This window comes from Acidobacteriota bacterium (genome assembly GCA_016196035.1).
Classification (GTDB): domain Bacteria; phylum Acidobacteriota; class Blastocatellia; order RBC074; family RBC074; genus JACPYM01.
Genome location: JACPYM010000088.1, coordinates 115344 through 173014, shown reverse-complemented (window position 1 = coordinate 173014; position 57671 = coordinate 115344). Strand labels below are relative to the sequence as shown.

Below are 57671 nucleotides of genomic sequence, written 5' to 3'. Positions count from 1 at the left end.
CAAACTGTCCCGCTGAATGAACAGCCGTATACGATCATCGGCGTGATGCCCGCGCGCTTTCGTGGCGTAATGATTGATGCGCCGACTGATATTTGGGTTCCGGCGATGATGGTGGCGCAGGTCGAACAGAAAAAGGCTACGAATGAGTGGCTGACCAATCATGATTGGACGATGTGGCAGTTGTTGGGACGCCTGAAGCCCGACGTTGCGCAAGGGGCAGCGCAACAGGCGATGGATACCCTGGCGCGACAGGTACGCGATGCGTGGATGCCGGAAAGCGACCGGCATCAGCCTTTCAGTGAAAAGCGCATCCAACTCGAAGACATCACCGAAGGCATTTCCAGTTTGCGCGGCGAACAGGGCATGTCATTGCTGTTTCTGTTCGGCATCGTCGGTGTGATTCTGCTGATTGCCTGCGCCAATCTCGCAGGACTGTTGATGGCGCGGGCGGCCACGCGACGGAAAGAAATCGCCGTTCGGCTCGCCTTGGGCGCAGGGCGTTTCAGATTAGTGCGGCAGTTGTTGACCGAAAGCTTATTGCTGGCCGGAGTCGGCGGATTGCTGGGGCTTTTCATTGCCCCCTGGTTGCTGAAATTGTTGATGAGCTTTCAACCGCGCGCGGAAGTGCAACTTGATCTCACGCTCAACACACGCGTTGCTCTTTACACCTTCGGCCTGTCGTTATTGACGGGCGTGCTGTTTGGGCTGTGGCCCGCTTGGCAAGCATCGTACCCTGATTTGATCCCCGCGCTCAAAGACGAAGGTTCGATGCGTGCCGATGGGCGCAATTTCGTCTGGTCACGTCGTGTCTTATTAGTCACGCAAATCGCGCTTTCCGTCATTGTGCTGATCTCCGCCGGATTGTTTGTGCGCACGTTGCGCGGCTATCTGGCAATTGATCCTGGCTTTCACGTGCAGAACGTCTTGGCCGCCGACATCGCCTTGCCCGAAGGCAAATACGATGATGCGCGCGCCAAACAATTCTTTCAGCAATTGTCTGAACGCCTGCGCGCCTTGCCCGGCGTGCAACGTGTCGCTGCCGCCAACTACACACCCTTGGGTGGAATGGTTGGCCTGACAGCGGTGGTTGTCGAAGGCCAGCCCGCTGACCCCAACAATATGCCGATGGTGGATTTGAATATCGTCAGCGCAGGCTATCACGAACTGCTGGGCATTCAGCTTGAACAAGGACGCAGCTTCACCGACACGGATCGTAAAGGACAGCCCGACATCGTCACCATCAACGCTGCCTTCGCAAACAAGTTCTTCCCCAACCAAAACCCCATCGGACGCCGTATCAGTTATGGCGTCGGCAAGCCGTGGCTGACAATCATCGGCGTCACCCGCGACATCAAAACCATGTCGCTCGACGGCGAAGCGCGCCCGCAAATCGAATCCCCCATCGCGCAATTGGAGGGGGCAATGACCTCGCAGCGTGTCTTGCTGCGCACCAACGCCGATCCCGCCGCCTTGTTGCCACAGGTGCGCCGCGCAGTGCATGCGCTTGATGCCGGGCTGGCGCTATTCAAGGCCACCACACTCGAAGGTGACTTGCGCGCGCAACTCAGCAGTCAACGCATGGCGGCAACGCTGACCAGTGTCTTTGGTTTAGTCGCCTTGCTACTGACTGCGATTGGGCTGTATGGCGTCGTTGCGTATGCCGTCAATCAACGCACCCGCGAAATCGGTATCCGCATGGCGCTGGGCGCGCAAGCCCGTGATGTGTTGCGGCTGGTTTTGCGCGAAGGCGCGTGGCTGATTGTTACGGGCCTGTTCATCGGCCTGGCTGCTGCTTACGGCGTCGCGCGTTTGATCGAAGCGAATCTCTATGGCATCCGCCCCTACGACCCGCTGACATTCATCGCGATTGCCCTGTTGCTAACTGCCGTAGCGCTCGTCGCCTGCTGGATTCCAGCCCGACGCGCGACCACAGTTGATCCGCTAACAGCATTACGCCACGAATGAATTATGCCGAATTGGAATCACCTCGTGCGCCACCATCTTGCGCCGTTGCGCCTGCCGCCCACACGCGAGAGCGAAATCGTTGAAGAATTGGCGCTGCATTTGGAAGCCGTGTACGAAGACGCACTGGCCGACGGGTTACCCGCGCCAGAAGCCGAAGCGCGCGCGGTGCAAAGTTATGACTGGCACTCGCTGGAATGCGAATTGAGTCGCGCTGAACAGTCGTTGACTACGCGGACTTTTCAACCATCGTTGGAATTCATCGAACGACGAGGAGGAATACGAATGGAATCGTTATTACAAGACCTGCGTTTTGGTGCGCGAATGCTATTCAAGCAACCCGGCTTCACGTTGATTGCCGTGTTCACACTCGCGCTCGGCATCGGCGCGTGTACTGCAATTTTCAGCGTCGTGTACACCGTGCTGCTGCGTCCGTTGCCGTTTGCGGAGCAGAAACAATTGGTCGCGTTGTGGAAGCGCGACACGACTACCAATCAGGCGTTTGTCGAACTGGCGATGGCCGAGGTGCGCGACTGGCGGCTACAGGCGCAGAGTCTCTCTGACGTGGCAGCGATGCCTGCGACGGTGTACGGCTACGGGTATGTGCTGACGGGGCGTGGCGAAGCGGTGCAACTGGAAAGCGCGAAAGTGTCGGGCGGTTTCTTTGCCGTGCTGGGCGCGCAGGCGGCGCTGGGGCGCGTCTTGAGCGAAAGCGATGATGTATTGAATGGGCCAAAGGTCGTTGTCCTCAGCGAGAGGCTTTGGCGCGAACGCTTCAATGCGGATGCGAACATCATCGGACAAAGCATCACGCTGACCGAAGCGAATTACACGGTCGTCGGGGTGATGCCCGCGAAGTTTGAATATCCGAAAGGCGTGGATTTGTGGCTGCCCTTCAAAACGGTGGTGCCAGCGCGGCAAACCGAAAGTTATGGCATGGCGTTTCTGACCGCTGTCGGCAGGCTCAAGCCGGGCGTAACACTCGCGCAGGCCGAAGCGGAATTGAATGCCATCGTCGCACGCATTGCGGCAGCACATCCCGAACTGGAAGCCGCTGGGCAGCGCATCGTCATCACGCCGCTTGCCGCGCATCTGTTCGGCGATGCGCGTCCGGCGTTGTGGTTGTTGCTGGCGGCGACGGGAATGCTGTTGCTGATTGCGGCGGCGAACATTGCCAATTTGTCGTTGGCACGCGCGACGGCCCGACGGCGCGAATTCGCCGTGCGCGCGGCGTTGGGTGCAGGGCGATTACGATTGGTGCGGCAGTTGTTGACCGAAAGTTTTCTGCTTGCGTTGGCGGGCGGCATTGGCGGCGTAGCGTTGTCGTACTGGCTCATCAAACTGCTGGTGCGCGTCGCTCCCGCCGACATTCCGCGCATCGAAGAAGTCTCGCTCAATCTCACCGTATTGCTCTTCAGTCTGGTTGTCGCGTTGTTGACGGCGATCTTATGTGGAGTGGTTCCTGCGTTGACTGCCTCACGCCTCAACCTGAATCAAACGCTCAACGAAGGCGGCACGAAGATGGCGGGCGAGCGTTCCGGCACGCGCACACGCAGCGCGCTGGTCATCGCCGAAGTCGCCATCACTGTAGTTTTATTGGTCGGCGCGACGCTCATCCTGCGCAGCTTCGTCAATCTCAGCCGCCTTGATCTCGGCTTTGACACCGCGCATACGTTGACGATGCAGTTGCGTTTGCAGGGCGCGAAATACGGCACGCCGGAAGCGCGGCGCGATTTCTTCCGGCACTTGATCGAACGCCTCGAAGCGAAGCCCGGCGTTGAAGCCGCGAGCGCCGTGTTGATTCGTCCGATGGAAGGCCCGGTTGGTTGGGATATATCATTCACATTGGAAGGGCAGTCGGGAGCCGACGCAATGAAAAACCGTGTGCCGAATTTTGAAGCCATCACGCCGCATTACTTCCGCACGATCAAGCTGCCGCTCAAAGCCGGGCGCGAGTTTACCGACTTCGACACCGAGCAATCGCAACCCATTGCCATCATCAGCGAGACGATGGCGCGAACAGTATTCGGCGCGGGCGTTGATCCGCTGGGCAAACAACTCAAGCTGGATTTGCGCGATTCGCCGTGGCGCACGATTGTCGGTGTGGTCGGTGATACGCGCTACCGCGCTTTGCAGGACGCGCGCTTTGATTTGTACATCCCGTTCGCGCAATGGCCGATGGCCTTCGTCAATCACTTCGCGGTGCGCACGAAGCTTGATCCGCAGGCGGTGTTGCTAACGGTGCGCGCTGAAGTCGCGGCGCTTGATCCCACGCAAGCCATCACGCGCGTCGCTACGATGGAGGAACTGGTCGCGACGCATCTGGCGCAGCCGCGTTTCAGCGCCGTGTTGTTGAATTGGCTGTCGGGCTTGGCGCTGCTGTTGGCGGCCATCGGGATTTATGGCGTGCTGGCCTATACGGTTGCACGGCGCACCGGAGAGTTCGGCATCCGTCTGGCGCTGGGCGCGCGCGGTGTTGATCTGTTGCGCTTGGTGGTCGGGCAGGGAATGCGCCTGGTGCTGGTTGGGTTGTCGTTGGGATTGGTTGTGTCGGTGGCCTTGATGCGGTTGTTAGAAAAGCTGTTGTTCGGCGTGCGCGCGACCGATCCGCTGAGCTTGTTTATGGCCGCGTTGTTGCTGACGCTGGTCGCCTTGCTGGCGTGTTTGATTCCGGCACAGCGCGCGGCAAAGGTTGACCCTCTAGTCGCTTTACGGCATGAATAAAGCCTGTCGCAGACAAAGGGAAGCAATTAAACGACACAACCAGAGGAGCACAAGATGAAATTGAATCCGCATTTGAATTTTAACGGCGCCTGCGCGGCGGCCTTTCAGTTTTATGAGCAGCAACTAGGCGCGAAGCCCCTTTTCTCAATCACCTATGGCGCGTCGCCGATGGCGGCGCAATTTCCGGCGGAATGGCAGGACAAGATCATGCACGCCACGCTGGAAATTGGCGATGTGATCGTGATGGGGTCTGATAGCCCGCCGGGGTTTTATCAACAACCCAACGGCTTTTGTGTTTCGCTCAGCGTTGACGATCCCGCCGAAGCCGAACGCCTCTTTCACGCGCTGGCCGAGAACGGCCAGGTAAATATGCCATTGCAGGAAACCTTTTGGGCCAATCGCTTTGGCATGCTCATTGATCAATTCGGCATTCCGTGGATGGTGAATTGCGGGAAACCGGAGGTCAGCAGCTAGATCGGTTTTCACTTCAGTTTACGGGAAAAGAGCTGCGCAGCGAGACGGTACCGCGCGCGTGCGCAAGCGGTGCATCATCGCACAGGCTCCGCTTGCTCACGCGCGCGGTACCGTCCCGGCACAAACTGCTCCCGCAAACGCGATTGCAAACCGCTTTAAGGCACAGTTAGAAGCGGGCAAGCTGAGTGGTATTGACGAACCCCGCGAGGCCATCCTCGCGGGGTTCGTTTGCTTGAAGGCGTTGGAAGAGAGTCTATTTGAACGTCGCCAGGCGCGCCGCCAAGCGGCCTGATTCGTGGCAAGTCATGCAAGCCAGCGTGCTGCTGGCCGCCGACTTGGGGTTGGCTTTCCACTGTTTGGCGACCGGTTCGTAAGGCGTGTCGCGCAAGAGCGTGAGCATCCGGTCGAGATGCTGGTTGGCTTCGTCGGCGTGCCCAGTGCGCTGGGCCGATTGCGTCAGACCCGCGAGCAATTCGCCGCGTATGTGAACCGGCAGTTTGTCCACCGACGGGGCCTGCACTTTCCACAGCAACTGATAGGCGTCATAAGCTTGCGCCCAGGCCGCCGCACGATTCTCTGGCGGCAAGCGGTCGGCAAACAGCGCGTAACTGCCGCCGGTGACCGCCGCGACACCGCCAGCGGCGATACCATTGTTGGCGGGATATTTTTGGGCCTGGGCAAACAGGTCGAGCGCCTGGCGGTAGGTTTGCTGGAACTCGTCCGTGCGCTTCGCTTCATAAGCGCGCACGGCCCGGTAAAGCGTTGCGCCCGCCTGCCACGCCAGCAATTCGTATTTGGCGTCGGGGCGTTTTTCGAGCAGCGTTTGAACGTTTTTCTCGCCGCGCGCCAGACGCTCCATGTTGTCGGACAGGAAGCCCGCGAAGATGTCTTCGCGGACGAGGGTGTGAATGGTGAGCCGCGTGTCAGTGAGCGGCGGTTCGGGCGACTGGGCCAGCGCGGCGGTCACGCAGGCCAGTATCAAAACAACTTTGCCGATGCGGTGCATAGCCTTGATCCTCTTGAAGTGGTTAAGCCGTTGATGCTCGTAGCCGTTGTTACACGGCTGCCAGCTTATTCGGTTTTGCGCTGCAAATCCACGGCGGCTTTCATCGAATGGCCATCGTGTTCGGCTTTGGCTTCGCCTTTCAAATGGCCGTCGGCCAGGGTCAGGTTGAATTTGATCAGCGGCCCGCCCGATTGCACGTCAAAGATGAGTTTGTCGCCTTCGACTTTGCCGTTTTGAATCGGCCATTGTTCATCGGCGCTTGGCCCGCCCGTGCCGGTGAGTTCGGTACCGTTCTGCTTCAAATTCAGGAGCGCCATTTCATCTTTCGTTTCGCCATCCAACGTAATGACGAAGCTGCCAGTCCATTTGCCCGTTACGCCATCGGCGGCGGCCAAGAGTGCAGTCGCCAACACCAGTGTTAATCCAATTGCGCGCATAACATTTTTCATTGGGTTCTCCTTGATAAACAGTTTTGGGATTGAGTACGGAGCGGCATACGAAGCTATAGAAAAGATAGTTCCGCCCACTTTCGATCAGTTGGCATCACTGCGCTAGTTTTGGCTATCCCGGCGGTGCAATTGAAAAGCGTTCTTCATTGAATACATGGTGGGAATACATTGTGGCGCGGGCAATGGGCGACTGAAAGCAAACCGCATTGGCCTTCACTGCGCTCAGAGTTTGAAGCTGGAGAATAAATAGACCGGCTGATAGATCGCGGTGCCTTGCTCGGAACTCGGTCAATTCGCTAGAATCCGCTGGCCTTAGCGGATGGCCAGCGCTATGCCAGCGCTATGAAGGAACTGCACTCATATATTTTTGACCCCAATGCTTGACTTAACGAATGAAACTTTCGAAGACGCGGCGTTGGCCCGTTACACTGAGTCACGCCAGGCCCACTGGGATGATTTTGCTCAACAGTCGAACAAATGGCAGGGGCTGGGCGGATACTATCACCAGCGGTTGGCTGAGATTTATCGCTTCATGGTGATGCCCCAGCAACGTGTGCTCGAAGTGGGATGCGGCAAAGGCGACTTGCTCGCGGCACTCAGCCCCGCCGTAGGGGTGGGCGTGGACTTTTCAACTGAAATGATCGCGCAAGCCGCGCGCCGTCACCCTTCCTTACAATTCGTACAAGCCGATGCCCACGACCTCTCCGCGCTGGAGTCGTATGCCAACACGCCGTTCGATGTAATCATCCTCTCTGACTTGCTCAATGATGTGTGGGATGTGCAAACCGTGCTCGAGCAGGTGACGCATTGGGCGGATTCGCATACCAGAATTATCATCAACTCCTACAGCCGGCTTTGGGAATTGCCTTTAGCCTGGGCACAGAAACTCGATTTAGCGCAACCGGTGCTCAACCAAAATTGGCTTACGGTGGAAGATATAGCCGGTTTGTTGGAATTGGCCGGGTGGCAAACGATCAATACAAAGCCGGAGCTTTTGTTTCCCTTGTCGGTGCCATTGATCGCTCCGCTGGCCAATCGGGTGTTGGTCAAGCTGCCTTTCTTCCGGACTTTTGCCTTGACCAATTTCATCCTGGCGCGCCCGTCCCGACTGCCGCAACACCGCGCTGCTGATACGCGCTTGGGTGCCCCCAAAGTGAGCGTGGTCGTGCCGGCACGCAACGAAGCCGGCAACATCGAGCAAATCTTTTCGCGCGTGCCGGAGATGGGTGGAGGGACGGAGTTGATCTTTGTCGAAGGTCACTCGCAGGATGACACCTATGCCGCGATTGAGCGCGCGCTGGCGGCTCACCCCGAACGGATTTGTAAGTTGTGGCGGCAAACAGGAGCGGGTAAAGGCGATGCCGTGCGGCTGGGGTTCGCGGAAGCGAGCGGTGACATCCTGATGATTCTGGATGCCGACCTCACGGTGCCACCCGAAGATTTGCCGCGCTTTTATGAGGCTCTCAGCACGGGCAAAGGCGAGTTCATCAACGGCGTGCGCCTGGTTTACCCGATGGAGGACGGGGCGATGCGCTTCGCCAATCTGCTGGGCAACAAGTTCTTCAGCCTGGCTTTCTCGGCGTTGCTCGGTCAGCCGGTCAAAGACACGCTTTGCGGCACCAAGGTGCTCTGGCGGCGCGATTACGAACGGCTCACGGCCAACCGTGCATACTTCGGCGATTTCGACCCGTTCGGCGACTTCGACCTGCTGTTCGGGGCGGCTAAACTCAATTTGAAAATTACGGAAATCCCGGTGCGTTATCGCGAGCGCACCTATGGGACAACCAACATACAGCGCTGGCGGCACGGCTGGTTGCTGTTGAAGATGGTGCTGTTCGCCGCCGGGCGCATCAAATTTGTGTGACCTATGCTAAAGCGCTGGCTAGCACACCCGCTCACTCGCGGACTTGAGATAGACGACCCGCAAACGACGGATTTGCGCCGGCGAATCATTCGAGAGAAGCCGTTTCTGCGGCGTATTTACCAAGAATGGTACGGGGAGATCGTTGCGGCGCTGCCGGCTGGTCATGAACCGGTGCTGGAACTTGGCGCGGGGGCGGGTTTCCTGCGCGACTATCTTCCCGGAGTAATTACGTCAGAAATTTTCCCTTGCCCCGGCGTGAATATCGTTTTGGATGGGCTGGCCTTACCTTTTGCTGACCGTGTTTTACGCGGTATCGTCCTGGTAGATGTGTTGCACCATCTGCCCAGGCCCCGGCAATTTTTCATTGAAGCCGCGCGCTGCGTGCGAACGGGCGGGGCAGTGGTGATGATCGAACCCTGGGTAACTGCCTGGTCCGAATTGATCTATACCAAATTGCACCACGAGCCGTTCCAGCCGCGCGCGCGCGCGTGGGAGTTTCCGGCTAGCGGCCCCTTGTCCGGCGCGAATGGCGCTTTGCCTTGGATACTTTTTGAACGAGACCGCGCACAGTTTGAGCGGGAATTCCCGACTTGGAAAATCCAGAAGATCGAGCTTGCCATGCCCTTCCGCTATTTGGTTTCCGGCGGGGTTTCCATGCGCGGCTTGATGCCCGGTTGGAGTTTTACATTTTGGCGCGGCATGGAGCAGGCATTGCGGCCTTGGATGCGCTCTCTAGCCATGTTTGCCTACATTACGCTTAAACGCTGTGAGACAGACTAGGCTGGTTTTCATTACGGTGTACGGGAAAAGCAGCGCAGCGGGACGGTACCGCGCGCGTGAGCAAGCGGGGTTTTGGCAATCCAGCCAAGGGGGCAAGCTTGACGCGCCGCTTGCTCACGCGCGCGGTACTGTCCCAGCATCAACTGACTCCCGTAAACGCAACTGCAAACCGCTCTAGGCGCTTGGCTGAAAGAAAAGGGTTGATTGGCGGCTCAACTGACAATCCCGGACATGTTAAAAGGCGAAGCTATCGTGAATCGGCGCCCATTCTATTATCTGCTTGGCTTCCTCGGCGTAGTTTGTCTCGCCCATTTTGTCTATCTAACCAACTCGAACATGTTGCCCAGCGCGGATGAGGCTCATTATATGGGCGGAGCCTACGCGATAGCTCAGGGCATCCGGACTGGCACACTCAGCGGAGCTTGGGAAGGATACGTCTCCGCGCTGAGTTTTAAGGCGCCGTTGATCTGTTTGCCCGCGGCCTTCTTCATGCTTTTCCTGCCGGGCGATAGTTTCCCTTGCCTGCTTTCAGAGATTCCCATTTTATTTGCGCTGGGCGTGGCCGCCTACTCGCTTTTCTGCAATTGTCTGCCGGCCACCCAGGCGGCTGTGGGCGCGGCCCTGCTCACCACGATGCCAATGGTGACCGGTCTGACGCACCGGTTTTATAGCGAGAATCTCTGCTTACTGCTCATGGTCATTTACCTCGACCTGTTGATTCGCCGGGGCTGGCGCGATTTCAAATGGTCTGCCCTGTTAGGTTTGGTCCTGGGTCTGGGAGTGCTTGCCAAGCTCACTTTTGCGCTGCTGCTCTTGCTGCCCTCGATTTATCTGTTGGCGCTTGCGGTGCGGCGAGATTTTGCGGCGCCAGCATACAGCAGCAAGATCGCTAAACTGGCCCTGCGCATTGTCATGATGCTCGTCCTGGCCTTTGCCCTCGCGTGGACTTGGTACTGCCGCAACTGGGAGGCCGTGTTGCGGCATTCCAAGGTGGCGTTCAACTGTGAGGCTTGTCTTTATCCGAACTTCCAGTCATTCCTGGCGAATATCTCATCCGGCCCCTATTTCTTCGTCTTCTGCCTGGCTGTCTTGGGGCTTGTGCCAGTGTGGCGGATTCTCACGGCCCGCGAAACTGCAGATCGTGTGCGGCATACCTGGGTAGTAATGTGGCTAGTGGCCCTGGTGTCGCTTGTTCTGACGACTGTTTCGATCAATAAGGCTGTCCGCTTATCAGAGCCGTGGTTGCCGCTCATCGCGGCCTTGGCGGTGCTCGTGCCGGCGAAATACGCCGCCTCGTTACGCTGGGCGCACAGGGTCTCGCTGGCGCTCGCCGGTTTGTCGTTTCTTTTATTTCTGCACAATGCCTTTGAAATTCTTCCGCTCCGGCCCTGGCGCTTGGGAGACCTCAAATTTTTAGATAGCCGCTACCCATTGAATGTACCCGATTGGTATGAGGACAATCACCCGGTGGATCGCCGGGACTACAGCAGTTTCAGCAGCGCCGCCGCATTCATCGCCGCTGATGCTGCCGCGCGCTTTGGCCCACAGGCACGACCGACAGCGCGGCTGACGGTGCGGAGTCTTTTGATCAACCACGATTACTTTTCCTTTTTGGCGACAGTCCATGGCTATCCGGTAAATTATTTATGGTGGGCAGATACGGCAACGAGCGGTCTCGGCGCGCCGGAGTACATTCTTCACTTTCGGAATTTCAGACAATTTTATCCGGGTAGCTATTTCTTTGAATCTTATCCCGCGCTAGAAAAGGACGTGGCTGACGGAAAGCTGTCATACCAAATAATTTTTCAAGCACCGGGGCCAGACAATTCGGCGGTACTGGTCTTTCGCAAAATTCCTAATTGAGTGAAGTCAGTGCTTATTTATCCAGAGACCCATTAGCACTTTGGATCGGCGAAGCCTTTGGAGTGCGGCGGCTCGACGCCGCTTTGGTATCGCTTTGGCACAGCACGAAATTCTGGGAACACGTGCCATTTGTTTTGGCTGCCCGCCGCGCACTTGCTGCCGAGGGCATACCAAAGCGGCGTCGAGCCGCCGCACTCCAAAGGCTTCGCGTGTCGAAATAAGCATAGGCTTCAATTAAGTCGCAGACCAAGTTCACTTCTAACTTGCCATAAACTTCAACTGCATCTAAACAGTTTTGGGAATTGAGCGCGCAACGGCAGACGAAGCCGCCGCCGAAGCCGGCGCGCAGTGGGTTCCCATTGCCTTGCCGCCTTTTTCTTGGTCGTTCGCCACAAAGTAAAATTTTGTGGAAGAAAGGACGAGCGCCGCACGTCTAAATAACAAACAGCGACAATAAAAAAGCTGGACAGCGGCGGAAATTAAACGAAGCTGGTGTGACAGGCAGAAAATTGTGCGTTGCCACGGCGTGGGGCGGTGTGAGGCCGCCGAAACTTTTTGCCAGCTTCAGGCGGTCTTGTGCGGCTGCCAGCAAGCAGCTTTGGGGCGGCCAATCGGTGCGTCAAGGCTGCGCGTCGCAAGGTCATCTATGAGGGGAGCGTGTATGTTCAAAATCATCGCGACAATGTTTTGGCTGGGCTGGCTGGGGCTGGCGCCGGTGCGCATGCAAGCGCCGCTCTTTAGCCCCGCGCCCGGTTCGCCGGTTGAAGTAGGGGAGGGTTCGGGCCGTTTGGTCTTGGCGGATGTCAATGGCGATGGCCGGCAGGATTTGCTGACCTGCCACCTGCTGCAACAATTCGTGGCCGTACACCTCGGTGATGGCACGGGTCGTTTCGTAGCGGCGGCGGGCAGCCCGCTCAAACTTTCCTATCAGCCGGGCGATTTGCAAACAACGGATTTGAACGGCGACGGTTTTGCCGACCTGCTCATCACGCACAGCGAGCAAGACAGCGTGGATGTTTTTTTCGGCGACGGCAAAGGCCGCTTCACGCTGGCGCCGGGCGCGCCCTTCAAATTGAGCGGCAGCACCGAATACTTCACGCGCCGCCTGCATCTCGTTGATCTCAACGAAGACGGCAAACTCGATGTCGTGACGGCGAATCTGCGCCAGTACAGCATGGCGAGCCTGCTGGGCAATGGGCGCGGCCAATTCACGCCTGGGCCAGCCATCAAACTGCCGGTCAGCGCGGGCAGCCCGCCGCGCACGGATGGCGATTTGTTTGCCGATCTGGATGGCGACAGGCATCTCGACCTGGTAATCGCCAGCGGCGACCGCGGCGAATTTGCGCCCGTGCCGGGCCAGGTCAAAATTTTCCGTGGCGACGGCAAAGGCGGTTTCAAAGAAAGCGCGGCAACGGGGTTGACGATTCCGGCTGCGCCGTTTTATGTCAAGCTGGCGGATGTGAATGGCGATCAGCGCCTAGACATCATCACCAGTCACCCGGCAGGTCAGCTTAACGTTTTGTTGAATCAGGGCGCGGCGTTCGCACCCGCGCCGGGTTCGCCGTATGCGGTCAACGCGACGCCTTACGGCTTGGCCGTGGCCGATGTGAATGGCGATCAGCGGATGGATTTGATCGTCGCCACGGTTGCGGATGTCACCGTGTTGCTGGGCCGCGCGACAGGCTTTGCGCCCGCGCCCGGTTCGCCGTTTCGCGCCGGCCCCGGGAGTTATCACCTGACGTTGGGCGATGTGAATCAAGACGGCAAGCGCGATATTGCGGCGTCGAGCTTTGAAGGCAAAGCCGTGACGCTTTTGCTGGGCCGCTGAGTTTGGGACGGTACCGCGCGCGTGAGCAAGCGGAGGCTGTGCGATTCGGCCAATGGCGTCAGCTTGACGCGCCGCTTGCTCACGCGCGCGGTACTGTGCCAGCGTCGCTCCGCACTGAACTCTGCAACCAACCGGAGTCACACAATGATCGCAGACCTTTGGCAAGACTTGCGCTACGGTACAAGAACGTTGCTGAAACAACCCGGCTTCAGCTTGATCGTCATACTCACGCTGGCGCTGGGCATTGGCGCGAACACGGCAATTTTCACGGTGGTGAACGGCGTGCTGTTGCGTCCGCTGCCCTTCGATCAGCCGGAGCGCCTGGTGCGGCTGTGGCAAAGCCATCCGCGCCGCAACGTCGAACAGCAACTCGTCACTCCGCCCGATCTGGTCGAATGGCGCGCGCGGACGCAGTCCTTCGAGCGCATCGCCTATTGGACGGGCACGGGCGATTTCAATCTCGTCAACCACGAAGGCAGCGAGAGAGCACGCTGCGCTTATGTCTCGTCTGATTTGTTTGCGACGCTGCGCGTGCGCCCCTATCTGGGCCGCGTCTTTGTGCCTGAAGAAGATCAAGAGCACGGCCCACTCGTCACCTTGCTGGCGTATGAATACTGGCAACGCCGTTTTGGCGCTGACCCGCAAGTGTTGGGGCGGACGTTGACGGTGGATACGTTTGGCCGCCGCAGTTACACCATCGTGGGTGTGCTGCCGCCGGGCTTCAACTTTCCCAATCAAACTGAAATCTGGTTGCCGGTGGGTTGGGACGGCATCCCGCGACAACGGCGCGGCCCTTGGTTGTCGGTGCTGGCGCGCTTGAAAGACGGCGTGCCGCCACAGCAGGCGCAAGCCGAATTGAGCACGCTGCAAGCCAGCCTCGCACAGCAATTCCCCGAATCGTTGAGCGGTTCGCAAGCCCTGGTCATCCCCTTGCTCGAACAAACGCTGGGACGCAATTTGCGCTTGGCGTTGTGGCTGTTGTGGGGCGTGGTCGCGGGCATCCTGCTGATCGCCTGCGCCAACGTCGCCAATCTGTTGCTGGCGCGCGCGGCTGACCGGCAAAAAGAGATTGCCATTCGTCTGGCGCTGGGCGGCAGCCGTTGGCGCTTGCTGCGGCAGTTGTTGACCGAAAGCCTGTTGCTCGCGTTGACTGGCGGCGCGCTGGGTGTGTTGCTGGCGCGTTGGAGTCTGACACTGTTAATCGCCTTCAACGCCGATCACGTGCCGCGCTTGAATGAAGTGCGGTTGGATGGCTGGTCATTGGGCTTCACGCTGCTGATCGCTTGTTTGACCGGCCTGCTGTTCGGCCTTGCGCCCGCCTGGCAAACGACACAGCCGGATTTGAATCTGGCATTGAAAGACACCGGCAAAGGCGCGTCAGGCACTTTGCAACGCAGCCGCTTGCGCAGTCTGCTGGTGATCACCGAAGTCGCGCTCGCGTTGCTGCTGCTGGTTGCGGTCAGCCTGATGTTGCGCAGCTTCGCGCACATGCTGCGCGTGAATCGTGGCTTCGAGCCGGAGCATTTGCTCACGGCCAAGCTGGATTTTTCGGTGTCGGGTTTTACCACCTGGGTAAGAGACACTGAGACGCGCCCGCAAGTCACCGTGCGCGCCTTGCTCGAACGCTTGCAACAGCAACCTGGCGTGCAAAGCGCCGCCGCCGTCAGCGACAAAGCCGGCATGTCCATCACCGTCGAAGGCCGGCAAACAGGCGTCGAAAGCGATTACCCACGCGCCAGTTTTCAGGCCGTCACGCCCGCTTATTTCCGCACGCTGGGCATTCCGCTCTTGCGTGGCCGCGCGGTCAGCGAGAGCGATACGCTGCTGGCCCCGCGCGTCGCCATTCTCAGCGAGACGCTGGCCCGGCGGTTGTTCGGCGACGTTGACCCAATCGGCAAACGCCTTCATCCCAGCCGTCTCAATCCCGGCCAAGTCGCCGAACCCGACCGCTATACAAACGTCTCGAACTGGACGGAGATCATCGGCATCGCGGCGGATGTGAAAAGCCTGACTCTCGATCCGCAAATCGAGACGAATGCTTATGTGCCGTACTGGCAATGGCCGATGCAATCGCCCACGCTGGCCGTGCGCACGTCGGGCAATCCGGCCAATCTGACCGCCGCCCTGCACAGCGAAATCAAAGCGCTGAACAAAGGCTTGCCCGCGCCCAAAGTGCAAACGATGAATGAGCGACTGGCCGAGGTTGTCGCCGAGCCGCGCTTCCAGGCGCTGTTGTTGAGCTTGTTCGGCGTGGTGACGCTCATCTTGGTGAGCGCGGGCCTTTACGGCGTCGTCTCGTATGCGGTCGCGCAACGCACACATGAACTGGGCATCCGCATGGCCCTGGGCGCCTCACCCCAGGCGGTGCTGAAACTGATCCTCGGCCAGGGCCTGAAGCTGGCGGCGTGTGGCATTGCGCTGGGCTTGGCCGGTGCGCTGCTCTTCACCCGCTTGCTCAAAACGTTGTTATTCGGTGTCGGCACGACTGATCCGCTGTCATTTGTCCTGGCGGCGTTGTTATTGGTACTCGTCGTGTTGCTTGCCTGCTATTTGCCAGCCCGGCGGGCGGCGCGCGTAGACCCGCTGATTGCCTTGCGTCACGAGTAACTGTGCAGCGTTCCCTCGCAATGACGGCCAAGTCTTAGATCGGTTTTCATTTGCGTGTACGGTAGGCGCGCCGCGCGGTACTGTCCCGCTGCGCGGCTTTTTTGCCATACACCGAAGTGAAAACCGATCTAGCGCCTGAGTTCAGCGTATGTTGAGTTTGACAGTATTCGTTGTCTGCCCGTCTGCCGTGAGCCTCACTTCGACTTCACCACGTCCGAGCAAATTACGCGACAGCCGCACGTTGACTTGATCGAGTCCACCGAAGCTGCCTTGCGCGCCCGCAAACGTCACTTGCATATCCTGGCCGCCAACTTGCACCTGCACGTTGCTGAGAGTGCTGCGGTAGCGCAGTCCTGTGCCGAACAGCAGCAAGAAGACCTGCTCGTTTTCCGGCCCCAGTTCGATTGGCGCGGCCACGAATTTGTTTTGCGCCGGGTCGAATTGGGCGACCGGTTCGTATTGCTGCGAGCCGTCGGCCTTGACGCGCAACACACTGGCGGCGGGCACGCCTTGTCCGCTGGCATTGGCGGTAAACAGGCCCGGCGCGACGGCGGCGATTTGCGTATGGTTGGCAGAGACTACGCCGTTGCCGCTGGTCGTCGTGATCGTCGCCGTGCCCGCCGCCGTCGCCGCGGGAATCAGATAATTGACCTGCGTGGGAGAAACAAAGAAAAGCGGCGCGAGTCTTTCGACGCCCGCACTATCGCGCACCGTCACAGTCGTTTCTGCCAATTTGGTAGGCAAGGGGAGCGTTGCCGTTTGCGTGGCCGTCGCCAAATCAGAGCCGAAAGCCACCGCGATGGATTCGGGCGCGAGCGCCGCGCTACTGTAGCTAGCCGCTGAAACGCTGACTTGCGAGCGCGGCATGGTGGCGGCCCAACTGTATGTCCGAAAGCTGTTGACCGGAACCGCGAGCGCCTGCCCGCGTAGCGTGCCGTTCCAGGTCGCGCCGATCATTCCGTAGGCTCCGTCATAGGTGCCGAAGTTGACCACGATGCCTTTGCCCGACTGTCCGCCATCGGCGCTGAATTCGGACATCTGTACCGAACGATCAGCGGTCAGCCGTTTGTGGGCGATCATTTCGAGCATGGCGACCTGCTCGTGCCAGGCGCAAACCGTGTTGTACGTTTGCTGCACGCGCGCCTGAACATTGGCGTTCGTCCAGCGCGTGTCCCAGAACTTCCCCGTGCGCGCATCAGTCGCGCCTTGAATCGCGCGGCCAATGCTGCCCGCCGCACCGTCGTAAACCAGATGCAGCAAGGGGGCTTGTCCGCGAATCAGCGCCGACAGATCGGCGTGATCCCAGACGTAAAGATATTTGTTTTGCGCGCGATGCCAGTGCGATGTGGCCAGCATACATTCGTGATAGACCAAGTCCCACAGCGGAACCTGATAGCCATCCGTCAGCAGCAGCGGCAGTTGATTGGTCGCGGAAGAATTCTTCGGGTCAATTACGTCTGAGGCGATAGAAGGATAGGCGTTGTTGTTGAAGCTCCCCTGCGCCGGACTCGCGGTGACGCTGCCCAGCCAGAACGCGCCCTCGGCCCAATGCAGGTAGGGAATCGCCCACGATTTGACTTGTTCGGTGCCCACGAGCAAGCGCTTGGCGATGTTGGGATTGTTGTAGGCAGCGTTGAGCAACGCGGCGCGATTGGAGATGTCCTGCTCGCGCGTCGCGAAATGACCGTTCGCCGTGTCGTAATCCTCGCCCGGCTCTTCGGCACAGACTACATCAAAGAAGAACGCATCCAGCCCGAAACGGCTGACGTGCGCCGGCAGTCGCGTGTCGCGCGCAAAATCTTTCGCCCGCGCCGCTGCGACGCGCGTGCCATTTGCCGTGCCGTCCGCGCGCACGTAATACCATTGCGGATTCGCCGTCGTCGGCCAGAGATAACTGAACCCGTTGTAAGGCGGTGTGCGTTGCAGGCTGTTATAGCTGGCGTAAATATCGTAAATGCCCGGCACGTAGCCGTGATTGCGCACTTCGTTCGACCAGCCCGTGCCATCGGCGAATTGCTGGTTCGGGAAACCGTTGTTTTGATCTACGTGATTGATTGAGGTCTGGATTAGGGCTTTGCGCACCCCTGCCGTGCGCAAGGCATCGAGCATCGCCGTGCTGCGGCCATCGCCCCACAGATAAATGACGGGCGCGCCGATGAGTTGTTCGACCTGACTGTTTTCGGCTTTCTTCTGTGCCAGCGTTTTCAGCCAGCCCTTGCCCTGCGCGTATTGGCGGAAGCGTTTGGCCAAGGCCACATACCCGCCGGTCGTGTAGAAACGGAACGTCGCGCTACGGTCATAGGAGAGCAGGTCGGAAGTTTTTGCAGCGTTGGCGTTAGAGCCTGCCCATTGCGGCACGCCGCCCAACCGCGTATTGCCGCCGATGCTGCCCGTTTGTGCGTTCAGAAAAACATCTTGCGCCGGGTCGAGAATGCAGAGCCAGCTTTCTGTGTCGTTGCCATCAGTGCCGCCAAACCATTCCAGCCGACTATGCGCAGACGGTACGCGCCAACTCGTGTCAGTGGTCGGCACGACATAACCGCTGAAGATCGGTAGCACCGCAAACCCGGAACCGTCGGCAGGGAAGAAGGCCCAAGGGTATTGAACCCGTCCGGCAATGTTCGTGTTCGGATTGCCGCTGAGCGTGGTCACCAAATCGCCCGTGGCCGGCACCAGTTCCAGGCGCAGGCTCAGGTCATAGCCGCGGTTCGTGCGGACGCTGGCCGTCAGATGCCGCGCATCCGGCTGTGTGACGTTGGAGACCGTCACCGTATCGCCGCCGCCGGAGTCAGGATTGCTCCAAATCGTTCCCGTCGCCTTGACCGTCACGCGCATGCGCCCGCTGCTGCCGTCGAAGGCGACGCTGATGGGGCTGGCCGGATCGTCCAACGTGAACGGCGCAGCCGCGACGCCGTGGGCGACTCTGTCACAGAGCAAGCAGGCCAGCGTGCCCGCCATAAGCAGGCTGAAAAGGAAACCAAGCGGTTTCATCTTTACTCCTCCAATCAAAGCATCACGAATGATTGCGTGTGGCTTTTTTGTTTTTCTGCGCCGCTTTGGCGCCAGCAATACGTTTGCTGAGCTTGCGCGCTTTTTGCGGTTGCGCCTTCCGGCTCTTGCGCTCCGGCGAGGGCATTGCTTCGGCAATTTTTCGCAAGACATTCAAAACCATTTCCAATTGCTCCGGCGGCACTGCCTCACGCAAGCGCGTGTGCAAGTGTTCGGCGCTCTCATGCAGCGTGCGCTGAAACTGGCGGCCTTTCGGCGTCAGGTATACAAGCCACGCCCGCCCATCTGCCTCGTGATCTTCCCGTTTTGCCAGCCCGCGCTTTTCCAGCAGCGTCAGCATCGCGGTGATCGTATTCGGATCGGAGAAAACGCGGCGGGCCAACTCTTGTTGGGTGATGCCGTCCTCTTCCGCCAGCATCGAAAGCACCACGAACTGATCCGCCGTCGCGCCGTGTCGCGCGTAAAATGCCTGAAAGGAACGGTGCATCGAGAAATAAGCCCCACGCAGCCCCATTCCCAGACCAGTGCGAAACCCCATCGCAATTCCTCCTTTGCTTCGCTATTTGAGTGCCACCGTCAACAGCCACGCCCTACCACTACACCGGAAATTCCCGGTTTGCCGTGACCGCATTTTCGCTGTTACGTATACGTAGCAGTTGACGGATGGTAGAGCCACGTGCAGCTACGGTCAAGCTCGATCTTGCCTGGGCGAGCGGAGCAACAGGGCTTTTGCAAAGTCCTTAAAACATCTGCCAAAGACCTTTGACTGACCGCTGATTCCTGATTCCTGATTCCTACTAAACTGAAAAGACCGGCTGATTTTCAATCTGTCAGGAATCGGGAATCAGGAATCGGCAGTCAGTACAGGTAAGTGTTCAACCAAGACGGGGCAGTTGTGAGCGTGTTGAGGTGATTCAGAGCAGCCTGCACATGGAGCCTCAGCATGAGAACGAGCCGAGCCACTGGCCGATCTGACTTGGAGACCAGTCACACTGGGACGTTACGCGCGGCTCCTAAAGTTTTAGTTGACATCGGTCACGCTTGGGGTTATATACTCCTAAAAACTTAGGAGGTGGCGAATGAATCGCAGTAAGCCTGAGCGCTTAACCCCGCTCGAACTCGAAATCATGCATGTTCTGTGGGACACCGGCCCCGCCAACGTCCAGACCGTACAGCAGCAACTCGCGCGCGAGTTGGCCTACACCACGGTGCAGACGATGCTCAACATTCTGCACCGCAAGGGGAAGGTCAAACGCACGCTGAAAGAACGGGCCTATTTTTACCGGCCCGCCGTCAGTCGCAGCCAGGTCGTGCGGCACGCGGTCAGCGATTTGGTCGAGCATTTGTTCGGCGGTTCGGTGGAAAGTCTGGTGATGAGCCTGGTGGAAACCAAACATCTCGATGCCGCCAAAATGGCTAAGTTAAATCAGCTTTTGCAAGAGGCCGAGGAGGCAGGCGATGAGAACAAGTAGCCAACTGTTGTTGACCTTTTTGCTGAATGCGGGCTGGCAGCTTGTGCTGATTGCGGCGCTCGCCGCGTTGTGTGATCGCCTGTTGCGGGCGACCTCGGCGCGTTATCGCCACGTGGTTTGGGTGGCGGCGCTGGTCATTTCGTTTGGCTTGCCGGCAGTGTCAGGCGCATTCCTTTTGAGCCGCGCTTTCTTTTCTGAGCCGTCACTGCTCATAACGCTACCCGTCAGTATTGATGCCGCAGCCTTGCCGCAATTCGGCATAAAGGCCGCGTCCGCGCCGCTGCCGGTCTTGCCGCCCACGCCAAAGCAGGCCGCAAATCATCTTCTTTCGCTCAGTGAGAACGCCGCCGCAGTCATCGCCGGTCTCTATTTGCTGTTGCTCTGCTATCGAGGCCGCAAGTTATGGCTGGCCTGGAGCAAGACACGCGGGCTGATACGCAGCGCTTATGCGGTTGACCTGCCTGAACACATTCGAACTGCCGTGCGCATGTGTCAAACGGCGTTGGGCGTGCAACGGGTGCAGTTTTTGTGCTCGGCTGCGCTCACAGTGCCGGTCACCGTGGGCAGCCGCAACCCGCTGGTCATTTTGCCGGAGCAGTTGTTGCACGAAGCGGATCGCGACCTGCTGACTTCAGCCATCGGGCACGAACTGGTGCACGTGTGGCGGCGCGATTATCTGTGCAACCTGCTTTACGAATTCATCGCTTGGCCGCTGGCGTTTCATCCAGCCACGGCGCTGGTGCGACGCCGGATCAGAGAGACGCGGGAACTGGGCTGTGACGAATTGGTTACCGAACGTTTGTTGGACGCCGCCGTCTATGCCCGTTCGCTTGTCCGCCTGGCCGGTGCGGCAGTCACGGTGGGCCGCCCCACTGCAACCCCAACTGCAACCCCCACTGCAACCATGACCGTTGGCATCGCCGATGCCGACATTTTGGAGGAACGTGTTATGACTATTCTAAAAAGACCGCAGCTCGATGTTCGTCGCAGGCAGTGGTTGTTAATCGCAACCACGCTCATTTTTGTTGTCCCGTGCGCGCTCGCGGCGCCCTTCGCACTGCGCATCAACATCAATTCACAGAGCGCCAGCGCTACGCCACCACAAAGCGGCGCCGCCGAAACTGGCACGTTAGTCACCTGGCTGAAGAGTCCGGGCGAGACAGTCGAACGCGGCGAAGTTATCGCTGAGGTGAAAACCGGCAACGGCTTGATCAGGGCCGAAGCCCGCACCAGTGGCGTCATCGAAAGACTGCTGGTGCAGCCCGGCGAAAAAGTAACGGCGGGTACAGTGCTCGCGGTGATTCGACCGCCAGGACAGTCGGGCGGCAGAGAGGTTGTGCTCCTGCAACCACAAGCGCAGGAGCGCGACGAAGTCCGCGAAGCGAAACTGAAGGCCGAGGCCGAACTTGAAGAGCATCGCCGGATAGAGCGAGGCTGGGCCGTCACCCACTCACCAGACTCGCAGCAAGAACCTAGATTGTTTCTATTCAACACCGTAGATGGGCCGAAAGCTATTACGTTTACGCAAGACCCCCAACGACAGGCTAGAGAGAATGACGAGCGGGCGTTGCATGAAGCCAGAATGAAGGAGGAGCAGGTACGCGCAGAGTTGGGACCACTTCATCCGGAAGTCGTGCTACGGCGGCGCGCCGAGTTGGAGGCACAAGACCCTGAGTTGATAGCGCACCGGCGCGCCGAGCGCGAGGCGATGGCCAAGCGGCAAGCTGAACTGGCGAAAGAAGCCCGGCTCACGATGCAGCAAGCGATTCAGATCGCGACCAGCCAATATCCCGGCACGGTGTTGGAATCCAGGCTGGTGCGCGAAGGCCCGCTGCATCAGGCTTCTTATGTGCTCGCGATTCTTTCGGACGATGGGACGCTGGCCACGACGACGCGCGTGCTGATGAGCGCGCTGGACGGGAATATCATCAGCGTGCATAAGGAGGAGCGTTAATGACTCGGCTTGAAACAAAGGCTCCGGCACTATTTGGATTAGCGACGGAGCCGATGCGACAACACTAACCGGCAATCGCCGCAGCGGTGCGCAAGTTGTGTAGCCTAGACAACGCGCAGCTTAACGCACCCTGCGGCGGCCTCACAATGGTGGCGCACAACAGCCGGGTTTCTTCATGCTCGGAAAGTGTTCGACAAGCTGCCAGCTTGTCGAAGTCTCGGCGGGCGAACCAGTGGGCTGACTGCCACGCCCGCGACAAGCTGGCAGCTTGTCGGACGGCCGGGTGGACTGCTTGTCGCAAGAATGAATAGACCCTGCGCGCCACAGCCGGCTGCGTTACCGCTGCTGCTCAACTTGATCGAGCGCCAAGTGCCGCTTGGTCAAAATCGTGTTCACCCTCTGCCAGACCAGCCGATTTCACCTTCAATCCTCCAGAAAGCCGGTTCGTTTCAAACTTTTTTGCAGCCAAACCAGTAAAGCCAAAATTCTTCACCCCGCTCGCAGTGTTTGGTCACGATCTGGTTTGACCTCGATTATTCGGCTAAATAATATGTAGCTATGACATATAAAAATTCACCTATGCTCGACCGCGAGTTGAAGAAGGGCAGCGCCGAATTGCTCATCCTCTCGCTCTTGGAAGCGCGCGCGCGCCACGGTTACGAAATCAGCAAGCTGATCGAAGCGCGTTCGGACGGGATGCTGAAATTCAACGTCGCCTCGCTCTACCCCTTGCTATACCGCTTGGAAAAACGCGGCTGGATCGTCGGCCAGTGGGTCGAAAAGGCCGGCCAGAAACGGCGGCGCTGTTACAAGCTGACCAAAGAAGGCAAGCAGGTGCTCAAGGCGCAACGCAGCATCTGGGAATCCTTTGTCGCGGCGATCAACCAAATCACAAGGCCGGAAAATGCCTGACCAAAAAACGCCTGAACAAGAATTGCCGGAATGGAAGCCTGAGATCAGACGGCGGCTGGCGCGTTTGACGCTGGAACCGACGCGCGAGTCCTCCATTGTTGAAGAACTCGCGCAACACCTCGACGAAATTTACGCGGAGTTACTCGCCAGTGGCGCAACGCCAGCCGAAGCCGCACGGCTGACCCGCGTGCAGTTGCGTGGCAGCGCCACGTTGGCGCGCGAATTGCGGCGCGCCGCGCGGCAAGTAAACCCTGAACCTATCGTGCTGGGAACCAATCGGAGGAGAAATATGATCGCAGACCTGTGGCAAGACCTGCGCTATGCGGCGCGTACCTTGGGCAAAAATCCGGGCTTCACGCTGGTGGTCGTGGTGACGCTGGCGTTGGGCATCGGCCTGAACACGGCAGTGTATAGCGTGGTAGATGCGGTGCTGTTTCGTCCGTTGCCATTCGCGGAACCTGACCGGTTGGTGGAAATCCAGCAACTGGAAGCGAAGAGCGGATTTTCCTATCCGGGGTTGCGCTGGGAGGCGTTTCAGGAATGGCGTAGTCAGACGAATCTCTTCGTCCAAGTCGAGGCGCACGAACCGCGCACTTACACGCTCACGGGCGGCAAAGAGCCTGAGTCGGTGAATGCGCCTGCCGTCACGTCGGGATTGTTTGCGATGCTAGGCGTCCAGCCCAAATTGGGGCGACCGTTTAATGCGCAGGATGCCGAACCGGGCAATGACCGCGTTGTGCTGGTTGGCGACGGATTCTGGAAAAGCCATTTGGGCGGCACCCCGGATGCGCTCGGCAAAACGCTGACACTGAATGATCAACGCTACACTGTGGTCGGGGTAATGCCGCCGAAGTTCAAATTCCCCTATGGCAAATTCGAACTCTGGGTGCCGTTGCCGCTAACCGCGGCGGATGAACAGAAACGCCCGCGCCGCTTCAATACGGTCGCCCGGTTGCGCGGCGACACAGCGCTGCCCACAGTACAAGCGGCGCTTACGGCACTGGGCACACGCCTCGACACAGAGCGGCCCGACCCCAGCGGTTGGCAGACGAGGCTGTCGCAGTTGGGTTCGATCCGCGTCAATCCGGGGCCGCGCCGGGCGCTGCTGGTTTTACTGGGCGCAGTCGGTTTTGTCTTGTTGCTGGCGTGCGCGAATGCGGCGAATTTGTTGCTGGCGCGCGCGGCGCAGCGGCAGGGCGAAATTGCGATTCGCCTGGCACTGGGCGCGGGGCGCGGACGTTTGATGCGGCAATTACTGACCGAAAGTTTGTTGCTGGCGTTGCTGGCTGGAACGTTGGGCGTAGCGCTGGCGCGGTGGGGTGTGGCTGCGCTGGCGAAACTGGTACCGGATGAACTGACCTTTCTCAGCGTCAATGAAATCAGTCTCGAACGACGTGTGTTGCTTTTTACGCTGGCCCTCACAGTGCTGACTGGTTTTGTCTGCGGCTTGTTACCGGCGTTCAAGGCGTCGCGTCCTGATCTGCATAATGCGCTCAAAGGCGTGACGGGCAGGGCCACGGCGGATCGTGCGCAAAACCGCTTGCGCCACGCCTTGGTCGTGCTGGAGGTCGCCTTGTCGCTCGTGCTGCTGATTGGCGCGGGTTTGATGATGCGCAGCTTCTTGCATTTGAGCGGCGTGCCGCCGGGATATGAGCCGAAAAACCTGATCGCCGCCACGCTCTCGGTGCCGTCGCAACGTTACTCGACCTTGGAACAAGAGGAAGATTTCTTCAGCCGCCTCAAATCCAATTTAGCTGCTGTCCCAGGCGTCGAATCGGCGACCGCCGCGATGGGCGTGCCGCCACAAGGGGGCGGGATCAGCTTTAATCTCGAAATCGAAATCGAAGGCCATCCGCCCGAACCCGCCGATGCAAAAATGGTCTTGCCGTTCAGCTTTATTGATCCTGCCTACTTCCAGACGCTGCGCATCCCGCTCTTACAAGGCCGGGCGTTTGGCGCCGAAGACGGCGTCAAGGCGCCGCCCGCAATGATCATCAACGAAAAAATGGCGCGACGTTATTGGGGGATTGCGAATCCGGTTGGCCAACGCATACGGTTTGGCAAAGCGCGGCCTTGGCTGACCATTGTCGGTGTCGCTGGCGACGTCAATCTAGGCAAACCTGGCGATGGGTTCAGCGAGATGGAGGTCTACTATCCCTGGAGTCAGCGAACGCGCCCGTCTTCGCAACGCACGCTGATCATGCGCACGACGACGGAGGCCAGCGCTTTGCTTGCCTCGGTAAAAAGCGCCATCTGGGCGCTCGACAAAGATCAGCCGATTTACAGGCTCAATTTGGTTGAAGACCTGGTGAGTGATGCGCTGGCCGAACCGCGCTTTTACTTGCTGCTGCTGGGGTGTTTTGCTGGCTTCACCCTGCTGCTGGTCGCACTCGGCATTTACGGTGTGATGGCGTATACGGTCACGCAACGCACCAATGAAATCGGCCTTCGCATGGCGTTGGGAGCCAGTCAAGCACAGGTGCTGACACTGCTGCTGAAACAGGGTTTCCGGCTGGCGTTACTGGGCATTGTCATTGGCATCGGCGCGGCGCTGGCAATGGCGCGGCTGATGGCGGCGTTCCTTTTCGGCGTGCCCGCCACCGATCCGGCGACGTTTGCCGTGATTGCTGTTCTGTTACTGGCAATAGCCTTGCTGGCGTGTTACCTGCCCGCCCGCCGCGCGGCCAAAGTAGACCCACTGATTGCCCTGCGTTGTGAGTAAGCTCATTTCATGCCGTGCATTCCCGCAGCCTGGCCGCAGTCTGGAATGGCTGGGGCACTCAACTGAGTATGCGTTCGCCCGCCTCACGCGGTTTAACCAGCACGGTCTTGAACGCCGAGAGCCGCACTTGGCCTGGCGCAAAGCCTTTCTGTTTCGTGACGAATTTGCGTTCGCAATAATTGACCGCGACACGCGAGTCCAAGCGCGCGTGGCTGAATTGCGCGGCGAGTTGGGCGGCTTCGGTGATGGTGCGCGGCGGCACGGGTTGGCGTCGCGGATTGCGCAACAGCACGTGCGAGCCGGGGTAATCGGCGACGTGAAACCAGAGGTCAAACGATTTCGCCACGCGAAAGGTCAGCGTGTCGTTGTCGCGGTCGGTGCGGCCCACCAGGATTTCATAGCCGTCGCTCGAACGATATTGCCGCATTCCCGCGATCTTTTCCGGCTGGGCTTGGCCCGACTTGGCTAGTTTGGCTTGCGGCTTGGGTTTGGCGCGCGGTTCCAGGTTGGGCAACGGACGCAATCCGCAGGCTTGGGCGAAGGCGGCCAGTTCGGCGCGTTGCGTCAGGCTGTCGAGTTGCGCGAGTTGCTGTTCGAGTTTGGCGATGTCGGCCTCGACTTGGGGCAAGCGCTGGGTGAGGCTCTGCATTCCGTGACGCGCTTTGCGGGCGAGTTTGAAGTAATGCTCGGCGGCTTCCTGCGCGGTTGGTTTGGCGGCGGTCGGGATCGTGATCTGCGGCATATCAGCATCGTAAAAGTCTGTCACGACGAAGCCAGTCGCGGTTTTTTGCGCATGTTGCAAATTGGCGAGCAGCAATTCGCCGTAGCGTTGATGCGTTTCGCCACGGCTGAAGCCGTCGCGTTCGCGCGTCAGATTGACGAGCAAGGCGCGTTGTTTTTTCAGCTTCGTGGTGAGTTGCGAATGCAATTGTTGCCGCAACGATTGAAAGCCGCGCCGCTCATCCAGCAAGGTGAAGCAGGCATCCGCCGCTTGGTTGACGGTGGGGAAGGGGGGCGCGAGTGCGGTCAGATGCGTGAGTGCAATAGGCGACAACGTCAATGAGACACCGGGTCGCCCCAAATCGCGCTGCAATTCTGCGAGCGGAGCCGAGGCGTAAAGTACAGGCTGCGGTGGCTGTTCAAACAACGCGGTTAGTAATTCGGTCAGCGCCGTGTGCGCGTCCGTCTGCGCCGCGCGTTGTGCCAATTCAGCAGCATAAAGCGTGGTGAAACCGAGCAGGTGTTGTTGCGCGGCGGCGGCCAATCCGCCTGGGGATTCGCTGATGAGCTTGGTCAAGGCTTCCGGCGTGACCGAAAACGGATCGAGTTTGTCGGGCGGCGGCGCGGGGTCGCGATAGCTGTCAGGCAGCGCGGTGACTTCGCGCAAGGTGGCGATGAGGCGCGTGCCTTCCAGCAGGAAAACATTGGCGGCGCGCCCGATCAACGCACAGACCAACGCGCGCGACACGGGCTGTCCCGCCTCGTCCTCCGCCGCGAAATGAAAGGTCACCACGCGGTCATAGCCAAGTTTTTCCACGCCAAGCAATTGCGCGCCGCCGAGATACTTTTTGACCAGGGCGGGGAAGGCCGTGTCATTGCGCGCTGCGAGATCAAACTGGCGGGCTGAACGCGCGGTCAAATACAACGCCAGCCGCTGCGGATCGGTCGAGAGATACAACAAGCGCCCGTCGCGCAGCTTGAAATCAAACGCCAGATCGGTCGCGCCAAGTTGATAAAGCCGAGCCAACCGCAGCCCGTTGAGCGTCGTGTTCAATTCGTTGGTGAGCGCGTGCAAGAGGAAATTGTCCATCGCGCATCAATCTAATCGCAATCGGTCAAAACGAAAAACCGAAACCACGAAGCAACGAAGAGCACGAAGGAAATTAAAGGAGCTAAGCAGCCTCTTCAGAATCGCTTCGTGCTCTTCGTTGCTTCTTGGTTATGTCTTGGTTTGGCAGTCTCAATCTTCCGCGCGCCGCAACGTGATCGTTTGGCCCAGCGCATCAGCCAGGCCGCGTTGATGCTCGGTGAGCCGGGTGACGATGTAATTGAGCGGTGGACAGAGTAGCGCAATGGTGCCGCCCAGCGCTTGCCAGAGCCGCCGGTTGAAGGGAACCGGCGTGCTGGCGTCCGTCATGTCCACGCAGCGCAAGCCGCACAAGGCCATCCCAAAGGTGCGGCCATTAAAGCTGTAGGTGATGAGTTGGTACAGATAAAGCACGACGGCCAGGATGCTGGCCATCAGGTAGAAATCCGACCAGCCCGGCGGGCCATCGAGCGACGTGTAAGCGCCGAAAAAGGGCAGATAGGCCAGCGCCGCAGCTTCCAAATCCACCGCGCCCGCCAAGGCGCGCAACCAAATGGGCGCCGGTTTCCCAATCCAGACGTTGCTTTTCTTGCTCGTCTGCGCGCGCAACTCCGCCTGTTGTTCAAAGGCGGCTTCGGCGGGCGTCACCGGCTGTTCCGGCGTTGGTGCTGGCATCACCTGCGCTTCGTCAGTCATTGGGGCGGTGGCGTTCTCCGCCACGCCGCTGAGAGCGGTGTTGTTGGGGACAACGGTGTCCAGACGCGCGCGCAAGGACGCCAGCGCCACTTGACTCATGGGTTGCGGGGCGACGCGGGGGCCGGCGGCCACCGCACGGAGCGCTGGTGCTGGCGCTGGTTCCGGCTGGGGCGCTTCAGGCGCGGTTACGGGCGTAGCCGGCGGCGCTTCTTCAACCGGCTGTTCGTCATATTGCAGCGCGCGGGCCACGGCCTGTCCACCGCTGTGGCGCGTGATGCGCGGCAGCGCGCGTACAACGGGCGGCGCCTGAGTACGGCGAATGCGTTTGAGCGCCGATTCGACGATCAGTTGCGAAGTCGGGTCATCAGACACAGGCGTTGGCGGGGTGTTGTCGTCGCCGTCGCCGTTGCGGCGTTGCTGGTGTTCGCGCACCTTGGCGCGCGCCAATTCACGCCAGGCCGGTTCGCTGGACGCCGTTGCTTTGGGCGCTTCCGCTTCGGGCTTGGCCGTCACGGGGAATTGCAACAGCTTGGCTTCTGACGCATAGCGCGCGCGCACGCGGGCGGCGGCGGCGCTCGCCGTTGACCTGGGCGCGGGCGAAGTTGGCGGCGCAGTCTCGGCCAAGGTTTTTGACGCCACCTTTGCCGTCACTTGTTCGGCCAGCGGTTGTTCGTTTGGTTGGGCAGCTTGGCGTTGCGCTTTCCATCTATCGGCGCGCTGGGCCGCATTGTTAAAGCCGCATTGCAGGCAGGTCACACGACTGCCGGGCAATTCACAGGCACACTTTTCACACTTCATGCTGGAAGGTCATCCTCAGTTGGGGCGGAGAGACCACGACACCTATGCCCATATACATACACCATGCCACACACCTGCAAGCGCGTCTGGAATGATCCGCAGAAGTTAATTCAATTGAGAATTGGAAATTGAGAATGCCCGGAGTCGCGGCGGATACTAGCAAAGAGGTCTAGGTCGGTCAAGGCACCCGAAGGCTATAGATGAATCTGAGTACGTGCATCGGCGCGTACTCGTGAGTGGCTCAAATGTCCAAACCTGAAGGGAGACTCCAAAGATGAAACAGCGACACCAGGCCTTAGCGGAAATTCTGCAACTTGATCCCGAACGCGAGCACCAGCGCATTATGTTTCTGTGCGCCGCGCACGAATTCCCCTTTGATATGGTGCGCGCGCTCGAATTCGCCCTCTTCCGCACCTTCGCCGTGCCCAGCATCGGTTCGCTGCTCGACCGCACGGGCGAGTTCAAAGAGCGCGCGCAGAAACGTTATGACGACACCGATCTGATCATGAGCCAGATTTACGAGTACGGTTATGACAGCGAACGCGGGCGCGCGGCGTTGGCGCGAATGAATGCTTTGCACGGACGCTTCAAAATCGCCAACGACGATTTCCGCTATGTGCTCTCGACCTTCATTCTCGAACCGATCCGCTGGCTTGACCGCTTCGGCTGGCGGCGCATGGTCGAGCAGGAGCGGCAAGCGCTGTATTACTTCTGGCGCGAAGTGGGCAGGCGCATGAACATTCAAGACATTCCGCCGAGTCTGGCCGAGTATGAGCAATTCAATGTGGAATACGAACAGACGCGCTTTCGTTATTCCGATGCCAGCCGTCGCACTGCCGCCGCGACGCGCGATTTGTTTTTGTCGTGGCTGTTGCCCAAACCGCTCTGGCCGTTGGGCGAACCGTTTGTGTATGCGTTGATGGATGAGCGGTTATGCGCCGCGTTCGATTTTCCCCAACCAGCGCGGGGGATGCGCGCGCTGGTCGAAGGTACATTGCGCATGCGGGCGCGTGTCGTGCGCTGGTTGCCCGAACGGCGGCAAGCGCTGTTGCGCAGTGCGCTGCCGCATCCCAGCTATCCGCAGGGCTATCGCACCGAAGAGCTTGGCCCGCCTGATTCAACTATCAAGTCATAGCCAGGTCACAGGGGCATTGATCAAATTTCAGCCCGCCATCATTCAATTTTCCCAGCCAATGGTTTATAAGAGTGCGTCCCAATCGCGCGGTTCACGCGTCTGTTAAACAGGGGCTGTCAGCTTTCCTTTTCTTCCGCAGGCAATTTGCTTTCCCGCATCCGCATGGAGGTTTGCGATGGGTTACATACCGGGCTATGAGCACGACATTTTCGTCAGCTACGCACACATTGACAACGATCCGCTGATCAAGGGCGTGCCTGGCTGGGTGGATTTTTTTGAAGACCTGTTGCGCAAAACCTTGCGCGTCAAACTGGGCGCGGAGATCACGATCTTTCGCGATCCGCAACTCAATGGGTTCGAGACCTTTTCTGAGCAACTGGCCGGGGCGCTGGAACAGAGCGCCGTGATGCTCGCCGTCATCTCGCCGCGTTATATCAAAGCCGAGTGGTGCCTGTGGGAACTGCGCGAATTTCAAAAACGCACGGGCGGGGGACGTTTGCTCAAAGCCGTCAAGACTTCGATTGAAGGGGGCAGCTTTCAACTGGATGGACAGGCCTTGCTCGCCAGCATCAAGGATGTGCTCGAACACCGGTTTTACTACGAGGAAGAACGCAGCGGCAGGCATATTGACTTGCAGCCGGAACTCAAGACAAAGGACATTCCGGATTTCGTGGACAAGGTCAATGCCCTGTGCGAAGACCTGCATCTGCTGTTCCGCCGCTTGCGCGGTTCGGGCACATTGCCTGCGCCTGCGCCGCCGCTTCCGCTGATACCCGCGCCCGTGCCCGTTCTTGCGCCCACGCCCAATCCAATGCCCGCGCCCGCGCCGCCGCCGCCCCCAAGCGTATTGCCCAACAGCGCCAGCGCGGCGATTACCACGGAGATGCCTGCCGTTTATCTAGCCGAACCAGCCCCAGACCAAGTCGAAGCCCACAAGCTGATCAAGAGCGAGTTACAGCAATTCAAGTTTCGCGTGCTGCCCGATCAGCCGTTGCCCTCTGCCGTGGAAGAATTCAACACCGCCGTGCAGCAGTACCTGGAACAGGCCCAACTCGCGGTGCATTTACTGGGCGAGAAATACGGCGGCATTTTGGATGTGGATGTGGAGGAACGGTCAATGCCGCACGTGCAATACGATCTGGCCGCCGCACTGGCCCAAGCCAAGAAGCTGACGCAACTGGTCTGGTTGCCGCCAGGCTTGACGCTCAAAGCTGGCGGTCAGCAAGAGCGTTTCGTCACCCAGGTCAAAAACACCTCGCCTGAGTTCCTGCAAGTCAAACTCGAAGACCTGAAAACCGAGATTCACAAAAAGCTCAAACCGCCGCCCAAAGACATTTGGGCCGAACTGGCGGGCGACCCCGTCACGGTTTGCCTGTTCTGCCACGAGCAGGATTTCGCCCAGGTCGGGCCGCTGTTCAGCTACCTCAAACTTGAGAAAGCCTTCAAAGTGAAATTACCGCTGCAAAGCCAGGAGCCGCCGGAAAGGTACAAACAACTGCTGCAATCCAGCGATGCGGTGTTGCTGTATTACGGCGCCGCCGATGAGGAATGGTTCGGCAACATCTGGCGCGTGATTCAAAAGCTCAGCGCGACCGGGCGCACCAAACCGCTGGCGGCCAAGGCGATTTACATCGGCGAGGCCGAGACCATGGAAAAGGATTTGCTCAATTCCAGCGATCCGCTGGTGCTGAAAAATTATGCGCCCTTCACACCGGAAATCATTGAGCCTTTTGTGCAACGCATTCGCGCCGCGACGGAGGGCCGATGACCTCGTTTCTGCCCGCGCATCCATTCCCCGGTCTGCGCCCGTTCAAGTACGAAGAGAGCCAGCTCTTTTTCGGACGCGACGGCCAGGTCGAAAAGATGATCGCCAAGCTGTCGGCCAAACGCTTTTTGGGTGTGGTCGGCACGTCGGGCAGCGGCAAATCTTCGCTCGTGTTTGCCGGACTGTTGCCCGCCTTGCGTAGCGGGATGATGCCGGGGGCCGGTTCGAATTGGCGCATCGCGGTCATGCGGCCCGGCGATGATCCGCTCGGCAATCTGGCGCGCGCGCTCAACGATCCCAAAGTCTTCGGGCCGGCGCAGCCCGAACACAACCAAATTCAAACCGCTGTGACCGAGGCCATGTTGCGGCGCGGCAGCCGTGGCTTAGTCGAAACCGGGCAGCAGAACATGCTGCCCGGCGATCAAACCAAAAACCTGCTCGTCGTGGTGGATCAGTTCGAGGAACTCTTCCGCTACGCCCGCGAAGCGCGCCGGGCCAACAATCAAACCTACGATGACGACGCGGCGGCCTTCGTCAAATTGCTGCTCGAAGCCGTCCGGCCCAATGCCGAGGGCAATTTTGAACAGCATCTATACGTGATGCTGACAATGCGTTCCGACTTCCTCGGCGATTGCGCCCAGTTCTGGGACTTGCCCGAAGCGATCAACGAAAGCCAATACCTGATCCCGCGCCTGACCCGCGACCAATTGCGCGACGTGATCGAAGGCCCCATCGCGCTCTGCAATGGACAGATCACTACGCGGCTGGTCAATCTGCTGCTCAACGACATCGGCGACCGGCAGGATCAATTGCCGATCCTGCAACATGCGCTGATGCGCACTTGGGACTATTGGAATGCGGAGTGCGGAATGCGGAATGCGGAATCTCGCGATTCGAACACTCCAACTGTCGCCGCCGAAACTGACGCGGAAGCCAAGACCATTCCGCATTCCGCACTCCGCATTCCGCATTCCATTGATTTGCCGCATTACGAAGCCGTTGGTGGGTTGGCAAACGCACTTTCAAAACACGCGGACGAAGCCTTTGCCGAACTCGACGAACGCCATCAGCAATTCGCCAAAAAGGTCTTTCAGTGCCTGACCGAAAAAGGCGAGGACAACCGCGAGATTCGCCGTCCGGTCGAATTGCAAACGCTGTGCGCCGTGGCGCAGGCCAGCTTGCCGGGCGTCGTCACCGTCATCGAAACCTTGCGCGCGCCGGGCCGCTCCTTTCTGATGCCGCCGCGCGAGGATCGGCCCGGATTGCAGGCCGAGACGCGCATTGACATCTCGCACGAAAGCCTGATGCGCGTCTGGCAGCGTTTGCGGAACTGGGTCAACGAAGAGGCCGAAGCTGCCGCGACCTATCGCCGCTTGGCCGATGTCGCGCAACGGCGCGCGGCGGGCAAAGCCGAAGTTTTGAGCGGGGTGGATTTGGACGCGGCCCTGCAATGGCAAACGGATAATCAGCCATCCGCCGCCTGGGCCGTGCGGTATCACCACGATTTCGCGGGCGTGTTAAAGCTGTTGACGGACAGTCAGGCTGAGCGCGCGGCACAGGCGGAGCAAAAGCGCCGCGCCGCCGCCGACAAAGAAGCGCAACGCCAGCGCGAGCTAAAACGCGCGCGCGTGTTCGCCGCGATTCTGACGGTGGCGTTTGTGATCGCCACGGTGGCGGCGATTTATAGTTATCTGCAACGCCGGGAAACGCTGCGGCAAACCAAGCTGGCCGAAAAAAGCGCGGCTTCTGACCGGCTCAACAGCCAGCTCACACCGCTCCTGACCGAGTTGATGTTTGGAGGCGACGATCCGGCGGGCCGTTTTGAAGACGCGCGTCAGTTCTTTGTGCAAAGCGGCGATGCGCTGGGCGAAGGCGTCGCGCTCACCAGTCTCGGTGACAGCTATTACCGGTTGCAGGATTACCTCCAGGCCGAAGCGTCGTATCAAAACGCTTTGCAGAAATTGCAACAGACGCTGCCCGAACACCCCTATGTGGCGCGCGTGCTCAACAAGCTGGGTGTGGTTTACAGCGCGCAGAGCAAGTTTGCAGACGCCGCGCCGCGCTTCGAGCAGGCGCGCGCGCTGCTCGAAAAAAACTTCGGCCCCGACAACATCGAGGTCGCGGCCAACCTCAGCGGACAGGCGAAGCTGTTTCAGCAGCAAAAAAATTATCCCGAAGCCGAGCGACTGCTGCTGCAAGCCCGCGACATCAATCAGCGTGGCCTGGGTGCCGATCATCCGCAATGCGCGATCAACCTGAGCGATTTGGCGACGCTGTATCTGCTCTGGGACAAGCCCACACAGGCCGCCGCCAATTTCACCCAGGCGCGCCAGTTATTGGAAGCGAAGATTGGGCCAGGCCCGCTCAGTGATGAACGGTTAAGGACTTATGACACGCTTTATACCAGTCTGGCGACAATCTATCTGAATCAAGGCCTGTTCTATTTTCAGCAACAACGGCCCGAACAGGCCGAGCCGCTGTTGAAACAGGCGCTCGACATTCACCAGCGGCTGCTGGGGCCGGGCAATATCAAAACGGCGCGTGACAAAAACAATCTCGCCACGCTTTACTTCACGCTGGGAAAGTATGCCGACGCCGTGACGCTGTATACCGAAGCCATTCCCATTTATGAAGCCGTCTATGGCAATGAGCATCCGCGCGCCCGCGAGGTACGCCAAGGCCTGGACGCCGCCAAAGCCAAGCTCGCGTTGCCTACAAGTGCGGAGAGAAAGAACTAAGGCTTTGTTCAAAAATAAGTTGTTCATTGGCAACTGCTCAGCCCCAACGGGGCGAAGTAAAGAAGCCCAGGGCAACGCCCTGGGAGCAGGACATCAGATCAGGTAAGCCCCAACGGGGCGCAATAACTATTGCGCCCCGTTGGGGCTTGGAAACCATCCATCTGCTGACCCGGTGCGTTGCACCGGGCTATTATATTGCGCCCCCTTGGGGCTGAGTAGTTACGTTCATTGTTCATTTGTCATTGCGGAATGCGCTGTCGGGCAATGACAAATGACAAATCAACAATGACAAATGAACAATGCGTCCCAGTCCTCGCCGCGCTGCCTGGCTCAAATGATCAAGTTATTTTTGAACAGTGCCTAAGCTGTGCCGTAGTCTGCCAAGTCGCCGTGCCTGTCGTCACGGCCATTACGGAATCACCGGTGGTGGTAGCGGTTTGATGTCGCCTTTTTTGGTGACGACGACCGTGACGACGACCGCGATCAACGTCAGCAATCCCGCAATGAGCAGCACCTTGGTGGGAGCGGGTCGTACCACTTCGAGCGGAATTTTCTTTTCCGCACTGCCCGCTGTCGCAAGCAAGAAACCGCGCTGGTGGTCGGTATTAGCAGTGAACTGAACTTCAGCAATACCCTCGGCATTGGTTTCCACTTCGGAAGTGTTAAGCGTACCCAACGCAGGATTGGACAAGGTGAATTTCACCGGCACCCCGACGGCGGGCCGGCGGCTCTCTTGCGGCGCGGGTGTGCTGGTAAAACTGGCATAGAGAAATTGCAACGGCGCATTCAGGGCGCTGCGTGAAGGGCCTGGGACGGTCAGGCGCGTCGCATAGCTGCACGTCGTTCCGGCCAATTGCTTGCCCGGCGCGGGCGGCGTGGGTTTCGTGCTGGCTTTGGTCGGTTTGGCGCTGGTGGGTGTGGTGGGCGTGGCGGCTGCCTGGCACTTGACCGGGCGCGCCAGGTCGCCGTCGAAAGCCACTTGCATCGTTTGTGCGCGGCGCGCTTCAGCGTGCAATGGTGGCGGCAGCAAGCCTGCGGCCAGGGCGGCGATCAGGAATAGACTGATGCGGGCGGTGGGGGATTGATTCATCGGCGTCTCCTTAAATTGTTTGCGGGCGGGCGCGGCGCGCGGGTGAGGGGCGCGAGTTCCACGTCCGGCAATATCAGTGGCGCAGGGTCTTCGGGCCGTTCCGGCTGCCCCGGCTGTCCTGACTGGAAACTGGCTGGGCAACCGGTCTCGCCTGAAACGGTCGAGAGGTTCGCGTCGCCATTCAACGTGACCCGCACGTGGAATTCTGTTCTGGGATCGACGGGCCCGAACCGTTGGATAAATGCGAATGTCTGTCCAAGGTGCAACGGCGTAGCGTTGATCACATCCGTCAGTGCTGTGCTCGCCTCATACGTTAGCACCGGCACGGTGGCTGTGGGGCCTTCCAGTAACTCGTAGCGGACACGTTGCAAGGCGCGGCCCGGATCGTAGATTGTGGTGGTGACGGCAATCACGGTGCCGCCGCCCTCTCTTGTCAGCGTTACCACCGGGTTTTGCGCCGGGTCGCGCGTCGGATCGCACGGATGCACCAACCGAAATTGCGGCGCGAGCCGGGCCGTGATGGTGGAAAGCGGTTGGTTATTCGGCAACGGGCTGCCGGCAGGCGGTTTGAGCAGCAGTTGGGAAGACAAATCGAGCGGCAGCACTTGCGCCGCCGTCAGATTGCCCGTGCTGCTGGCGCGCGCCGGGATCAGCGGATCAAAAAATACGCGCAAGCTCAACGACGCGCCCGCCGCCAGCGTGAAGCTGTCGCATGTCCCGCTGGCCTGGGCGGGGTCGCACAGATTCACCAGCGTCTCTGCCCCCACCAGCTTGACATAGAGAGGCCGCCGGCTGGCGGGATCGAGACTGCGCTGGCCGTTGGCGGCAATGAGCAGGGCGCGGCCATCGTTTTTGTCCGTCAAGCGTGTATTGCTGTCGTTGCGTTGTAGCGCGAGGCCAAAGCTGACTGTGCCGCAATTCGCATTGTTGAGCGTCAGCACCTGGCTGGTGGCTTGCGTGTTCGGCGTCAGCCCCGCCGTAATCGGTACGGCGAAATTCAGCGGCGCTCCCGTTACAGCCAGCGGGCATGGGCCGACCGTCACCTTGAAACTACAACTTTCTGTGTTGCCCGCCGCGTCGGCCACCATGCACGTCACCGTCGTCGTGCCCACCGCAAATGTGGAGCCGGAGGCGGGATCACACACCGGCGCGCGCACACCAGCGCAATTATCGCTGACCGTAGGCAGCGGGAAGCTGACCGCCGTGGGCACGGTGGCCAGCACGCTAAGGCTGTCCGGGCAAATCATCGTGGGCTTTTGCGTGTCGTTGACTGTCACATTGAAGCTGCGCGGATCTGAAACATTTCCTGCGGCATCACGCGCGGTGCAAGTCACCGTCCGCACGCCCACTGGGAAAGCCGTGCCCGGCGCGGGCGTGCAACTGACGACAAGCGTGCCCGGACAATTGTCCGTCACGATCGGCGGCGCGTAGTTCACGACCGCCTGGCATTGATTCAAGTCGGCGGGTTGACTCAAGTCCGCCTTCTGCGCCAACACCGGCGCTTGGGTGTCGTTGACCGTCACGGTGAAACTGCAAGTTGAAGACGAGGCATTCCCGGCGGCATCACGCGCGGTGCAATTCACCGTCGTCATGCCCACTGAAAAAGCCGTGCCCGGCGCGGGCGTGCAACTGACAGTTAGCGTGCCCGGACAATTGTCCGTCGCGGCCGGCGGCGCGTAATTCACGACGGCCTGGCATTGATTCGGATCGTTGGCGCGCGTCACGTTGGGCAGCGGGCAATTGGTGATGACCGGCGCTTGGGTATCGTTGACCGTCACGGTGAAACTGCACGCTGGCGCGGGCGAAGTATTCCCCGCCGCATCACGGGCGCTGCACGTCACGGTCGTCACGCCCACGGGAAAGGCTGTGCCTGGGGCCGGTGTGCAAACGGCCACTGCGCCGGGACAGTTGTCCGTCACGGTGGGCAGCGCGTAATTCACAACGGCCTGGCACTGATTCGAATCGTTGGTTCGCGTCAGATTGGCTAGTTGGCGGCAGTCTATGACCGGCGCTTGCGTATCGTTGACCGTCACCGTAAAGCTGCGCGGTGCTGAAGTATTCCCGGCGGCATCACGCGCGGTGCACGTCACCGTCGTCACGCCCACCGGGAAAGCCGTGCCCGGCGCGGGCGTGCAACTGACAGTTACCGTGCCCGGACAATTCTCCGTCGCGGCCGGCGGCGCGTAATTCACGACGGCCTGGCATTGATTCAGCTCGGCGGATTGCCGCAGGTCAGCCGGTTGCGCCAACACCGGCACCTGGGTGTCGTTGACCGTCACCGTGAAGCTGCACGCTGGCGAACTGTTGCCGGCTGCATCACGGGCGAGGCAATTCACCGTCGTCACGCCCACGGGGAAGGCCGTGCCGGGGGCTGGAGTGCAAACGGCCACTGCGCCGGGGCAGTTGTCCGTCACAGCGGGCAGCGTGTAATTCACGACGGCCTGACACTGATTCGGATCGTTGCCGCGCGTCACGTTGGCGGAGCAGACGGGCGGCGGGGGCGCTTGGGTGTCGTTGACCGTCACCGTGAAGCTGCAAGTTGAGGGCGAAGTATTCCCCGCCACATCACGGGCGCGGCAAGTCACGGTCGTTACGCCCACCGGAAAGGCCGTGCCGGGAGCCGGTGTGCAAACGGCCAGCGCGCCGGGACAGTTGTCGGTCACGGGCGGCAGCGCGTAATTCACCACGGCTTGGCACTGATTCGGATCATTGGCGCGCGTCAGATTGGGTAGTGCGCAATTAGCGATGACCGGCGCTTGTTTGTCATTGACCGTTACCGCAAAGCTGCAAACGGCCCCGCTGGCTTCGCGGCAAGTCACCGTCGTTACGCCCACCGCGAACGACGAGCCGGATGGCGGCGTGCACGTCACTGCGCCGCACGTGCCTTCGGTGGCGGGCGGAGGATAGTTGATCTGTGCCGTGCATTGGTCGGGCGCGGCATCCGTGCTTACCGGCGCGGGACAGATGAGACGGCAGGGTTCTGGGGCCACCGTCACCGTGAAGCTGCATTGGCCTTCATTGTTCGTCGCATCGCGCGCCCGGCAAATCACCGTGGTCGCGCCCACCGGGAAAATCGAACCGGACGCAGGCTCGCAAACCGGCTGGCCCACACCGGGGCAATTATCCGTGACCAGCGGCAAGTCATAACTAACCGCGCTGGGCGTGGCCGCTTTCACGCTCAGATTCGGCGGGCAGGTCAGCCGTGGCGGTTGTGCGTCCTTGACCGTCACGGTGAAGCTGCTCGCGTTGGGCACGCCTCTGCTGTCGGTGGAACTGCAAGTCACCGTCCGCACGCCCACTGCGAAAGTCGCACCGGCGGGCGGCACACAAGTCACTGTCCCACAATCCGCGCTGTCAGCCGGGAGCGGATAGCTGCTGACCACTGCCGCGCACTGTCCCGCCGCGGCCTCGACTGTAACCGGGTCGCTTGAGAGTTGCGGGCACGGCGTCACGCCAACGCGGAAGGTGCAACTGGACGCATTCCGCGCCGCGTCAGTCGCCGTGCAAGTCACCGTCGTCAGCCCCAGCGCGAACGTCGCGCCGCTGGCCGGCACGCAACTTACCGTTGGCGTGCCGCAATTGTCGGTGGCCGCTGGCAGCGGATAACTAACCGTTGTGGGCGTAGCGGAAACTACGCGCAGGTCGTCCGGGCATTGGTTGGTAAGCACCGGCGCTTGCGTGTCATTGACCGTCACCGTGAAGCTGGTCGAACTCGTGACGCCGTTCGCATCTGTCGTGCTGCAATTCACCGTCGTGATACCCACGGGGAAGCTCGCACCCGCAGCAGGCGCGCACGTCACCACGCCGCACGCGCCATTCGTCGCCGGCGTGGCGTAAGCGACCACCGCATCGCACCTGCCGGCGGCGGCGTTGGCCGTCACGGGCGGGGGCGGGGTCGGCACGAATCCGCAACCCGTCACCGTCACCGTAAAGCTGCACGCCGCTGTGTTGTTGCCCGCATCGGTCGCCGTGCAGGTGACCGTCCTGACGCCCGGCGGGAAGCTCGTGCCGGACGCCGGAACGCAACTCACGGTTGGGTTGGCGCAATTGTCGGTCACGCTGGGCAGCGGATAGCTGACCGTGGCCGGGCCGTTCGCCACGACGCGCTGCTCTGGCGTGCACGCAGTGATGACGGGCGCTTGGGTGTCGTTGACCGTGACGGTGAAGCTGCACGTCGCCAAATTCTGCGCGGCATCGCGCACGCTGCACATCACCGTCGTCTGGCCGACCGTGAAGGTCGCACCGGAGGGCGGCGTGCAAACCGGCGTGCCCACGCCCGCGCAATTATCGCTGGCCGTCGCGTTGGTGTATGTCACCGCCGTCGCGCATTGGTTTTGATCCGCCGCTTTGACGAGGTTGTCGGGGCAAACCAGCGTGGGCGCTTGCGCGTCGTTAATTGTGACCGTGAAAGCGCAGGTGGATTTGTTTTGCGCCGCATCCGTCGCCGTGCACGTCACCGTCGTGACGCCCAACGGAAAGGCCGTGCCAGCAGCCGGAACGCAACTGACCGTCGTGCCAACACAGTCGGCGGGCACAACCGGCGGCGCGTAATTCACGATGGCCGTACACTGATTCTGATCCGCCGCGCGGGTGATATTCGCCGGACATGTGGGCGGGGGTATTTGGGTAGCGTTGACCGTCACCGTGAAGCTGCACGCGCTGTTGCCGCCCGCGCCATCCGGCGCAGTGCATGTCACCGTCTTTACGCCCGCCGCAAAACTCGAACCTGACGCGGGCGTGCACGTCGCCGGGCCGCACGCGCCCTCCAACACAGGCGCGGCGTAAGTCACCGCCATTGCGCATTGCCCGGCGGGCAACGTCGCCGTCACAGCCGCCGGACAGCCGATGGTGCAAGTCGTGAGCGTCACCGTGAAGCTGCACATCATTGTCGCGGCTGCGCCCGCGCTCACGCAGGTCACCGTCGTCGCGCCGCGTTTGAACGTCGAACCCGCAGCCGGTGTGCAAGTGACGGTATTGCCGGGCGGGGCCGTGGGCAGCGGATAACTCACGACCGCCTCAGTCGCGCCCGCCGCCAGCGTCTGCGTCAGATTCGGCGGGCACACGAACGGCCCGCCGATCAACACGGTGTATTCCCGCGCACCGCTGCACGTGCCGCTTTGCGCCGTGAGCGTGAATTTGAACGTGCCTGCCAGTGTCGGCGTCCCTTGCAAGACATTGCCCGCGAGCATCAGACCGGACGGCAACGCGCCGCTGCTGATGGTCAGGTTGTACGCGCGATTGGCGGGTTGTGGCTGGATCGTTTGCGCGGCGTATGTTTCTCCGGCCACGCCGCCGGGCAAGCTGCGCGGTAAAAGGATGACCGGGCAATCAGGGTCATGCACGTTCAGCACATAAGTGCGGTTGCCCTCGCAGCCATTCTTGTCAGTCGCTTTGACGCGAAATTCCCAACTGCCCGTCTGTGTTGGCGCGCCACCGAGCGCGAGTTGCTCGTTGGGATTGGTTGACGCATTCACCAGCAGGCCCGGCGGCATGGCTTCAACGGTGAAGGTGTAAGGCGCAGCTCCGCCGCTGGCCGTGAACGTTTGATTGAACGGCGCGTTGAGTTTGAGTGTGCCATTGGCTAACAGTTGCGGCGCCAGCGTGACGGCGGGGCATACCGGCGGCTGGTTCGCGGGAATTTTGGAACGCACGGCCAGCGTGTAACTCTGCGTGATCTCGCAACCGTTTTTGTCTTTGGCGCGCAAGGTGAAAGAGAACGTTCCCGCCTCTTGCGGCGCGCCGCTGAGCAGCGCGCGTTCGGCAGTGGCGTTGGACGCCAGCAGCAAGCCCGGCGGCACACTTTCGCCCGGACGATTGTCGAAGCTGAACGCATACGGCGCGGCGCCGTTGTTCGGCGTGAAGCTGAGCGCGAGCGGTTCGTTTTGAATGCTGTCTACCTCGTCCAGATTGTCGGGGAACAGGTTCAGCAGGCATTCCGGGTTGTTGCGAATCGGATAGTCGTGACAGATCACGCCATAACAGCCGTTGGCGTCTTCGACGCGGATGTGAAAGGTGAAAAACCCTGTTTCTTCGGGCGTGCCGCGCAACGTGACTTGATCGGCGCGCGGGCCGGGCACCAGTTCCATTCCTCTGGGCAGGCGTTCGCCGACGCGCGCGTCTACGTCGAACTGATAGGGCGCTGTGCCCACGCCGGCCACGTTGAAGGTTTCGCTGTAAAACACGCCGAGCGTCAGGCGCGGATTGCAAGGAACGTCTTCGACCAAACCCAGCACCGGGCAAGCGGCGCGCGCGCGGATGAGGATGGTGAAATGCTGGCGCGTGGGGACGGCGGGCGGGCTGCTGACTTTGACCGTGAAGGTGAAAACGCCCGCTTCCTGCGGCGTCCCGCGCACGGCGGCTGCGTCATCGGGCGTGCCGTTTTCCAGGCTCAACCCCGCCGGTAAACAATCGCGCACTTCGTTGTCCAGCGTAAAGGTGTAAACGGACGAGCCGCCGCCACTGGCGCGCAATACATCTTGATACGGTGTGCCGAGCGTCCCGACCAGCAATTTGTCGGGCGCCACTCTGATCATCTGGAAATTGGCCGCGGCACCGCGCAACGCCTGGCCCAGCCACACGGCGCAACCCAGCCCCGCGAGTAAGCAGAGCGCCAGGACGGACAACCGCCCTGCCTGTTTGGCCTTGCCTTGCGCGTGTTCTTTCGCCTGTGAGGTGTGCATCAGAACTCCTTTGTTGAGACGGATCGCCTGACTGGTTCGCCCGCGAACCACTGAGTTACAACGCTTATGTCGCTGGGCCAAACGGCTCTTTTGACGGCCCAGGCTGGTGGCCGTTTCAGTGAAACAGCCAGAAGGGAAGGGCAAGCACTCGCCGGTTTGCTGCTTGCACGTAATAAAGCTGATAACTGCCCGCACTGCGCTCCGGCTGGTCAAGGCCGGTGTGCGGGTTTCATTGCCAATGCATCGTCACCCGGCTAACGGTGAACACGACCCATCAGCCCTACCCAAAAAAACGCATACATTAAAACGGGCGCACTCTATGCCAAGCAATGACGGCTGTCAATTTTTAGCCAAGCCGGACGGGTGACAGCAGGGCCTTTGCAAAGCCCTCAAAACGCCTGCCAAAGACACTACCCTGACTCCCGATTCCTGACCCCTGATTCCTGCTATAGCATTCAAGAAAATGTTTCTTGCGCCGGAGGCGCTACGGATATTAGCCGGTGGTGAAACCACCGGAACGCGCGTATCCAAATTCGGCAAGCCCTGAAAGGGCGACAGATTGAAGCCTTGTCTTTCAGGGCGCGAGGTTCATTTGGCACTTTGTCCTAATCTCCAACGTCCCTTCGGGACTCAACGCGGAAAAGCTTTTTCTTGAAATCTATAGCTTGAAAATGCCGACTGATTTTCAAGCTATCAGGAGTCAGGAATCGGGAGCCAGTCAAACCGTTCAAGCGCTCTTGTTAGCGACCTTGCAAGAGCACGGTTAATTGTTGAAGAACATATCCATCAACGTCAGGAAGGCCGGCCCCAGCACGACGATGAACAAGGTCGGAAACAGAAAGAGCGCCAGCGGCAAGAGCAATTTGACCGCCGCCCGTTGCGCCGCCTGTTCGGCGCGCTGGCGGCGTTTGGTGCGCAAGGTATTGGCATAGACGCGAATGGCGCGTCCGACCGAAGTGCCGTAACGGTCGGCTTGAATGAGGATGGCGCAGAACGCGCGCATATCTTCCACCCCCGTGCGTTCGGCAAGGTTGCGCAAGGCTTGCGCGCGCGCGCGTCCGACGCGGATTTCGAGGTTGACCAGATCGAACTCTTCGCAGAGGGCCGGATGCGCGGTTTTCAATTCTTCGCTCACGCGCACGAGGGCAGCGTTGAAATTCATGCCGGCTTCGATGGTGATCGTCAACAGGTCGAGCGCATCGGCCAGGCCCCATTGCAGCCGCAACTGGCGATTGGCGATCAGCTTGTCGAGGCTGACGCGGGGCAGCAAATAACCGCATAACGCCGCGCCCAGGATGAAGGCCAACGAAGTGCTCAACGGGCGTTCAGCCAACCAGAGCGCACCCACCGTGGCGGCGGGCAAGCCCGCCAAAAAGGCCAATTGAATGGCGCGATAGAGCAAGGCCGCCTGTGGCGCGCGATAACCCGCGAACAACAGCTTGCGTTGCATCACGCGCAACTTGTCGGGCGCGGGCGGCAGCAGGCGATTGAGCGGCTCGGCGACGCGTTCGGCCACGGTGGCGGCGGGGCTTGCCAAGCTCTCTGCAAACGGATTGGCCGTCTGGCCAATTTCACGCAACCGTTGCGTGGTGGCCGTGGTGGGTTGAAACAAAAACCAATACGCGCTGAACACCGCCAGCGAAACAAACGCAAAAATCAGGAGCGCAATCAGCAGCATCTTCTGTCTCCAACATCTTCTATCTCTGATTCTGTCACTGGCGCGCACCGCCGTGGGCGCGCCGCAATCACTCAAATGCGAATGCGCAAAATCTGGCGCACCAGCAGCAAGCCGCACACCTGCAACAGCACCGCGATAAGCAGCAAGCGATGCCCGCGCGCATCAAAAAACAATGGTTCGAGGTAGGTCGGATTGAGCCACGAAATGATCAGCACGACGATAAAGGGCAACGCGCACAAGACGCCCGCCGACATCCGCGAGGCGGTGGTGAGCGTGCTGAGATCGGCCTTGATGCGAAAACGATCTCGAATGGTCTGGGCCGAAATATCCAAAATCTCAGCCAAATTGCCGCCCGACTCGCGTTGCACGAGTACCGCGATGACGCACATTTTGAGTTCGAGTATGGGCACGCGCTGCATCAGATTTTGCAGGGCGGCCTTGAGCGAAAGACCCAGGGTTTGCTCTTCATAAACGCGGCCAAACTCCCCGGCAATCGGGTCGGGCATCTCATCGGCGATCAACTGCAGGGTGGATTGAAAGCCTTGGCCGGCGAGCAGCGCGCGGCTGATCATTTCGAGCGCTTCGGGCAGGTCGGCGATGAATTTGTCAAAGCGCTGTTTGCGTTTGTACAGGACGTGTAAAAACGGCCCCGCGCCTGCCAGCAGGCCCGTCACGACGATCAGCCCCGTGGTCGAGATCAGCATCGAAATCATCAACATCCCCAACACCGTGGCGCTGACCGAAAAGAGCACCAGGCGGCCCACGGTCAGATGCAAGTCGGCTTGCTCGATCAGCCGTTTCAACTCCGCCGCCAATGCGTTCTTTTTGAGCAAGCGGTCGAGCCAGGCCAACTCGCTCAGCGAGACCGCGCGGGCCAATTGCGCGCGCGGCGGCGGCAACCCGACTTGATCATCCAGCGCCTCTGCCAGACGTTCGCCCACTCGCTCCCGCCGCGCGGTCGCCCGGCGCGTGGAAAACAGATAAACCGTATAAACGGCGCATAAACAGAAGAGAAAAACCAAAAAATTAATCATCAGATTCTTGCTCCTCAAACTGTACAGCGGGCTGCCAGTCCGCTGGCTGGCTTGATGATTGGACGGCTGGCCGAGCCTGGCAGCGGACTGGCAGTCCGCTGTACAGGGCGCGCCGCCTTCCGGGCGAACAACGCTTCACTTTTCGCCTCAAGAAGCAGGCGGCAACCGTAATTCGTCAAAGAAACCCGGCGGCAGATGTAAGCCGCACGCCGCCAGGCGCTCGGCAAATTGCGGCCGCACGCCGCAAAAGCGAAAGCGCCCGATGACGCGCTCGTTTTCGTCCACGCCCTGGCGTTCGTAGCGGAAGATTTCCTGGGTCTGAAATTGTTTGCGTTTCAGCCCGAGGATTTCGGTCAGCGAAGTCACGCGGCGCGTGCCGTCGCTGAGGCGCGCGACCTGTACGACCAGATCAATCGCCGACACGATTTGCTGGCGGATGGCGGCATCTGACATACGCATCCCGGCCATTTGCACCATCGTTTCGAGCCGCGTCAGCGCGTCGGGCGGCGTGTTGGCGTGAATGGTCGTGAGGCTGCCGTCGTGCCCGGTGTTCATCGCTTGCAGCATGTCCACCGCCTCGCCGCTGCGCACTTCGCCGATGACGATGCGGTCGGGCCGCATGCGCAAGGCGTTTTTGACCAGTTCGCGTTGCGTGATTTCGCCGCGCCCTTCGACGTTGGGTGGACGGGTTTCCATGCGCAGCACGTGTTCCTGTTGCAACAACAACTCGGCGGAATCCTCAATGGTCACGATACGTTCGCTCTCAGGGATAAAAGCCGAAAGCGCATTGAGCAGCGTCGTTTTGCCCGCGCCCGTGCCGCCCGACACCACGATGTTGAGCCGTGCCTTGACGCACATTTCCAACAGGTGAGCGATTTCGCCGGGCAGCGCGCCTTTTTTGATGAGGTCGTGAATGCGCAAGGGCTGCGCGCCGAACCGCCGAATCGAGAGCGAAGGGCCGTCGAGCATCACCGGCGGAATGACCGCGTTGACGCGCGAACCGTCGGGCAGCCGCGCGTCCACCATCGGCGAAGATTCGTCAATGCGGCGGCCCACCGAAGTCACGATGCGTTCGATCACGCGAATGACATGCTCGTTGTCGTTAAAGGTCACGCCCGTGCGTTCGAGCTTGCCGCCGCGTTCGACATATACCTTGTAGGGTGAATTGACCAGAATGTCCGAGATCGTCGGGTCGGCCAGCAACGGTTCGAGCGGCCCCAGGCCGAACAGTTCGTGGCGCAATTCTTCGATCAGCCGCTCGCGGTCGGCCAGCGAGAGCAGCAGGTCTTCTTCGGTCAACAACGTGTTGGCGATGCGCGCCACTTGCGCATGGGTCTCTTGCGGCGTCAGCACGTTGAGCTGGCTCAAATCCATGCGGTCAATCAGCATGCCGTGCAAGCGCGCTTTGATTTCCTGATAGCTATTCAGCTTGGGCGCGGGCGCCGCTTCGCCGTAATTGCGCAACGGCACGACGGCGTGCGCTCCGCTTTTGTTTAACCTATCGCGTAATGCCATAACTGCGGCTCATCCTCATTGCTTTACTTGTTTACTTTTACCTGCATCTGGGACATCCGTTTCAACGTCCGGGTACCTTCTTTTGCTGCGCCTGTTTTGGCTGGGCTGGTTTTTGTTGTGCCTGATGTTGCGGCGCGCGCAAGGGCGCGGAGCGCGCAGGCTCCTGTGGTTGCGGGTCGGCGGGCACGGGCACCGGCGCGGCGGGCGGCATCAGCAGCGGCGTCGTGCGTTTCTGTTTGGCGGCGGGCGTCGCCAGGTTCAGCGGCTGGGTCGTCTTGGGCGGGGTCGCCGGCAAGGACGCCGTATTGCGCCGTAAGAGCATATCCAGCAAGCCGCGTTTGGTGGCGGGCTGCTGTTCGGCCCGTGGCAGTTCACAATCCGCCAGCAGTTTTTGCAGTTCCGCCGCCACGGCGCTGGCAGGGGGCGCGGCCAGCAGCGGCTGGCCCAGATTCAGCGATCCGACCACCGTGCGATAGTCGTCCGGAATCAGGTTGCGCACGGGTTGGCCCAGCGCCCGCTCGACCTCGCGCAATTCCAACTCGCTGTGTTGATTCCAGCGATTCAGCACCAGCCGGGTTTTCGCGCGCGGATATTCCAGGCGTTGAAAGATGGTGAGCGCGCGTTGCGCCGCGCGGACGGAAACGATGTCGAGTCCCAGCACCAGCAGAATGTCGTCGGCGGCATCAAGCGCGCTGAGCGTCAAGGCGTCAAACGAGTGCATCACATCGAGCAGCACGTGATCGAAACGCGCCCGCAAGGCGTTGATGGCGTCGTGAATTTGTTCGGGCCGCACTTCCTCGGCGTCTTCAGATTTGGCGGGGGCTGCCAGCAACGACAGGCGCTCATTGAAAGGCGTCAAGAGACTCACCAGCATTTGGTCGTCCAGGCGCGCCTGGTTTTCGATCAGGTCCACCCAGGAAAAGCGCGGCTTGAGACCCAAATACAAATCCAGACTGCTGGCTTGCAGGTTCAAATCAACGAGCACCGTCGGGGCATGGATGCCCGCCGCCAGATTGGCCGCGATGAACGAAGTGCCGCAGCCGCCCCGGGGCGAAAAGACCGCCGTGACGCGCCCGCGTTTAGCCGCGCCGCCAATGCCAAAGGGATCGCTCGCATGTGTTTCGACAATGCGGTCGAGCACGGTGCGCAACTCTTCGGGCCGGATAGGCAGGCGCAAAAATTCGTGCGCACCGTTGCGCAACGTATCCAGAATCAGATCGGTGGAAGCTTGTTGCGCGGCACAGATGACGGCGACGCCGGGCGCACCCTGTTGAATAGCCTGGGCCAAGGCCCAGGTGGTTTGCGGTTGCGCGCTCAGCATTAACACCACGATGGCCGGGCGCTGGCGCATGACTTCTTCGTAAATCTGTTGGTTGGTGCGAAAGACGGCCGTGACGCGCAGCCGCGCATCGGCTTCGAGCGCGTGGCAGAGATGCGTGGCCGTCGCCCGGTCATCGGCCTGAATTACACAAGTCAGTAACGGTGTCATATCGAATCAAAACTCTGTTACAAAAGGGGAACGTGTGCACGCGCCCGTTTTGTCTACGGGGCAACTAGATCGGTTTTCACTTCGGTTGACAGGAAAAGCAGCGCCGCGAAACGGTACCGCGCGCGTGAGCAAGCGGAGCTTGCACGATTGTGTGAGTGCGCCGTACTTGCTGCGCCGCTTGCTCACGCGCGCGGTACCGTCTCGCGGCGCTACGCGCCTTACCGTACACGCAATTGCAAACCACTCTAACAACCGGTTGTTGTCACGCCGGGCACGCACCCCGCGCTTTCACCCGCCACGATCACTTGATAAGTCGGAAACGTCAGCGACGCGCCCAGCACCGACGGGATAGCCAGAAATTGAAAACTGAAACCGCTCGTGCTTACCGTCGCGGTTCCCAAATTGACGCCGAAGTTGCCACTATATGTGACCGTGACGTGACTGGTGGCCAAACCATAAACAATCGGTTGCGCCCCGACTGCCGGACTGTCCGTGCCATACACGACGACATTTTTTACCTTGGCACTGTTCGTGGTCGAACCGGTGGCGTCCGGGCTATGCGTGGCGGCGTAACGCGCCCCCCGCCGCACGCCATCGGCCAGCGCGTTGTACGTCCACAGCATGCGCGACATTTCGAGCACGCTGAACACGGCGACAAAAAAGACCAGCGCCGCGATGGCAAATTCCACTAGGACTGTGCCTCGTTCCGTGTTCGCTCGTTGTCGGATTTGGTTCAGCATCTCAGCCATTAGTTATTCAATAAATAGCGCATCGTCGTACTCGGTTTGACCGCGACTGATGTCCAACTCACGCCCGTCCAATTGCCCAGGTTGAAAATCGGTTGATAGTTGTAGCTGGTGATGCTCACGGTCACCGTGCTCGGCCAGGTGGTCGGATTGGCTGCCGGGGTGATCGCAATGTTACTCGTGGTCAAGCCCGGCACAACCGCAATGCTGCATGTCGTCGTCAACCCGCAGACCGCCATGTTTTTCGCCGCCGTGTGATTGGCAGTGTTCAGCAAACTGCCGGACAGATAACGCGCCGAAATGCGTGTGGCGCGCGCCAGTACCGAGTAAGTATAAAAGTACCGTCCGAGTTCCGCCGTTGACGCCATCAGCATCAGCAGCAACGGCATGACCAAAACTACTTCGATCATTTGCACACCGCGTTCGCGGCGGCGGCGGTGCGGGTGACGCAGGTGTGACGATGGGGCCGGAGTGGCAAGCTGTGTGCGATTCATCATTGCTTCCGTTTAGCGATATAACACAGGCACGGTGAGGCCCGCGAGATGTCCGCTGCCGATAGTGTAACCGCCGTTACCGAGGACGACGCTGTCGCCGATGTATTCGACCTCGAGATCAGCGCCGCCGTTGGGCACCATGACGCGCATAAAGAAGGCGCCAAATGAACTGATCGTCACCGACGTGTTTTTGACAAAGCTGCTAGCCTGGACCATCGCCATCACCAGCACGCGCCGATTGGGAAAGCCCGTGTGCGTCGGCGCCGTAAAATTCGCGCTGCCGGGTAGGGCGTCTTTGTATTGGCCATAGCCGATACTCGTTTTCACATTGAGGTCAGGCGGAAATTGCACCGGGTCCACGCCCGAACTTTGGTAATCGTCAAGCCGCGTATTCAGCCCTTGCCGCACTTGCCCGGAAGCCGCGCCGGTATCCAAAGCTTGCGTCGTGCTGGTTTGGGCACAGCCGTCAGCGCCAATCGCCATCCGGGCGCGCAAATCAGTCGCGCGCGTCGTGGTGGGATTCAGAATCACATATTCACCCGCATTCAGGTTTTTGCTGTTGGAGGCCGACCAGGTGAGTACGTAAACGCAACCGCGCGTAAATTGTTTTTGATTCGCACAAGTCGTGCCGGGCTTGACCGGTAAATCCTTTGTGCCGTCATAGACGATTGCCAGGGGTGCATAGTTGCAGGGGAAGCTGAGTTCCACTGATTGACCCGCAATGGCCGACGGCCCGACGGTAAAAGCTGGCACGCTGCCGCCGCCTGCCGCGAGTTGCATAAACGCTTTGGCGACGACGGTTGAAACGGTTTTCGCCGGGACGCTCACCTTGACGAATTTCATGGTGGCGGCGGCGGCTTGCGCGGCAGCCTTGGTCGTCTTTTCATTGCCCGTGCCAAAATCCGCCAGATTGGCGGCGAAAGTAACATTGGCCTCTGCTAAACCCACCGCCGTTTTATTGAACTCGTACTTATTCATCGCGGCGCTGGCGCGGTCAATCGCCGTCTGAATGCCCTCCTGACCGCCGTTCAAGCCTGACGCACCCGCCAAGGCGGCCGCATCTGCCGCATTTTGCAATTCGGCGAGGACCAGATACATGTGGCTGATGTCCACGGCGAGACCGACGACGCCCAAAATGGCGAGGATGGCAATCGCCGACACGCCGAGGATCGAGCCGCGTTGATCAAGGCGGTGTCGCGCGGTTGCTGGGCTTATGATCCGCATAAAGAAAACTCCTCAAGCAAGGGGTAGGGCAGGTTCTCATCCCGCCCTGTAAGTTGCGTGCAGGGCAGGTTCTCAACCTGCCCTACACATTTATGGCTCCTGTTTGACCACGGGGGCAGTGGGCAAAACGAAATTCAATTCTGCCGACAACGCGCGCGCCGCGCCGAGTTTGATGTCGGGCGGCGGCGTTAAGACCCAGTGCAATTTTTCAAACTTGAAGAGCGGCAAGGGCAGCGTTAAGTCAGCCACTTTGGCCGGTTCCGGCGCGACTGGCAGCTTGGGTTTGGTCTCTTCATTCGTTGGCGTTGCCGGAGTTGGCGTTGCCGGAGTTGGCGTTGCGGTTTCGGCGGGAGGCGCGGCGGTTTCGCTGGCGGCGCCATCCGTCTTATCTGACTTGTCCGACTTCGGTTGTTCGATGCCCAGCGGCGAACCGTCGCGCAAGCCATCCACTTCCTTGAGACGCGGCACGGCGTCGGGGTTGAGCGGTTTGCTCAGTTTGGCCGTCACGATAAAGATCAATTCCGTCTCGTTGCGTTGAAACGATTTCGATTTGAACAGATTGCCCAGAATCGGCACATCGCCGATGACCGGCAATTTGCCCAACGACTTGGTTTCGTTGTTATCGAGCAAACCGGCGATACCGAAACTTTGTCCGTCTTGCAACTCGATACCGGTTTTGGCGCGGCGCACACGCAAGGCCGGGATCAAAAAGCCGCTCAGCCGCGCTGCATTGGCATAATCGAGCGTGGAGACTTCGGGTTCGAGTTCCAGCTTGATGTGCTGTTCGTCAATGATCGTCGGCTTGAAATTGAGGCGCACGCCATATTCTTTCCATTGAATTGACACCGCCGAGTTGCCGCCCGCGCCGGTGACGAGCGGGACGGGGATTTCGCCGCCCGCCAAAAAGCTGGCCGTTTGCCCGCTCATCGCAATCAGATTGGGTTCGGCCAGCGCGCGCAATGCGCCCTGCGATTGCAGCGCCCGTAAAAACGCGAAGACGTTTTGCCCCATGATAAACAGATTCAGGTTGTTGGCGACCGTGCCGATAATGTTGCCTTGATCAATCGCCGTCACGGAATAAGGGCCAGTGCCGGTATTGGAAAACCCGCCCGTGCCCGGTGAAGATTGGTAAGCGGGCGAAAACGAATACTCGCTCAGTTTGTTGCGCGAGACTTCGGCCACGCGCACCTGCAATTGCACCTGCGCGGTGTTTTGGACGGGCTGCGCCAGCAGATTGACCGTCTTGAAACCGGCGGCTTGCACGACCTGTTCGACCTGTTGTACGACCTTGGGTTCGGCGCTGCCCGAAATCACCACCGAGCCGTTGGCCTGGCTGAGGCGGATGTCGTCTTTGGGAAAGAGCGCGCGCACTTGCGAATCTATCTGGGCCAGATTCACGCGCACATCCACGTCAATAAAGATCAAGACCTCGCTGTTGCGCGACCAGACCGTAATGCGCGCGCGCCCCGAGGCTTTGCCGTTGATCACGATTTGATCGGGCGCGACGAGCACGGCCTCGGCAAAGTCCAGGTTCGAGGCCGCCACACGCCCGAAATCCTGATCGAATTTTACCACCATGGATTGGCCCGTCAGCACATACACCGGAATCGGTTCTTTGGGCGGATTGGCAAACGAGGTTTTGATGATGGTCTCTTGCGCGTGCACAGAAACGGCAATGGCCGCGCACCAAAACGCGGCCAGCAGCAAGAATCTTTGGCAGCGCCGCCAACGGCGCGATGTGATTAGGGGATGACTTGTCGGCATAAGAACGATTCTCCTTTTAGCTTGCGCGGCTGATGGGTGGGGAGAGGAAACAGCCTAACGGTCCGGAAATTCAACCGAACGTTTTTTGGTGCCTTCAAAAAATTCAACCGGCGGGCGGGACGGCGCGGGCGCGGGTTTGGGGACGGCATTGTTAAAGTCCGGCACAATCGCCGTGATATGGGCCAGCCGTTTGATTTGGCGCGCGGAGGCCGCTGGCGGAGCCGTTGGTGTGGGACTGGTGGCGGGTTGCAGGCCGGCCAGCGCGGCGTAATTGGCCGCTGACAGGCCGCCCTCGCCCGTCAACAACGAACGCACGTTGGCCCCTTGTGTCGGCTGATTGTTTTGATCTGCGCCATTACGCATCACCAGCCGCAACCGGCCATCGGTCGAGGCCAGTAATAGTTTTTCGGCCTGGTCGGGCATGACCAGCAAGGTCACGGTGCGGGCCTTTTGGGCGTCGCGCTTGTCGGTGGGTTCGTCCAGGTTGTCACCATTGGCCAGTACCTTGATGTTTTGCAGGATGATTTTCGAAATCGTGCCGCCGCCGGTGCTGGCCAGATTGATCACCGCCGCGACATCTACATACGTCCCCGGCAGCACAAAGCCCGACATGCCCGAATCGTCATCCACCTTGACGGTCATCGCCCGGTGGCCTTCAGGGATGATGGCCGATAAGCCCGCCGCTGCACCCACCGGCGCGAGGCGCGCATTGATTACCGTTTCGCGCGCTGCGATGCGCGTGGCGGCGACGCGCCCGACGACTTTGGCCACTTCGCTAAACGTGCCTTCGGGCGTCGCGCCCTGGGGCATCTGCACCGTGGTCAATTGTTCGGCCAGGATTTTGCTGCCCAACGGAATTTCCATGCTGGCCACGACGATGGTGTTCTGCTTGTTAGTACCACGCGCATTGGCCAGGTAATTGGTCACTGAAACCGACGCCAGCAAGCCGAACAGGATCGCGCCAATGAGCACCAGATAGGGGGCTTTATTTTTCATAGCATTTGTCCTGTGGGGAATTTTTCTGCCAGTAAATAACTCGGTGTTTCCCCGGGGAGCGCAGGCATCCTTGCCTGCCAAAAGAAACGCCGCACAGCGTTCCGTTTTCCGCACCTTGCGTAGACCCGGAGACTGGGAGAAGGAAGCTACGCGGCTTTCTTTGACAGCAGGCAATGATGATAGTGCTGGCGAATGTCCGACAGGCTGCCAGCTTGTCGGATGCCTGGCCGTTAAACCCAATGTTCGCCAGCCACGACCACGACAAGCTGGCAGCTTGTCGGACAACTTGGCGCATTCACCAGCGGTATCCCAGCGGTATCCCAGCGGTATCAAGGATGCCTGCGCTCCCAGGGGCGCGCCGTTAGTTCATTGATACGTTATGCCACAGCAGCGAAAGCAAACTGCCCACCGTGATGGCGACGCCATAAGGCAGCGTTTGCCGTTTGTCGTCCGGCACGGGGAAGCGCGGCACGCTCCCCATAACCAGCCCGCCAAGAATCAGCAACACACGTTCGCTGGTTACGCGTGCCGTACCCGCATACAGCATCGAAGCCACTGCCAGCACGCCGCCCGTCAGCACGGCGATCACAAAGGTCGGCAAGACCAATTGCACGCCCAGCACTGCGCCCAGTGCAGCGAATAACTTGACGTCACCCGCGCCCAGCGCGCCAAACAGGTGCAGCAAAAACATCAAGCCAAAGCCCAGTAACAATCCTTGCAAGCTGGCGATCAATCCCGCTGTGCCCGCAAAGACAAGCCCCAATAACAAGCCGCTCAACAGTAGGGGTAACACTAACTTGTTAGGAATGCGCCGATAGCGAATATCAAAATAGCCAACCAGGATTGCCGTAATGCAACACAAGGCAGTTTGTAAGATGAGCAGACTTGGCATTTTCTTCTATCTCAGATCAAAGACGCAGGAGTGCGAATGAATCAATCGCACTCCTGCTGGAACTGGCAACAAAAAAGGGTTAGCTGATGCTGGTAATGACGCCAGTCAGCGCAGTGAGGCGGCCCTTGATCCCGCTTCCCAATTGGGTAAAGGCCGTGACGAGTGCCGCCACGACTAGCGCGGTGGCAACCGCGTATTCGGAAAGCTCAAGGCCGGATTCGTCGTTCAGGAAATTCTTGATCATGTTCATGGTGTCTGTGGTCCTTTCTAAGTTGAATGATTGTTAGGTTCAATTTGCTTGCCTCAAACACCACTTGCGATTAAGTAATGCCCAAAGACAAACAAACAGGGACAAAGTAGGGAATCGTGAAAACAAAAAAATTAACTGATGCTGGTAATGACGCCAGTCAGCGCGACGATCCGCGCCCTAATTCCGCTTCCCAAGTCAGTAAAGGCCGTAACCAGTGCCGCCACCACTAGCGCGGTTGCAACTGCATACTCGGAAAGCTCAAGGCCGGACTCGTCTTTCAGAAAGTTCTTGATCGTATTCATGGTTTCTGTGGCCCCTTCTAGCGCTAGTGTGAGCACTAAGGTAAATAGTGGTTAAAGATCGCTTGCCTGCCGTGAACATTCGTTTGCAATAAAGTAACGTCCAAGGACTAAAAAACAGGGACAAGCGGCGAAATTGTTAGAGATAGCGTTATCGAGATTATGAATAAAGCAGGGGGGTAATGATGAGATGATGATAACTAGATACACCTCGACTAACTCGCCGACGCGTCTTGTTACCAAAAAGGCTGTGACAACCAAGCGGAGCAGCCCGGAAATAGGCTGGTCAATCAGTCGGGTAAGCCTACGGCAACGCAAGCGCGCGAGCGTTTGCCATCAAAAACAACAAGCACCCTGTTAGTATCAGGGTAACTTTGAGTTCTGGATTGGTAACGAAAGAATAACTGGCAAAAACGGAACAGTTTGCCGGGACGTTTTTGAGTTACAGGAATTCGTTACGCGTAGGCGCTTCAGGAGCGAGAACTATTACAGCACGCTCTCGAAATCATCGTCAGCAGAAGGTGGAAAGGCGCAATGCTCGTGGATTTTCAGGGAAAAAACCGCACTTAAGCACACCCAAAGGTACTGACAGACAATATCCCCAAAACGGCACCAGTGACGGGGAAAGTTAATAAGGGAAAGTGATGAAGTTGAGGTGCATCCTAACTCGCCAAGGCCAAGAAGCGCGAGTTAACCCATTCCAGTTGGCACTAACACCACACGAACAACTTATCGGTTCGAGTTTTTCGCAATCGTTGCGACTTGCAAAAAGTAACAAGTTCAAACGGGGCGTAAGGAAGCTTGTTACTAACGGGGGCGGACTGTACACTAAAACTATAAGGCTGGCAACCGTTTTTATTAATTCTTCGGGGAAGATGTAATAAATCACCGGCATCCCACACGTCCGCGCCTATTTCTATGGCCGGGATGGAAAATGTAGTGTTGGCGGCGGCCCAGCCAACGGAAAATTCCCAACCTTTTAGCCTGGGAGCGCAAGCGTCCGCGCTTGCTGCGTGGCAATAGACGAAATGCTGCCGCAGGGTATCCTGTCAGCATTTTTCTTTCTGTAAATTTTTCGGTGACAACGTAGGGGCAGACCTGTGTGTCTGCCCCGGTGGCGGCAGACGGCATCGAAGGCTGCAAAAGCGACCGAGGCAGACACACAGGTCTGCCCCTACGTTGTCATCACCGGGGATTTTTTACAGGAAGGCATTTTTTCCGTCTGTGGCTATGCGGCTGGCGCGGACGCTTGCGCTCCCAGAGATAGGCTGAGTAGTGACAGGGTTTTTACAGTTGCCAGACAGGGCGCAAGCTGGCATCTTGTGCCGCGCACATTAGCCTGACAGCATTACCGCAAGTGAAGTGCACTCTCGCCAGCCTATTCCGCCAAGGTAAATATGAATCACGCTACGCTGCTCAATCAGATTTGGTCACAAGCGCGCCCGCGCACGGTGTTGCTGGTGTCTGTGTGGATACTGCTGGCCGGGCTGCTGGTCTGGGAGCCGGTGACGCATCCTGAATTTGGCCTGCGCGGCGATATGTCGCTGCATTACCACATTACGCGCGCCTATGCCCAGAGTGTGGCCGAGGGGAATTGGCTGCCGCGTTGGGCCGGACTGTTGGACGGTGGCCGGGGCGACGCGCTGTTCACCTTCTATCCGCCGCTCACCTATTTCAGCAGCCTGTTGTGGGTGAAGGTGTTCAACCTGGAACTTTTGACGGCGCTCAAACTCACCTTGGCCTTGAGCGTGTTCGCGGCGCAAGCCAGCGCTTATTATTTCGCGCGCGCCTTCTTTTCCCACGCCGCCAGCCTGAAGGTGGCCTTGCTTTATGTTGGTTTGCCCGCCTTGCCGATCCTGGGCTTGAATCGCTGCTTCCTGGCGAATGCGGTGGCGCTGAGCCTGGTTCCGCTGGCTTTACGCGGCGCCTATGAATTGCTGCTGGGCGAGCGGATGCGTGCCGGGGTGATCGCCCTGGCGCTGGGCCTGAGCGGAGTGCTGCTGTCACACGTGATCACGACCTATCTTTGTGCCATTGCCATCGCCCTGCTGACGCTCGTTTGTTGGCCGCAAACGGGTTGGCGCGGTGTGTGGCGGCTCAGTTTGGGCGGCTGTTTGGTCGTGGCGCTCACGGCGTTTTTCTTAGTGCCGCAACTGATCGAACTGCCCTGGGTGCGCGTGGAGTTACAAACTGGGCGGCACGATTATCGTGACTATTTGCTGTTTGCCGCCCCGGCTGACGCGAGCCAGCACCGGCAAGCCTGGGCTTTGTTGAATCAACTCGCCAGTTCGGCGACGTTGGCGCAGGTTGGTCTAGCGCTGCTTTGTTTGCTGGTCTGTTGGCCGTTGTTGCGATGGGGGCAACGGTTGGCGCTGCCGTTACGGTTCGCGTTGGCGCTGGTATTGTTTATGCTGAGCATCTCACTGCCAGTCACGGCCTGGGTGTGGCGCTGGCTGCCGGGTTTGTCGTTTATTCAATTTCCTTGGCGCTTTCTGCCCTTTGTTTCGCTGGCGTGTGGATTGATTGTTGCCGCTGCCCGCACAGATGGATTGCCATACTGGCTGGCGTTCAAACCGCTGTCGCGCGTGTTGCTCACCTTTTTCTTGGCGTTGTTGGTGCTGCTCAACTCCGGTCTGACCTGGGCTGGTTTACAAGGCCCCGTCTCCAAGCTAACCGCGACTCAGACGCTGCAACTCATGAACGAACCCGCTGGCGCAAAACTGTCAATGGACGCACTCGCGCGGTTCGAAGGTGAAGACAGCCTGCGCGTCAAGGCTTACACCAGTAATCACATTTATTACCGGCCACGCGGAGCCGAATTGGATGCCTACCCGCCCGCCACGCAACCCGGCAGTCTTAGCATTTTGAATGGGCGCGGTCGCATCGTCAGCCAAAGCTTGCGCAACCAACGGCGTGAATTCGTGCTGGATTGCGCCGAGGCTGTCAGCGCCCGGC

General features: G+C 59.7%; 36 protein-coding genes (2 of these 36 cut by a window edge). 16 read left to right on the top strand and 20 right to left on the bottom strand.

What is annotated here, in order from left to right:
- The 3 genes in view from HY011_25820 to HY011_25810 are tightly spaced (at most 54 nt apart) and all read left to right on the top strand, a layout consistent with a single transcriptional unit that may run on beyond the window.
- A protein-coding gene (locus HY011_25820; protein ID MBI3426363.1) for an ABC transporter permease crosses the window boundary here: on the top strand, positions 1-1965 show its 3' portion. 795 nt of this gene lie to the left of the window's left edge; 1965 of the gene's 2760 nt are visible here — the last part of the coding sequence; its start codon lies beyond the left edge, outside the window; the stop codon is at positions 1963-1965.
- Positions 1966-1968: 3 nt separating this feature from the next.
- Positions 1969-4686, top strand: a complete 2718-nt coding sequence (locus HY011_25815; protein MBI3426362.1) for an ABC transporter permease — start codon at positions 1969-1971, stop codon at positions 4684-4686.
- A gap of 54 nt (positions 4687-4740) precedes the next feature.
- Positions 4741-5160, top strand: coding sequence for a VOC family protein (locus HY011_25810; GenBank protein MBI3426361.1), 420 nt, complete (start codon positions 4741-4743; stop codon positions 5158-5160).
- Positions 5161-5413: 253 nt separating this feature from the next.
- Here HY011_25810 and HY011_25805 read toward each other — a convergent pair whose 3' ends face one another.
- Positions 5414-6166 (bottom strand): hypothetical protein, encoded by a 753-nt coding sequence (locus HY011_25805; GenBank protein ID MBI3426360.1) that lies wholly within the window; start codon positions 6164-6166, stop codon positions 5414-5416.
- Between the two features lie 65 nt (positions 6167-6231).
- On the bottom strand, positions 6232-6615 hold the full coding sequence (locus HY011_25800; protein MBI3426359.1) for a hypothetical protein: 384 nt from the start codon (positions 6613-6615) through the stop codon (positions 6232-6234).
- Between the two features lie 376 nt (positions 6616-6991).
- Here HY011_25800 and HY011_25795 point away from each other — a divergent pair, with 376 nt between their 5' ends.
- The 5 genes from HY011_25795 to HY011_25775 all read left to right on the top strand — a co-directional run bounded on the left by HY011_25795 (position 6992) and on the right by HY011_25775 (position 15557).
- Positions 6992-8479 carry a glycosyltransferase gene (locus HY011_25795; protein ID MBI3426358.1) on the top strand — a complete coding sequence of 496 codons (1488 nt, stop codon included), beginning with the start codon at positions 6992-6994 and terminating at the stop codon, positions 8477-8479.
- Between the two features lie 3 nt (positions 8480-8482).
- Positions 8483-9259: a methyltransferase domain-containing protein gene (locus tag HY011_25790; GenBank protein ID MBI3426357.1), complete on the top strand. Its 777-nt coding sequence runs from the start codon at positions 8483-8485 to the stop codon at positions 9257-9259.
- 204 nt (positions 9260-9463) lie between these two features.
- Entirely contained in the window at positions 9464-11122 is a 1659-nt protein-coding gene (locus HY011_25785) for a hypothetical protein (protein ID MBI3426356.1), read from the top strand.
- Positions 11123-11783: 661 nt separating this feature from the next.
- On the top strand, positions 11784-12950 hold the full coding sequence (locus HY011_25780) for a VCBS repeat-containing protein (GenBank protein MBI3426355.1): 1167 nt from the start codon (positions 11784-11786) through the stop codon (positions 12948-12950).
- Positions 12951-13094: 144 nt separating this feature from the next.
- On the top strand, positions 13095-15557 hold the full coding sequence (locus HY011_25775) for an ABC transporter permease (protein ID MBI3426354.1): 2463 nt from the start codon (positions 13095-13097) through the stop codon (positions 15555-15557).
- Positions 15558-15698: 141 nt separating this feature from the next.
- Here the strand turns inward: HY011_25775 and HY011_25770 are convergent, their stop codons facing one another.
- Together HY011_25770 and HY011_25765 are read right to left on the bottom strand one after the other, a co-directional pair.
- Entirely contained in the window at positions 15699-18548 is a 2850-nt protein-coding gene (locus HY011_25770) for a hypothetical protein (GenBank protein ID MBI3426353.1), read from the bottom strand.
- A 22-nt stretch (positions 18549-18570) separates the two neighbouring features.
- Positions 18571-19104 carry a MarR family transcriptional regulator gene (locus tag HY011_25765; GenBank protein ID MBI3426352.1) on the bottom strand — a complete coding sequence of 178 codons (534 nt, stop codon included), beginning with the start codon at positions 19102-19104 and terminating at the stop codon, positions 18571-18573.
- 541 nt (positions 19105-19645) lie between these two features.
- On the opposite strand from HY011_25765, the gene HY011_25760 reads away from it, so the two are divergent.
- From HY011_25760 to HY011_25745, 4 genes are all read left to right on the top strand, one after another.
- Positions 19646-20038: a BlaI/MecI/CopY family transcriptional regulator gene (locus tag HY011_25760; GenBank protein MBI3426351.1), complete on the top strand. Its 393-nt coding sequence runs from the start codon at positions 19646-19648 to the stop codon at positions 20036-20038.
- On the top strand, positions 20025-21992 hold the full coding sequence (locus HY011_25755) for a hypothetical protein (protein ID MBI3426350.1): 1968 nt from the start codon (positions 20025-20027) through the stop codon (positions 21990-21992). The genes HY011_25760 and HY011_25755 overlap by 14 nt, the downstream gene beginning before the upstream one ends.
- A gap of 579 nt (positions 21993-22571) precedes the next feature.
- Positions 22572-22904, top strand: coding sequence for a PadR family transcriptional regulator (locus HY011_25750; protein ID MBI3426349.1), 333 nt, complete (start codon positions 22572-22574; stop codon positions 22902-22904).
- Positions 22897-25626: an ABC transporter permease gene (locus HY011_25745; protein ID MBI3426348.1), complete on the top strand. Its 2730-nt coding sequence runs from the start codon at positions 22897-22899 to the stop codon at positions 25624-25626. Before HY011_25750 ends, HY011_25745 begins: the two co-directional genes overlap by 8 nt.
- 58 nt (positions 25627-25684) lie before the next feature.
- Here the strand turns inward: HY011_25745 and HY011_25740 are convergent, their stop codons facing one another.
- Positions 25685-27436 carry an NFACT family protein gene (locus HY011_25740; protein MBI3426347.1) on the bottom strand — a complete coding sequence of 584 codons (1752 nt, stop codon included), beginning with the start codon at positions 27434-27436 and terminating at the stop codon, positions 25685-25687.
- 150 nt (positions 27437-27586) lie between these two features.
- On the bottom strand, positions 27587-28927 hold the full coding sequence (locus HY011_25735; GenBank protein MBI3426346.1) for an RDD family protein: 1341 nt from the start codon (positions 28925-28927) through the stop codon (positions 27587-27589).
- Between the two features lie 274 nt (positions 28928-29201).
- Between HY011_25735 and HY011_25730 the strand changes: the two genes are divergently transcribed.
- The 3 genes from HY011_25730 (at position 29202) to HY011_25720 (ending at position 34565) form a co-directional block, all read left to right on the top strand.
- Positions 29202-30062: a DUF2236 domain-containing protein gene (locus HY011_25730; protein ID MBI3426345.1), complete on the top strand. Its 861-nt coding sequence runs from the start codon at positions 29202-29204 to the stop codon at positions 30060-30062.
- A gap of 175 nt (positions 30063-30237) precedes the next feature.
- Positions 30238-31830 (top strand): toll/interleukin-1 receptor domain-containing protein, encoded by a 1593-nt coding sequence (locus HY011_25725; GenBank protein ID MBI3426344.1) that lies wholly within the window; start codon positions 30238-30240, stop codon positions 31828-31830.
- Complete coding sequence (locus HY011_25720; protein ID MBI3426343.1) at positions 31827-34565, top strand: tetratricopeptide repeat protein; 2739 nt, start codon at positions 31827-31829, stop codon at positions 34563-34565. Before HY011_25725 ends, HY011_25720 begins: the two co-directional genes overlap by 4 nt.
- Positions 34566-34974: 409 nt before the next feature.
- Here the strand turns inward: HY011_25720 and HY011_25715 are convergent, their stop codons facing one another.
- The 14 genes from HY011_25715 to HY011_25650 all read right to left on the bottom strand — a co-directional run bounded on the left by HY011_25715 (position 34975) and on the right by HY011_25650 (position 54719).
- On the bottom strand, positions 34975-35655 hold the full coding sequence (locus tag HY011_25715; GenBank protein ID MBI3426342.1) for a hypothetical protein: 681 nt from the start codon (positions 35653-35655) through the stop codon (positions 34975-34977).
- Positions 35652-42335 carry an HYR domain-containing protein gene (locus HY011_25710; protein ID MBI3426341.1) on the bottom strand — a complete coding sequence of 2228 codons (6684 nt, stop codon included), beginning with the start codon at positions 42333-42335 and terminating at the stop codon, positions 35652-35654. The genes HY011_25715 and HY011_25710 overlap by 4 nt, the downstream gene beginning before the upstream one ends.
- Positions 42336-43098: 763 nt before the next feature.
- Complete coding sequence (locus HY011_25705; protein ID MBI3426340.1) at positions 43099-44013, bottom strand: type II secretion system F family protein; 915 nt, start codon at positions 44011-44013, stop codon at positions 43099-43101.
- 71 nt (positions 44014-44084) lie between these two features.
- Entirely contained in the window at positions 44085-45047 is a 963-nt protein-coding gene (locus tag HY011_25700; protein MBI3426339.1) for a type II secretion system F family protein, read from the bottom strand.
- A gap of 147 nt (positions 45048-45194) precedes the next feature.
- The gene (locus HY011_25695; protein ID MBI3426338.1) at positions 45195-46562 is read right to left on the bottom strand and encodes a CpaF family protein; all 1368 of its coding nucleotides are present in this window, start codon (positions 46560-46562) and stop codon (positions 45195-45197) included.
- Between the two features lie 61 nt (positions 46563-46623).
- A complete protein-coding gene (locus tag HY011_25690; protein MBI3426337.1) occupies positions 46624-48051 on the bottom strand; it encodes a hypothetical protein in 1428 nt (475 codons plus the stop codon).
- Positions 48052-48296: 245 nt separating this feature from the next.
- Positions 48297-48791 carry a pilus assembly protein gene (locus HY011_25685; GenBank protein MBI3426336.1) on the bottom strand — a complete coding sequence of 165 codons (495 nt, stop codon included), beginning with the start codon at positions 48789-48791 and terminating at the stop codon, positions 48297-48299.
- 8 nt (positions 48792-48799) lie between these two features.
- A complete protein-coding gene (locus HY011_25680; protein ID MBI3426335.1) occupies positions 48800-49294 on the bottom strand; it encodes a pilus assembly protein in 495 nt (164 codons plus the stop codon).
- Between the two features lie 9 nt (positions 49295-49303).
- Entirely contained in the window at positions 49304-50515 is a 1212-nt protein-coding gene (locus HY011_25675) for a hypothetical protein (GenBank protein ID MBI3426334.1), read from the bottom strand.
- 90 nt (positions 50516-50605) lie between these two features.
- Positions 50606-52279, bottom strand: a complete 1674-nt coding sequence (locus tag HY011_25670) for a type II and III secretion system protein family protein (GenBank protein MBI3426333.1) — start codon at positions 52277-52279, stop codon at positions 50606-50608.
- Positions 52280-52333: 54 nt separating this feature from the next.
- Positions 52334-53275: a Flp pilus assembly protein CpaB gene (cpaB, locus tag HY011_25665; GenBank protein ID MBI3426332.1), complete on the bottom strand. Its 942-nt coding sequence runs from the start codon at positions 53273-53275 to the stop codon at positions 52334-52336.
- A gap of 361 nt (positions 53276-53636) precedes the next feature.
- Positions 53637-54167 carry a prepilin peptidase gene (locus tag HY011_25660; GenBank protein ID MBI3426331.1) on the bottom strand — a complete coding sequence of 177 codons (531 nt, stop codon included), beginning with the start codon at positions 54165-54167 and terminating at the stop codon, positions 53637-53639.
- A gap of 79 nt (positions 54168-54246) precedes the next feature.
- Entirely contained in the window at positions 54247-54417 is a 171-nt protein-coding gene (locus tag HY011_25655) for a Flp family type IVb pilin (GenBank protein MBI3426330.1), read from the bottom strand.
- A gap of 131 nt (positions 54418-54548) precedes the next feature.
- On the bottom strand, positions 54549-54719 hold the full coding sequence (locus HY011_25650) for a Flp family type IVb pilin (GenBank protein MBI3426329.1): 171 nt from the start codon (positions 54717-54719) through the stop codon (positions 54549-54551).
- A 1394-nt stretch (positions 54720-56113) separates the two neighbouring features.
- On the opposite strand from HY011_25650, the gene HY011_25645 reads away from it, so the two are divergent.
- Positions 56114-57671, top strand: the 5' portion of a protein-coding gene (locus tag HY011_25645) for a hypothetical protein (GenBank protein MBI3426328.1). It continues 251 nt past the right edge of the window; only the first 1558 of its 1809 coding nucleotides appear in the window; it begins with the start codon at positions 56114-56116; its stop codon lies beyond the right edge, outside the window.

Coding starts and splice junctions, on each gene's coding strand:
- HY011_25815 (MBI3426362.1), top strand. CDS start 1,969: ATGCCGAATTGGAATCACCTCGTGCGCCACCATCTTGCGCCGTTGCGC.
- HY011_25810 (MBI3426361.1), top strand. CDS start 4,741: ATGAAATTGAATCCGCATTTGAATTTTAACGGCGCCTGCGCGGCGGCC.
- HY011_25805 (MBI3426360.1), bottom strand. CDS start 6,166: ATGCACCGCATCGGCAAAGTTGTTTTGATACTGGCCTGCGTGACCGCC.
- HY011_25800 (MBI3426359.1), bottom strand. CDS start 6,615: ATGAAAAATGTTATGCGCGCAATTGGATTAACACTGGTGTTGGCGACT.
- HY011_25795 (MBI3426358.1), top strand. CDS start 6,992: ATGCTTGACTTAACGAATGAAACTTTCGAAGACGCGGCGTTGGCCCGT.
- HY011_25790 (MBI3426357.1), top strand. CDS start 8,483: ATGCTAAAGCGCTGGCTAGCACACCCGCTCACTCGCGGACTTGAGATA.
- HY011_25780 (MBI3426355.1), top strand. CDS start 11,784: ATGTTCAAAATCATCGCGACAATGTTTTGGCTGGGCTGGCTGGGGCTG.
- HY011_25775 (MBI3426354.1), top strand. CDS start 13,095: ATGATCGCAGACCTTTGGCAAGACTTGCGCTACGGTACAAGAACGTTG.
- HY011_25770 (MBI3426353.1), bottom strand. CDS start 18,548: ATGAAACCGCTTGGTTTCCTTTTCAGCCTGCTTATGGCGGGCACGCTG.
- HY011_25765 (MBI3426352.1), bottom strand. CDS start 19,104: ATGGGGTTTCGCACTGGTCTGGGAATGGGGCTGCGTGGGGCTTATTTC.
- HY011_25760 (MBI3426351.1), top strand. CDS start 19,646: ATGAATCGCAGTAAGCCTGAGCGCTTAACCCCGCTCGAACTCGAAATC.
- HY011_25755 (MBI3426350.1), top strand. CDS start 20,025: ATGAGAACAAGTAGCCAACTGTTGTTGACCTTTTTGCTGAATGCGGGC.
- HY011_25750 (MBI3426349.1), top strand. CDS start 22,572: ATGCTCGACCGCGAGTTGAAGAAGGGCAGCGCCGAATTGCTCATCCTC.
- HY011_25745 (MBI3426348.1), top strand. CDS start 22,897: ATGCCTGACCAAAAAACGCCTGAACAAGAATTGCCGGAATGGAAGCCT.
- HY011_25740 (MBI3426347.1), bottom strand. CDS start 27,436: ATGGACAATTTCCTCTTGCACGCGCTCACCAACGAATTGAACACGACG.
- HY011_25735 (MBI3426346.1), bottom strand. CDS start 28,927: ATGAAGTGTGAAAAGTGTGCCTGTGAATTGCCCGGCAGTCGTGTGACC.
- HY011_25730 (MBI3426345.1), top strand. CDS start 29,202: ATGAAACAGCGACACCAGGCCTTAGCGGAAATTCTGCAACTTGATCCC.
- HY011_25725 (MBI3426344.1), top strand. CDS start 30,238: ATGGGTTACATACCGGGCTATGAGCACGACATTTTCGTCAGCTACGCA.
- HY011_25720 (MBI3426343.1), top strand. CDS start 31,827: ATGACCTCGTTTCTGCCCGCGCATCCATTCCCCGGTCTGCGCCCGTTC.
- HY011_25715 (MBI3426342.1), bottom strand. CDS start 35,655: ATGAATCAATCCCCCACCGCCCGCATCAGTCTATTCCTGATCGCCGCC.
- HY011_25710 (MBI3426341.1), bottom strand. CDS start 42,335: ATGCACACCTCACAGGCGAAAGAACACGCGCAAGGCAAGGCCAAACAG.
- HY011_25705 (MBI3426340.1), bottom strand. CDS start 44,013: ATGCTGCTGATTGCGCTCCTGATTTTTGCGTTTGTTTCGCTGGCGGTG.
- HY011_25700 (MBI3426339.1), bottom strand. CDS start 45,047: ATGATTAATTTTTTGGTTTTTCTCTTCTGTTTATGCGCCGTTTATACG.
- HY011_25695 (MBI3426338.1), bottom strand. CDS start 46,562: ATGGCATTACGCGATAGGTTAAACAAAAGCGGAGCGCACGCCGTCGTG.
- HY011_25690 (MBI3426337.1), bottom strand. CDS start 48,051: ATGACACCGTTACTGACTTGTGTAATTCAGGCCGATGACCGGGCGACG.
- HY011_25685 (MBI3426336.1), bottom strand. CDS start 48,791: ATGCTGAACCAAATCCGACAACGAGCGAACACGGAACGAGGCACAGTC.
- HY011_25680 (MBI3426335.1), bottom strand. CDS start 49,294: ATGATGAATCGCACACAGCTTGCCACTCCGGCCCCATCGTCACACCTG.
- HY011_25675 (MBI3426334.1), bottom strand. CDS start 50,515: ATGCGGATCATAAGCCCAGCAACCGCGCGACACCGCCTTGATCAACGC.
- HY011_25670 (MBI3426333.1), bottom strand. CDS start 52,279: ATGCCGACAAGTCATCCCCTAATCACATCGCGCCGTTGGCGGCGCTGC.
- cpaB (MBI3426332.1), bottom strand. CDS start 53,275: ATGAAAAATAAAGCCCCCTATCTGGTGCTCATTGGCGCGATCCTGTTC.
- HY011_25660 (MBI3426331.1), bottom strand. CDS start 54,167: ATGCCAAGTCTGCTCATCTTACAAACTGCCTTGTGTTGCATTACGGCA.
- HY011_25655 (MBI3426330.1), bottom strand. CDS start 54,417: ATGAACATGATCAAGAATTTCCTGAACGACGAATCCGGCCTTGAGCTT.
- HY011_25650 (MBI3426329.1), bottom strand. CDS start 54,719: ATGAATACGATCAAGAACTTTCTGAAAGACGAGTCCGGCCTTGAGCTT.